The sequence below is a fragment of the Paenibacillus sp. V4I5 genome (assembly GCF_030817255.1).
GTDB lineage: Bacteria > Bacillota > Bacilli > Paenibacillales > NBRC-103111 > Paenibacillus_E.
The window spans coordinates 6,887,411-6,945,081 of sequence record NZ_JAUSZB010000002.1 but is presented as its reverse complement, the minus strand read 5'-3'; the positions used below and the strand labels follow the sequence as shown (position 1 = coordinate 6,945,081).

Below are 57,671 nucleotides of genomic sequence, written 5' to 3'. Positions count from 1 at the left end.
TCACTGAAAATCACAACAAAACGGAACCAATCCCCGTCACCCAGAAAGAATATAGGCTTAATACCGAACATGGCCGTAATCATCCGGTTCACAAGCCCGCCTTTGACCGACAACAGATCGATTAATATGCCTCCGAGGATGACCCATGACAAGAAGTGAGGCAAATAAACCAATGTTTGGATACCCCTTTTGATTCCGTTAATGCGAACTTCATTTAGCAATAAAGCAAAAAGAATGGGGACTAGCGTTCCAAAACCAATTTTTAGCACCGCGATGATTAATGTGTTCCAAATAACCTGCACAGACTCCTCGAACATAAACAAAGAGTGGAAATGCTTGAAGCCGACCCATTCGGATTTTAAAAAGCCAAGCCAAGGCTTATAGTCCTGAAAAGCCATCACCAATCCTGCTATAGGCACGTAATGGAAAACAACAGCGATTACTAAGGCCGGGAAAATCAGCATATGCAGGGGCCAAGTTTTTTTGAGTCCCCGAATCCAATTGGATTCCATTTTACTTGCGGTTATCTTACGTATAACGATTGCGTTCCGAGTGCTTTTCATAAGCTTCTCCCCTTTCTACATCCAGTAATTGCATAATTGCACTTTCGCATACTTCTGCTACTATTATACCAACGGGCACTTCCTGTACCTATGACAAGGTCTTAACTTCTATGTCCCCTTTCATAACCTCTTTCTCACATTTATTTCCTAGGCGGTGAACACATGATAAAATATAAAACATTCCGTAATATGCTATTGATGCTGGTCCTGCTGCTCATTCCTGCCACATTGCTCTTTTCTTACGCCAACAAAGTTGGAGAGGATGTGGTCAGGGAAACGCTCGAAAACTCGGCAGACAAACAATTGGAGTTTACGATACTTCAGTTGGAACAGTCTTTAAGGCAGCTTGAAACACAGACGCTGCTGCTCGCGAACGACTCCACTATCAAAGCATATTCCAGCTCGTGGGATTTCCCCGAATATGTCGATCATTTGCTCATGCGGAAAAATGTTGAAGAAAAGCTGATTCTTCAGAGTCAAGCGGAATCTCTCATTCATGATGTAAGCGTTTACTGGCCGCAAATCGAGGAAGCTCTCTCGACAAAGGGAAAGATTGCTTATAACAATGTTGAACTGGCTGCTGCGCCTAAAAACAAATGGTTTATCCATCACGATGATCAAGGACAGTTATCCTTTCATTTGATGTTCACAAATCCCTCTGTTTTTCAACCGGATTTGAGCAATGTGACTTCAGTCGTTGAAACATCAATAACGAGCGAATATTTGAAATCTGTTCTTAAGGGCCTTGATGCATCGGGCAACGGAACATCCTTCATTTACTTTTCCGACTCAACAACTATCGCCAATCAAAACATCGATCGCGGGCTCTTTTCACTGCTCAAACAGAAAGATACCCTGAGCGGCGATACCGGCTTGCAGCATCCACTGCTTTCCGTGATTAAGATGGATGGAATCGAATACATGGTACAAACGATCCGCATCCCTTCATTGGATGGCACGTTAGTCAGCTACATTCAATTGAATACATTTTTGAATCCGCTAAAAAAAGTAAGCCTGCTTGTTAATATTAGCCTGCTCTTTCTCTTTGTTTCCGGGGTCGCCATGTCTTATTTGCTTTATCGGCATTTTAGAATCCCATTCGGTTATATGATACGCAAAATTGAGAGTCTGGGATCAGGCGATTACAAAAGCAGAGCAATCGTCAGAACGAACAATGAGTTTGATTATTTGTTTGCAAAGTTTAACGAGATGGCATCGCGTATCCAAGCCTTGATTGAGAATGTATACGAGGAACGTGTTCGTACACGCGAAGCGGAATATAAGCATTTGCAGTCGCAAATCAATCCACATTTTCTTTATAACTGCTTGTTTTACATTGTAAGTATGGCCCATAAATCTCCGGAAGCTGTCACTTCCATGGCCAAAAACTTAGCCCAATTTTATCGCTACATTACCCGTAAAGCCGGAACGGATTCTACACTTGAGGATGAAATTCACCTTATCGAGAGCTATCTTCACGTCCAATCGCTCAGAAATAAGCGGCTTACCTACGAAATTGATATTCTGCCATCCATGCTGAATTTGCTTGTCCCTACTCTGCTGCTTCAGCCATTGGTAGAGAATGCCGTCGTACACGGATTGGAGAGAAAAAGAGAGTCCGGGATCATTCGAATTCGGGGCACATGGCAGCAAGACAGGTATATCATTACCGTAGAAGATGATGGCGCAGGCATGACAGAACAGGGGATTCTGGAGCTAACGGCTCAAGTATTCCAACAGCGCAATTCAGATGAGATCGGCTGCGGTTTGTGGAATATACATCATCGGCTTATGAACCAATTCGGTCCGGACTCAGGCCTGCATTTTGTGAACAATGAGGGGGGAGGCTTCCGTGTAACCGTTCAAATCCCCTCAATGAGACAGGAGGAATTTCCATATGAACATATTGCTGGTAGATGATGAGGAGTATGTGCTTGATTATTTGCAGGAAAGTGTGGAGTGGATCCATTGCGGAATTACGAACGTATACCGGGCAAGCTCAGTGGATGAGGCACTCGACATTATCAAGCAGTACCCGGTGCCGCTGCTCGTTACCGATATCCGGATGCCTGAGAAAAGCGGCTTAGATTTATTGGAAACGCTCCACGACCAATATCCCGATACAAAAGTCATTCTGCTATCCGGGCATTCGGAATTCACCTATGCCAAAAAGGCACTGCAAGGCGGCGCAGCCGACTATTTGCTAAAACCGATTACAGGTAGCGAGGTTTCCGAATGTATCCGGAAAGTCGTGGCCCAAATTCATAGAGAGAACAAACGTACTCAGGACTTAAATAAAGCAGAGGCTGTCATCAGGCTGGGGAACACTCGAATGCGCGAGCATCTGTTGCTCGACCTGCTTCTTGGTAAACAATACGCAGCGGATGAGCTGAATCAGCAGTTGAAAGCCCTTAACTTACCCCTGCAGCCGGGTGGTAAATCTACGTTGATCCTGATTCGCATGGAAACGAACAATTACGATTCGAGAGAAGATATTGCGCTTCTAGACTACGCCTTGCTGAATATGGCAGAGGAAATCTTCTTCCAGGAAATTAAGTCCTATTCTTCGCTCTGGTGGTGCAAAGACACGCATCAGTTTATTGCCATTGTCCTTCCATCTGATTCCTTGGACGAATCGTCTACTTGGAATGAACGGATTAGCGAACTACAGAAAGCTGTCAGAACCTTTTTGAAGAGAAACATTTCCGTCATAATTACAGAACCTTTTTCGTTTCAAGCCCACTTAAACAGTACTTATTTGCAAGCTTTGAACGATTTTTGGTGGCGGGTCGGAACTCAAGAAAGTGTTGTTATACAAAGGAATGAGCTCACTTACAAACCGGAGATTAAGCCTTTAACAAAGCTTTATGAAACACCCTCGATCCTTCAGGTTATGGAAGCGAACCGGTGGGAGGAAGTCATTGAGAAGATCGAAGGGATCTTAGTGGAACTTGAATGCCCCCCCTATCGGACGCAGTATCATATCGTTGAAGTCGTTAACTATTTGTACAGCTGCTTTACCTTCATGGCCAATAAACAGGGTGATCCCTTGTCCGATTTGATCGGAAGCCTCTCTTTGCTTAAAAATCCCTATTACTTCCACTCTAGCGAAAAAATTAGGGACTGGGCCATGCCGCTGATCGAGCAGTTCAGACGTACTCTAACCGATTCCACAGGTGGAAGAAGTCATATCATCCGTCAAATTCATGAATATATTGGGCTCCATCTTCATGAGGATGTCTCTCTTACCAAAGTCGGTGAATACGTCTATCTGCACCCGGTGTATTTATCACGTTTGTATAAAAAGGAAACCGGAGATAGTCTTTCCGCTTATATCACTCGTGTCAGAATGGAGAAAGCGGCCCGTTTGTTGACCCAAACGAATAAAAAAGTATCGGATATCGCACAAGAAGTCGGCTACCAAAAAACACAATATTTTATCCGGTTATTTAAGGAGTACTATAACTACACCCCTCAAAGCTATAGAAATCAATGAAATGCAGGGCGGGGAAGTGCATGGGGAGGGACACGGCCATTATTATAAATACGCGTACCGTTTCCTAAAGCTGAACCGGATGGTCGGCCGCAATCCTTCCGATTTCGAATCGTTCAGCCGGATTTTGTAGTTATCCATTTTCCTGTTGCGCTCTCTGACAATATTGTGGCACACTATGGATATCACGCATTAACCGAGTGGCAAAGTATGCCCCGCTTCCTTTCTAAATCGAAAAGGAGTCGGGGTTTTGTGTTTTTTTTAAAACGAATATGGAGAGGCGAGTGATCAGGTAATGGGTTTTGAGATCGAACACGATAAATGGATAGGTGATCATCTTAGGCGAAGAAGAGGGGAACGTCTAGATGCTCTGAAACGCGGCCATGGGTTCGGAAATCAATTGTTCGTAGAGCAAATCTGGTGGCAGCTTGTCGGACATTTCCATGGATTGCATCCTGAATATGAAGTGAAGGACTGGCGAGGGAGATCCTACTTTGTCGATTTCATGTGGATTGTCGGAGCTATACGTATTGTATTTGAGATCAATGACTTTGGCTCTCACGGCACGGATCGAACCAAGTATCGGATGGATTTGAACCGGGGACTTTTTCTTCAAGCTCAAGACTGTATGGTCCTCTACATCTCTTTGGATGAGTTAAAAGAGAACCCCTCGTTCATTCTCTCCGCATTGCGGAACATCTTGTTCTCTTATCTGTCTACAGAGAGTGGAACCAAAAGAATCGTGGAGAAACGCTATTCAAAAATCGAACGAGACTTAATGCGAGCGGCCATTCGCCATAATCGTGCCATTCGCCCATCCGAGGCTGCAAGGGAGTTGGAACTGCATATTATGACTGTCATCAAGTACTGCCGCATGCTGGTCGATAAAGGGAAATTTCGGGCTGTGGCCAGAGGAGTGTCACAGCGAGTCAACTACTATGAATATGTGGGCTCTATCCAAAGTCCGGATTTGGTTTGAGCACTGTTTCTGTTTCGATGCTTGGAATTATATATGAAAAATCATATAAAAAATTCCCTGGGCTGGCTAAAGCGAAAATTCTATATGAAAAATCGTATATAATTTGTCTTATTGCATGAATCCCACCAATTATATTCGAAAAATCGTATATATCAACTGACAATTAATTGGATTTGTTCTTACTCTCCCACGAGCTCCCTTCGTCGGCTCAAACAGCAAAAGGACACACACAACCCGTTTCCCGGTCGTGCCCTTTTTGTGCCGCACTCTTCTGTCCTTTCACCATACAAATCGCCGCTCCCGACAGGGCATCCCAGACAATATGACCGCCCGGAAATAAGGGGTAAGCTTCGCTCACCCCTTAGCCTAAAACATATTATTGATTCACTTTTTTATACCAGTCATTTACTTCTTTTTCGATTTGATCCCCGCCTTTACTTTTCCAATCCGTGACGAAAGAATCGTATTTATCCAAAGGCTCTCTTCCGTATATAATTTTGGCGAACGTTTCCAGTTCCATCGTTTTCAGATTGTCGTCTTTATTTCGCTGCGTCTCTGTTGGAGCCCCTATGAAATCTGTTGGCGCATTGCTGTTTCTCAGCTGGTAGTTCAACGCTCCTGCACGAATCTGCTCCTTATCCGCGACAGCTATTCCCCTTTGAGACGTTGTTTCCGGCTTATTTCCTTGATAGATGTAATCCCAGTCTTTAGATCCTTGAAAGGGTATACTAGGCGTATTCCAGAACAAGTTGTACTTGCCTGAACTCGCAGCCTTTTCCATTGGCTTTGGAAACTTTTTCGAATCATACTCCGGTTCGCCGTTTACCATCGCATAGTCATATCCCTCAAAGAAACCATTCTTAAAGTCACCCGTATTGAATTGACTGTCATATATTTTATCCATATAGAGGAAGAAAGCATCCATGTGTTTAAAATCTTTATTGAACATCATGACTTTCCCTTCGTTGATCAAACCGTTATATCGTGCTGTCTTGCCATCCGATCCGACAGGCAGAGGATAGGCTCTAACAAGCGCGTTTGGAACACTCTTTGTCACATCTCCGAGCGGCCATCCGTTTGCCCAGAACGGTGCAGCGATAATCCCCGATTTACCTTGGATAAAGCTTTCCGTTGCTTTCACTTCGTCAAGAGCTGCTAATTCAGGGTCCAAATAACCCTTTCCGTACCATTCGCGCAATTTGCCCAATCCCTCTTTTATACCCGGTTGAATTGAGCCGTATTTAAGTGTGCCGTCAGTCGCTTTTTGCCAAGTTCTTGGAAGAAACTTCCCGGTATATGCGCCGAAGACGAAGCTGCTATCTGACATCCAGTTCGCGAATCCATTCTTTGCCGAAAAACTAAACCCAAATGTATCCTTCTTTCCGTTGCCGTCCGGATCTTGGTTCGTAAAAGCATCCATCACTTTTTCGAACTCTTCGATCGTCGTAGGCGCTTTCAATTTTAATTGATCCAACCAATCCTGCCGGATCCACATGACGGGGTTTGTTCCGTCACCTCCTGAGAAAATAGGCAATCCTAGCAGCTTCCCATCCGCTTTCACTTGGTTTAGCGCGGACTTGTTATCCGAATACAGCTTCTTGATCCTATCCGAAGCGTATTGGTCGAAAGCTTTCTGTATGTCCATCACTTTGCCGGATTGAATGAGGTCAGCAATCAGATTCGGATCTTGAACGATAAATAAATCCGGCAGCTGATTTTGCGAAGTAAGCGATAATCTGATTTTCGTATGGTATGCCGCATTATCCGGCGTGCCCCATAGGTCTTTAATCTCGATGCCCAACTTGTCCTTCGCCCATTTGTTGTGAACATTATCTTGAATTGTTTCACCATTAATGAACGTATAATCGGACCCAACCACACGAGCCGTCGTAATCGTGACAGGCGGTTCGAACTTGCCGTTTACCGCTTTGTTTGCGGTCTCTTGTCCCTTAGTAGGTGAAGGCGAAGGTTGACTCCCCTCATTAGAAGTACAGCCAATTGCAAAGGTACTCATCAGCATTAGACATGCCATCATCGAAGTCCACTTATCTCTCTTCATATATATCCCCTCTCTGCTCTTTTGTTTCAATTTCATAATGTAATCTTAACAAATAGGATTCTTACGCGTATATGCCCAAAAATAAACAATCATAGCCTTGTCGTGAACTGAAATTGCGGATTAACCTACAGATTCACTTTGGGTACGTCTCTCAGTTTAAAACATATATCAATATAAAAAAGAAAAAATCGTACGGATGAACCATACGATTTTTTCTTTTAATAGAATATGCAGTTATTGGTCTGTCTGAGCTAAGTTAGTAACTTGTGAAGGAGTTAGGGCGCCTTCATAAATGCGCAATTCGTCCATTAAGCCCTTGAATGGCGTATCCCACCAGTTGACTCCTAAACTGAAGCTGGCATTGGTAGTAGTAAAAATATTTGAGAAGTTTGTTCCTGTAAACTTTGGAACACCGTTGACATAAACAATAATCGTACCGTTATCAACAGAAAAAGCCAAATGCGTCCACTCGCCAGTTTTGACGGTTAAACCTGTAGGTGCATCATACCATCTTGTACTGCCTGACCAGATCATTGTGTTTCCGCCTGCTGGGCCATTCGGAACAAGGCTTACCCAGTTATTAGGGTCTGCGGCTCCAAAGAAAGTGGTGGTATACATAGTTAATTGTTCAGGTTTTAACCAAAGCGACACAGAGTACTTATTGCTAGAGATTAGTCCATTTGGCAACCGTATACCAGAGGCTCCATTAAACGCTGCAGCTTTACCATTCTTACCGTCAACATAAGTAATTGTTCCGCCTGTATTATCAATTCTGTTCCCAGTTTCAGTTCCCGCACCAAAATTACCTGTAAGATCATTTAGGTCATTTTCAAATGAATATTGCGAAACTAACGCTGCCTCTTGGTAGGGTAGTACAGTAATATGAAAGACTTTTGTGGCTTTTATATCTCCTTTAGAGATGGTAGCAGTAAGAGTAGCATTCACAGGATTAGAACCAGCCTCTGGTCGATTAATTACACCTGTATCAGATACAACGTTAGGATTTGATGACTGCCATGAGATTTGAGTATTTCGAGTACCTTCTGAAGGAAGTGTCAGATTGGAAATGACTTTCTCTATGTCACCAAGATTCAAATCATTTACAACATCGGACACAATTTCTTCATCCGTTTTATCAAGCAGTTTACTTCCCCAAACAGATACACCTTCATTTGACAATGCAGTAAAGCTCATCACATAACTTTCTGAAGTTGGATCCCATTGACGTACGAAAACTCCGTCATAGGTAATGCCATCTACTTTTATTTCTGCTTGGTTATGGCTAGTCTTTTCCCATGTACCAGTCACTTCACCAGAAATCGTATTATCCTTATTTAAACGGATGAATACAGATTTTTTAATTTCTGCACCATAATCTTTTTCTTGGTTAATAAATTTATATTCCCCAATTAGGTCTTGTCTGTTAACCTTCTCAATCGTTTCACCAGCATAGCGGTACGGTGCAACCACTGGCCAGCCATTTTTATTCATGAACATTTGATGAACTCGGACCTCATGAAACTCACCTGTTTGTGGGAATCGGCTATGGAAAACCAAAAACTGCTGCCCTGTTTCAGAATCTAAGAAAACTGAATTATGTCCAGGAGAAAGATAACCTACGCCAATTCCTGTACCAGGATCCCCCACTTTTCTTTCAAATAAGAAGTTACCCATAATTTTATTTCCATAAGGAGAATGATCAACATTGCCGGGTAAAACCGCATCTTGTCCTTTTGCATCTACATAAGGACCATCCGGGCTTGTTGATCGGAATTGTCTCATATTATAGCCGCCGTCAGCGCCTAACCAGCCATACGTTACATATAGATAATAATAGCCAGTATTCTTATCATAGACAACGTAAGGGCCTTCGCCTGATTTAGCATATCCACCTGCAATTTTTGTTCCAAAATACCGATCGACAAGTCGGCCATCAGATGTCGTTCCATCTTCACCTGGATAAATAGCTTTACCTGATCTTTCATCGATTTCAAGGACATATATTCCACCGGACCATGAACCATAAGTCATCCATAGCTTGCCATCCTTGTCATAAAACAAATTAGCATCGATTGCATTTGGAAAAGTTCTATTAGCATAAGATCCATTATTATTAAACCAACTGGAACTTGGACCTTCTAAGGTACCGTTATCAATAAGAGTTTGGATATTTGTATTCGTATATTTCTTATTAACATTACTATTAGCATCATACGCTTCTTCTCTCGTAAATCCGGAATATATAACGGTATCCACATACTTATATGGTCCTTCAATATCTTTAGATACTGCATAACCAATAGCGGAACGGATATAAGTAGATGATGCACTATAATAAATCATATAGGCACCCTTTGATCCGTCCTCATGGATATAGTTTTCATTCCAGAAAACATCTGGAGCCCAAACAGCAAAACCGCCTTTACTATCAGAATCATTTTCACCGGCCCATGCAAAAGAACCAGCTAGATTTTTTGATAAATCACCATATAACTTATTTTCAGGTGTTGTATATCCATTTGTAAAAGTTTTCCAATTTATTAAGTCAGTTGACTTGGCAGCGTCAATATGAGAACCGAACACGTAATAGGTATCCCCATCTTTTACGATTGAGGGATCATGGACAGATACATTTTGAAAATCAGGCGCTTCACCTTGGTAATCAACATGTGGTTTATTACTATTTTCGCTAGGCTGACTCGCGGAATTGTCTGTACCATTACCAAAAGCAGCACTTGGTATCATTAATACAAGCATTAAGAAAACAAGTGTAAATCTTCGCACCAAACTTTTACTCATTTAGATGTTCTCCTCTCTCTTTGAAAAAAAAATAAATACACATCTAATACTCTTTAAAACTATGAATCCCTCCTATTGTCCGATTTACTTGTAGGTCATAAAGCGCTTACAAATTACAGAAAAATTAATAATTAATATAACTATTAATTATTAATAATACTATAAATTAAAGTAATCCTCAAGTATATCCTCATAGGTATATTCTCCTATTTTTGATAATTACCCATTTACTACACATTCTCTCGATTCTATGTATCCAGGAAGTATTCGGGACAATATCAACGATCGATCAATAGATAGTTCTCATGCTACAATTGACGTTAATGACATCAATGACACCATTGATCTCTATACACACAGGAGTTGTTGTTTAATGGTAATCGAAGCTAATGCTAACTATGGCACCTATGGATTCCGTTTCTCGGGATCACCACAGTTAGCCATGTGCAGTCTCTTCGCGGTCGGCCATGAGCGCGTTCATAGTTCTTCTTATTTTTGGGACGGTCTTACGAGGACGGACGGCCCCCTTCTCCTTTTCCAATATACGGTAGAGGGTGAAGGTGTACTCGAATCTGAACAACAAACAGAACAAATAGGTGCTGGAAGAGCCTTTCTCGTTGAAATCCCTGGAGATCACCGGTATTTCTATGCATCCGATACTGAGCCATGGGAGTTCTATTTTTTATTAATTAGGCCAGATCTTATCCTTCCTAATTGGATGGAGGCCAAAAAGAGAATCGGCAGCACACCGCTCCTGCCTTTTGGAAGTTCACCGATCCGACTTTTGCGCGACATCTTCATGGAGGCCAAAGCAGGTCGAATCTCTGATCCGTACTTGGCTTCATCTTATGTCTATCAGTTTATTTCAGAGCTTTGCCGGTATTCGTCTTCCAACCAGCGCAATCGGGAGAGCTGGCCGGAGAAAATCAAATTGGCCGTCATTTACATCGAAAATCATTACGCCAGTATGATCTCTCTAGATATGCTCGCAGAAGATCTGCACATTTCGAAATACCACTTTCTTCGTACATTTGCAGCTGTGGTCGGTATGACCCCTAACGATTATTTAAATCGCATCCGAACGGAACGAGCGATGGAACTTTTACGGCAGACAGACGATAGCATCGAGCATATCGCCCAGCAGATCGGGTATTCTAGCGGCAGTTATTTCATTAAAGTGTTCCGCCGATTAACGAAACTGACACCTGGAGCTTTTCGCTCAGGCCACGAAAGCTTGCTTTATAACCGTCTTTTCTTTAATTAATGAAACAGCAATTTAATACCATAAATCAAATTATATTACTATAGAATTCTCTATTTATGGAGGCTACTATTATATCGAGAAAGCAATTTAATCGATCTAGTAACTTCGAGGAGGAAAAATAGGATGACGAAAGAAGCGTTTGCAGTCACGCCGCCGATGGGATGGAATAGTTGGGATTGCTATGGGGCTGCGGTTAAAGAGGCAGAGATTCGGGGGAATGCCGAATACATGGCCGAACATCTCAAGTCATTCGGTTGGGAATACATAGTTGTCGATATCCAATGGTACGAACCTGGTGCTGTCTCTTCGCTTTACCGTCCTTTTGTTCCACTAGAAATGGATGAATATTCACGGCTTGTTCCCGCAGTCAATCGTTTCCCTTCCGCTGCAGGCGGCATGGGATTTCGGCCGCTTTCCGATTATGTGCACAGTCTTGGTCTTAAGTTCGGAATCCACATCATGCGAGGTATTCCAAGGCAAGCTGTTCATAACAACACACCAATCAAAGGATCTAATGCCACTGCACGCGATATCGCACATACGAACTCCATTTGCCCTTGGAACACGGATATGTACGGTGTCAATGCTACCAAAGAAGGTGCGCAAGCGTATTACGATTCCCTTTTTGAGCTTTACGCAGAGTGGGGCGTCGATTTTATCAAGGTTGATGATATTGGCGCTTCGAGGCTTTATGATACCCACCAGCCAGAAATCCAACTAATCCGCAATGCAATCGACCGCTGTGGAAGACCTATGGTATTGAGCTTATCCCCAGGTCCAGCTCCAGTAGAATATGCAGATTTCTTCGAATCTCAAGCAAACATGTGGCGGGTGACGGATGATTTCTGGGATTTATGGCCGCTTCTACTCGATATGTTTGACCGTTGTTATAAATGGCAAGGACGCCCAGCCCCAGGTAACTGGCCGGATTGCGACATGCTGCCTCTAGGCCATATAGGTATTCGTTCGGTCGATGGTGGTGCAGCTGACAGGTGGACCAGGTTTACTCGCGATGAGCAGTTAACGATGATGACGCTATGGAGCATCTTCCGTTCGCCACTCATGTTTGGCGGTGAACTTCGAGATAACGATGAGTGGACGCATTCACTCCTCACCAATCGCGATGTACTCGCCATGCATCGTAACAGTTCCAAAGCAAGACAAGTTTCTCGAGAGCAGAATAAGATTGTATGGGCAGCGGAGGGAGACCAGGGAGAACACTATGTTGCCCTGTTCAATACGGATGAAACGATAGTCGACATTTCTGTTTCTCTGAGCCAATTTGGCCTCAAAGGGCAAGTCCACGGCAAAGAGTTATGGACAGGGAAAGAGCTCGGCTCCATTCATGACATCCTATCAGCCACTGTTCCACCTCATGGAGTCATTCTTGTACGGTTGGAGAAGTAATGGAGTAAGTTACTCCTAAACGAATAGCCTATTTCCTACTAATCTAAGGAAGTAGGCTATTCCCTTGCTTCGGATTCATGACCCTTTACGCGAAAACTCCCTAAATGCCTTCCAACCTTCCAGCGCATTGCCGTCAAAATCGAATAGTGCCTGATTCTCCCAATTGTTTCCGCCTTTCGGCTTCCTCTCGAAAGTCCGGTGTGAGAACCAGTCCGGTTCCCAATAAAAGACGCCCAGCCCTTTGCCCCCCGGCACATCCACAACGACCGACATACTCTTTCATCAGCTGCAGGCCATCCTTCGGCACTCCTCCGTCGCGGAAACAGCCTCCGTGCTTTTCGATAAACGGCAAATTCGAAACGTCAGCGCCCTTAATAAACATGATACTACCCCTTCCATCCTCGGAATGATCCGTTCCCTCTTGCACTTATTCAGGGTAAAGGTCCTCCCCTTGAGGGGAAGACCTTTACCCTGCTTTATTTGTTGTTCTTTTCCAGGAACGCTTGCATTTGTTTGCGGAATTCCGCCTCAATCTTGTCTAACCCCGCCTTCTTGGCTTGATCCTTGAACTCGGAGATCGTCTTGTCAACGTCTTCCGCCATGCCGAGACTGAGCATCGCCTTATACTTCGTACGAACGGTCGTCAGCGCGGCCATCTCGTTCTTGATATTCGACTCATCGAACACGAACGTTTCTGTAGCCGGATGGACCAATACCGGGTTCCATTTCTTCTCGAACTCGGCTTCGACCGGGTAAGCCCCTTCTTTCGTCCTTTTCAGTTCTTTGTTGCCGAAGCCCCAAGCGCCGCCAGCGATATATTGATCGCCTTCCGGTCCGCTCTTCCACCCTTTGTCGCCAACCGGCTCCCAGTGCTTGCCTTGAATCCCGTACTGGAAAAGATCGAAGTAAGATCTATCGTTCTTCAGCTTGTCGAGCAGCATAAACGCGCGCTCCTTGTTCTTGGACGATGCCGGAACCGCCATGCCGTCATTCGTATACAAGCCTAAACGTTTGATGCTGTCCGGTGTCAGGTCGTAAATTTCAGGCTTCCATTCGGGATGTTCCTTTGCCACTTTGGCGGCGGAATTGTTCACCGTTCCGATATTATGGATGTGCGAAGCCGAGGTACCATTCTCGAACGCGGTGCCCGGCAGCGTCTTATTGGAGAGCGCGTTCCGCGACCAGTATCCTTTATTCGCCCAATCCTTCATCTTCTTTGCAAAAGCAACATAAGCCGGTGAATCCCACGTATAGATCATGTCTTCCATTTTTGGCGTCTTTGTATAGGTATAGCTGAAGTCTCCGGCCGATGTCGCCGGAATGATCTTATTCGCTTGATCCTGAATCAGACCGCGAAATCCATCGTTGTCGGTTGCAGCCGCATAAGGGAAAATGCCCTTCTCATTCTTGACCACAGCGTCAAAATATTTCTCGAGGTCTGCGATGGATTGAAGCGGTGGAATGCCGTGCTTCTCCCGCAGGTCGCCACGGATGACAACCGCCTGCTCTCCGGTATAGGCAGCGGTGTTTTTCGTCACGAAATACATTTTGCCGTTCAGCTTCGTCTGCTCGAACGAAACCTTATCCTGCGTTGCCCACGTTAGCGGCATATATTTCTTGAGGATATCTTCTGTTACTTCAACGAAAGCGCCCTTGGTGGCCTCTTGCACGTAGTACGCCCATAGTGACGTATACATTAGATCGATCGGTTCACCGGAGGAGAGCAGAAGCGAATATTTTTGCGTCCAATCGCTCCAAGGCAAATATTCGATCGTTAATGTCGCGTTCAAGTCCGTCTTGATCTTCTTGTTGAGCTCTTGAAGCACGGTATCGAGCCCGGTTCCTTTCGGCTTGTCGCCAAGCAGAACCATCTTTAGATTCGCCGGTTCCAGTTTGGCCGGTTCTTGCTTCACATCCGTAGACGCCTTAGGCGATTCGACCGGCTTCGTCCCGCCGTCGCTGCTGCAGCCCGCCAGAAGCGACAGCGCAAAAACCGACGCCAGCATCATGCGGCCGACCTTGCTAAACAATAATTTCTTCATGAATGTTGCAACCTCCCTTGGATTCCGCAAGACTAAAGTTTATGGCAACCAGTTTCCTGGGATTACCCTTTGACTGCTCCTATCGTCAACCCTTTGACAAAGTATTTCTGCACGAACGGATACAGGAAGATGATCGGTCCCGTCACGATGACAGTCAACGCCATCTTCATCGACTCGACCGGCATCGTATCGATGACGATTCCGGATTTTTCCATCACGGAGCGAAGCGCCTGCACGCTGGATAAGAGACGGTACAAGAAGTATTGAAGTGTGAACAATTTCTCGTTACTGATAAACAGCATCGTCGTAAACCAATCGTTCCAATAGCCCAGCGCGGTAAATAGCCCGATGGTTGCGACGACCGGCTTCGCGACGGGTAGAACGCAAGAGACAAAGATGCGAAAATCGCCGGCCCCATCGATTTTCGCCGATTCCGTTATTTCGTACGGAATTCCGGCCATAAACCCTTTGACTATCAAAATATGCCAAACCGAAATCAATCCCGGTATGATCAGCGCCATAATCGAGTTTTTGAACCCCAGATACTGTACGCAAAGGATGTACCAAGGAACAAGCCCGCCGCTGAACAGCGTCGTGAAAAACAGAAAGAATGAGACGCCGCCCCGCCAACGGAAATCTCTGCGTTGAATAACATAACCCGTCATGGCGCATAGAAAGACGGAGATGACCGTACCTACGACAGTTACGAAGATCGTTACCATGTATGCGTTAATAATCGCTGTCGGTTCTTTGAGCGCCAGCGCGTAACCCTCCCACGAAAATTCAACCGGAAAGAACGTATATCCGTTCCGAAGAATGTATTCCTCGCTCGTAAATGACGAACCGAGTACTAGCAAAAACGGAATCAGACAAACCAGGGCGAATCCGGTAACCGAAACGTATCCTATCGCATCGAAAATTCTTTTATCCCATGTCTTTCTCATGATCGGTACTCCCTTCTCCCGTACGACTGCTGATTAGAATAACGCGTAGTCTTTCTCCAGCCGCTTGACGATATCGTTCATGAAGATGATCATGATGAAGCACATGATCGACTGGTAGAAGCCTGCCGCTGCGGCCATTCCGATTTCGGACGTTTGTGTCAGGGATCGGAAGACGAACGTATCGATAATGTCGGTCGAATCGCGCAGCAGCCCGTTATCGCCAATGAGCTGGTAGAACAATCCGAAATCTCCACGAAATATGCCGCCCACAGCCAGCAGAACCAGAATGATGATCGTAGGCAGGATACTCGGCAGGGTCACGTAACGAATTCGCTGAAAGATGTTGGCGCCGTCGATTTCGGCCGCCTGATTGATTTCGCCGTCGATTGAAATGATGGAGGCCAAATAAATGACCATGCCGTAACCGACCGTTTTCCAAGCATTAAAGAAGACGAGAATAAACGGCCAGTACGACGGATTATTGTAGACGTCCAGAGGCTTCATCCCAAACCACCCGAGCATCGCATTGAGAGCGCCGTATTCGTAGGTGAACAGGTTATACGCAATGGAACCGACGATGACCCAGGAAATAAAGTATGGAAGAAACATCAACGACTGCGTTACTTTCTTGAAATATTTGCCGGCAATTTCACTAAGGAAGATGGCTAACGTAATTTGCATGAATGTGCCGACGACCAGAAATAGCAAATTATAAATCAGCGTGTTCTTCGTAATCAGGAACGCTTGTCCCGACAAGAACAGAAACTTGAAATTGTCGAGCCCGACCCATGGACTTCCTAGAATTCCGTCGGTGTACCGGTACTGCTTGAACGCCATTACGACCCCGACCATCGGAATATAGGCAAAGACAATGACGTGCAGTAAGGTCGGAAGTAGCATGAACCACATCGTCCTCGTTTTGATTAGATCTTTCATGAACCCGTTTTTTTTCACAGCGGCGGTTTGTTTCATTGTTCTCCCTCCGTTCAAAAGATCCGCTATAAGCAATATACCAACTGTCTGTTATGCTGGATATCGTAATGTTTTTCGTTTTGCAGAACAATATTATTGAAAATGAAAGCGCTTGATCAAAAATCGATCAAGCGCTTTTGCGTGACTTCATCCTGCCTCGGCATCATTGTGCTTGCGGGCGGGTATTTTCAGGGTAACGCAAGTTCCCTCGCCCCTCTCGCTCTCGTAAGACAGCCGATGCGCTTCCCCGTATAGCAATCTAAGTCTCTCATTGATGTTGCGGATTGCGTACTGGCTGCCCTTGTCCCCGTCATGTTTCATGGCGATTTGTTCCAACCGATGGGACGGCATGCCAAGTCCATTGTCGCGAATGACTAGGACTATATAGCCGTGCTCCAGACTTCCTTCGATCGCAATCGTCCCAGTCTTATCCGGCTTTTCCAGAATACCGTGTATAATCGCGTTCTCCACGAGCGGTTGCAGCGTAATTTTGGGAATCATGTAAGGTAGCACACACTCGTCTACCTGAACCTCAAGACGGATACTGTTCAGGAATCGAAAGTTCTGGATCTGCACATAGGAGGAGATATGCCTCAGTTCGTTCTCAATCGTTGAAATATCGCTGCCTTTGTTCAGACTCGATTTGTAGAAGTTTGCCAGCGCGGAAGTGACGGAGGACACTTCCGCGATCCGATTTTTCAAGCTAAGCCAGTTGATCAGGTCCAACGTATTGTATAAAAAATGAGGATTGATTTGCGATTGAAGGGCCTTCAGTTCCGCGCTTTTGAGCTCCTGTCCGAGCGTGTATTGTTCTTCAAGCAGCGTTGTAATCCGTTTTAGCATAAAGTTATAGTTCTCAGTCAGCTCTCCGACCTCATCCTTGCCCCGTCTCAGGTTAACAGGATCCAACCGTCCGTCCTGTATTTGTTTCATCCGCAGCACCAGACGGGATAGACGCCGGGTCACCGAAACGGATAAATACGTGGCAAATGCATACGCGACTGTACTCAGGACGAGAAGTACCATGATGATCTCCGTACGAAGGCCTCCGACTTCCCTGATGATGGAGCTTTCCGGGATGATCGTAATCATCTGCCAATCCGTACCGGGAATCATTCGGGTTAAATAATAAACGGTACCGGTATCAAGCTTGACCGTCGAAACTCCGTTTTTGCCGCTATCTGGCACTGCAGATACGGCATAATCGCGTTCTCCCGCCGTCATTCCATTCGAGCTCGCCACCAGGAGGCCATCCTGGTTGCTTAAATAGGTATAGCTATCCCGAACCGTATTCGCCCTCGCCAGTATGGTGTCGACCATGCCCTTGCTTATATCGATTCGAAATACGCCCAGTATGATTTTGTAATTGCTTTCACTGATCATTTTGCGCCCAAGTGATAAAATATCTGTCGTGTTTTTTTCCGAATCGTTGGTATAGGAAGACGGAAAGCCGACTACCTTCTCGCTGCTGGTCATCAGCTTTTGATACCAATCCGTATTTCGGACGTCTTCGAGGCTGAACATGTTCACATTCTCCTGCGAATAAATCGTCCCGTTCTGTACGTAAAACCGCACTTTCAGAATATCCTCCGGATCGCGATACGAGTCGGCATACCGAGTAAGGTCGTACATATCTTGAATCTGATCGATGATACGGTAATCGGACAAATTTCGCCCCATAATACGCTTGATGGTGGAATCCATTGCTATTTGATCGGATGTCTTGAGCACACGGTACATCTTGTAGGACAAGTATTCATGTGTCTGGTTGAAGCTTTGCTCAGCCGAAAAAATGGTCCGATCGTAGATGATCCTCGTGATTTTTTCATAGGAGTAGTAAGTAAGAGCGGTAAGCGGCAGCAGCAGGAGAAGCAAATAGGACAGCAGCAGCTTCTTCCGCAGCGAGATGTCGTACAGGAACCGGTAGATCATACGGTTGACGGTTTTCATCCCCTGATCTTCTCCTGAAATTCTTGCGGCGTGGAACCGGTTATTTTTTTGAAAATTTTAGTGAAGTAATTACTGTCATGGTAACCTGACTTTAGAGCCACATCCTTGATCTTCATGCGGCTGTCCTTCAACATCTCCATCGCTTTCGCAATCCGGTAACGAACAATGTAACCGCCCACTGTCATTCCCGTTTCTTCTTTAAAAATGACGCAAATATGCGAAGGCGAAAGAAACATATGCCTCGATATTTGATCCAGACTTAATTCGACGTCCTTGTAGCGATCGTGAATAAACGCCAATATATCCGTAACGGCCCTGTTCTGAACATGCACATCATCCGGAAGTACTTTAATCGCCTGACGTCTGTTCTTGCCGCACCTCAACGCAGCTTTCTCGACCTCCGACCGCAATTCGTCAATGTTGATCGGTTTCTCCACATACCCGGAGGCGGATACACGAATGGCTGCTTTGAAATATTCTTTATCCGTATACCCGCTCATAAAAATGATATGGCAATCCGGATAAAGCTCGCGGATCCGATAAGCCAAATCGGTCCCGTTCATGCGGGGCATACGGACATCTGTGAGCAGAATGTCCGGGCGAAGGCGTTCTGCCGCCTCCAGCGCATGTACGCCATCATCCGCCTGTACAACTCGCTCAATTCCAAGCTGCCGCCAAGGAAGATTATCCAGGATGCCTTCTCTCGTAAACCATTCATCGTCGACCAATAACAAGTTCACGCAATTCCCCCCTCTATGATATCCAACATAATGATTGCGCTTTCAAACCAATTTTTGTGAAACTACATGCCTATATTATACCATACTACGATTATGGCATATTTAACGTATATGGCCAGTTCATTTAGCAAACAAACTATCGTTCCTCGTTCGTTAGTTCAATACCAATTAACGGTAAAAGGGGGCACATTTGTGGCAACTACCACGGGAATATAATGCCCTAAGTATAAAAATAACAAACCGGCACTCCATCGGAGTCCCGGTTCCTTTCCCACCTATCCAACCTCACACAATCGCCCATCCCGAAAATGCACAACCCGCATCGCTTGCTGAGCAATCGCCAGATCATGCGTTATCAAAACAATCGTCCTGCCCTGCTCATTCAATCGCTTTAAAATCTCATGCATGACAAGCGGATACCGCTCTTTTTTGCTCATTCCGCGATAAATGAGCGGCAGCTCCACATTTTCATACGCATTTAACCGTGGCAGCAAATTGAAGCTTTGAAAAACAAATCCGATCTTCCGATTCCTTATTTCAGCCAACTGTGCATCCTTCAGCTGATTAATTGCCTTCCCATCCAGTACATACGCCCCATGATCCGCTGCCTTTCGCAACTGCACGATGCCAATCGCCATTTCCGTGTGTCTTAAGATTCGTTGCTAGAAGTAAGTACCGGATGGCCGCCATTTAATTCCAGCCAATGCAACGGATCATTCCCCTTACTTAAGGCAAAGTAGATTTCCTCACCGGCTATACCTGTATCCGTAAAAGATTGATGCCAATCAGTCTGATGTCTCTATAACCAATTGAATGACGGTGTCAATCGGTTCCCATTTTTCTTTAGGTACTTGAATTGAAATCCCTTGCTCATGCTGTACGAAAGGAACCGTGCTTCCGTCAAGCAATTGGCACCGCTCGATTTTTTGCTGAAGCGCCGGTAATAACAGGTTATCAAAAGCAAGCATATCCTGTACATGTAAATAAAGGTTGTTTCCCTTGCTGGTCATGCCATAAATATGATCAACAGGCTGAAGTGGTCCTGGCCGAGTTCCATAAATCGCTTCGCCGTTTTTCCGCATGAACGCACCGATTTGCTTTAATCGCTCTTTTTGGCTTGCAGGTATTTCCCCATCCGGATTAGGGGCAACATTGAGCAGCACATTTCCGCCGCGGACAAAACAATCGATCATTATTTTTATGATTTTCTCGATCGGCAATACCCGTTCTTGAGGCTCATATGACCAATGATAAGCGATTGTGAAATTTTTTTCCCAATCGATTGGAACGATGTCTCCATTAATGTCGTGAGGGCCTTCGTCGCATTGAAAATTGCCAATCCAGCCGGACCGCGGATTAATAACGCATTTCGGCTGATTGCTCCTTACCATTTCATTTAATTGGATCGGTTCCCAGAACCATGCCGCATCTGCATCCGATCCGGAATGTGCCAACCAGCCTCCATCATACCAGAGAATATCGATTGTTCCGTATCGCGTGGTAAGCTCTTCTATCTGCTCATAGGTTTGTCTTTTCATCAGGGCTGCATTTTCTGCCAGCTCCTTCGGTTTGAAATAGCCCGGAAATCTCCAGTCCATGGGCGAATAATACAATCCGGTACGGAGTCCGGCCTTACGAAAGGCGTCCGTATATTCTTTTACAAAGTCGTGTTTTGCAGCGGTATTCATGCTATTGAATTGTCCGTAGCTTCCCGGACTGTCCCATAGCGCAAAGCCGTCATGATGGCGTGTTACCATGACCGAATATCGCATACCTGCTTCTTGCGCCAGGCTCGCCCATTCTTCCGCATTAAATTTTTGCGGTTGAAACTGATCGGCCAGCTTCGCGTATTCTTCTACGGGAATTTTTTCGTTGAACATGGCCCATTCACCACGCCCAAGTATGGAGTAAAGTCCCCAATGGCAGAAAAAACCGAGTTTCGCATCCCGCCACCATTTCATATCTTCATCGCTTAGGTTAAGCCCAGGCGCTTCAATACCGTCCTGGCTTTTAAGCCGAATACTGCTTTTCAACATGGATGCAAGCTCTGCATCATTCAATTTTTTTATGGACATTGTTCAAAACTCCCTTCAAGTATGTGAAAACTTCTATGCATTCGTATATTTGGAGATCTATTCGGTTTGAATATCGATTTCAACGGTAGAAGCGCATTGGTCACCGTTAAAACCGGAAAGCGCTACGAATCGAATATATTTTCCCATCTTACTTCTTGTCGTATTGAAGCCGTCGTTCACCCATTCCATTTCATCCGTTCATGATGCACTCTCCAGTTCTAGTAGTATTTAAAACAAAATTACTTTATACCAATATTATAGAGTACTTATATCACATTAAAAATAACACCTTCCTACAATTTATATAACTAAATTACGTTTATATTTAGAAATCCTTATATGTGTGGATGGTCATCACCAGCAGTTGAAATCGGTTCAATATGAGTAAAATAACAAGACTAAAGAGGCTATCCCCGTTCCAGACGAAAAATGGATAGCCTCTTTATTTTGCTGTCATAAATGCCAAATTGGTTCCTGACTTATTGTTTAATTAATTGCCACTGCTGATTGCCGCCGCCTACAAAACCCCATTGCTTAACCTGGGCATCTTCGGCCAGCGTACCGCCGGTTACCTCCAGCGCTTTCGTGCTATGAGGGGCTTCGATTTTATAGCTGCCGGTACCTAAGTCTGTAATCTTCCACTGCTGATTGTTGCTGCCTAAATAAGTCGGACCCTTCGGTTACCGCATTTCCCAATTACTGATATGATCGTTGAAAGAAATAAGCCCCCAAGCTACAGTTCTATGATTGGGGGCCTTCGATCATTTCTTCTCCAGATACATGTTACTTCTTGCCTGATGGTCATGTGGAACGGTTACCGTGATCATCTTGACGGTTACGTTGCCGACCTTGTCGGTTGCCGTGTACGTAATGGTATAAGTACGTCCGGTACCTTGCTCCGATCGTTCCGCTCTTAGGATGTATGATGAATCCAAGGTGCCATATTCGGCATTTTGAATATCGTTCGGTTGATCTTCGGCACTCGTACCTTGATCTGGTTCATTGCTGGTTATCGAGGTCAGAACGATCGAATCGATCCCGGATAGGCTATCGTTTCCATATACCTGTGCAGTAACCGTTACAAGACTATGATTCGGAGGCCAAAGCTCGGTCTTATCTAACACGACATTCAATTCCGGCGCTGTTTTATCGATCTGGATCGTGACTGTGTGTGCCCCTTCTACATTGCCAGCGTTATCCACGCTCCAATAGACGAGGGAATGTGTACCTTCCTTTGTGACGTTGACCGTCGTTCCCATCTGCTCAATGCCGCCATTCAACGTGTAATAAGTTGCTGCAACTCCGGATCCGCTATCACTAGCAGCCAGATTGACCATTACGTCATGATTGGCCCAGCCTTGCTGAGCATCGTCCGTCGTTGTCGGCGCAATCGTATCAACAACTTGAATATCGACCGTCATGTTCGCCGTTGCTCCTCTTGCATCATACACGGCGAATGTTATGCCATAGCTGCCAGGTATTTGCGGCGTCCAGGCAAATTGTTGAGAAACGAAGGACGCCCCAAGCGGTAAATGATTCGAACTGTAGGTTAACGCGTCCCCATCCTTGTCTACCGCATAGACGGAAAACGTAACACTGGTGCCTGATTCCGTCGTCATAGCTGGGATTGGTGTGAAGACCGGAATCGAATTCAGCGCCTCGAGCGCGCTAATGATATCTGCAGTTGCTGCATCAATGGTCCCCTGATTCGCTGTGTTCGGCAAGGCGTTGGCGTTATCGATTGCGGTTTTGAGAGCCTGCCACTTCTCCTCTGAATACTGATTCTCATCCATCACATTAACTTCGGCTTTCAAGACATCCAACAAGGTTCTGTCTATAACCTTCTTATAAAACTCGAGTTCGGCTACATTGGCGTTTCCATTAGAAGAGTAATAGCGATAATAACGATAGTTCGTCGTGTTTGGAATCGCCATCGTATACCATTGATTCTGGGTGATACCGCTGATGGTATACAGATCTACGAAGTTTGTTCCATCGTTAGAGCCTTGAATGAGCGCTCCGTTCATACGAGCTTGAAAATTAGTTCTCGGAATGAATTTGACACTTCCAATTAATTTTTCATTTCCTGTACCCAAGTCAACGAGAATCCAACCAGGATTAAACTCGGTATCGGGAGATGTAGTCGTATTGCCGTCAAAGGCACGCCATCCATTTTGTGCAGCGTCATATTTTTTGTCCCATGACCGGTGGGAGGATACAACCATCGAAGATGTCAAGGTGATCTTTTCCGCAGGGAGGGTACTTGCGGACACCAGCAACAGTTCAGCCTGATCAAGCTCAGCTGCAAGCTGCTCCATATTAGCTCCCGTTGTTTTCATTGCCCCTTCAATCCTCTTTACTTCTTTGAGGTAGAGGTAATAGCTGCCCTTGGTGTAAGTTACTGGCGAAACGATATTCAGATTTACTTTGAAGTCCACGATCTGGCTAACCGTAAAATTGCCGTTGTTGACCGTAAGGGTTACAGGGTTACTGCCATAATCCGCTTGGGTCGGAGTCCATGCGAGAACGCCGTTTGACGTACCCAATACCGCACCCGCAGGCAAATTTACGGCACTGTAAATCAGAGACTCGCCCGTAGGATCAGTTGCAGGTACCTGATAAGTGAACGGTTGTTTCGCTGTCAGTTCCACAGTTGCATCTGGGGAAATAATCGGCTGACCTTTTACGGTAATCCTGACATCCCGCGAGGAAGTCAATTCACCGGCTGTTGCGGTGAAGGTTACGGAATATTCGCCGCCCTGTTCCTTACTTGGCGTCCATTCAAAGGTTCGGGTATCCGCATGGAAGGTTGATCCCTCAGGCAAGCCGATAACTCCGTATACAACATCAGTTACTGCATTCGTCGCATGAACATTAAACGTAAGTTTATTTCCCGCAATGACGGTTTTATTGCCAATGGCACTAATCACCGGTATTCCCGGAATATAAACCAATCCTTTCAGCGCCGTCAACAGATTGGCTGCCGCCGTATCAATATCATCCTGCTTTGCGTTGGCATTATCAGCTGCTAAATTGGCTGCAGACGCTGCCTCTTCGAGAGACTGCAAGCTTGCTGCAGTGTATACGTTAGTATCAATAGCTGCCGTCGATTCATCCAGCAAGTAGGCGAGCAGCGTCTTGTCAATGCCTCTCTCCAGGAACTCTACTTCTGTAAAGTTCACGAAACCGTTATGATCATCATAGATACGGATATAACGGTATGGCGTCGACTCCGTATTGATGCCGGAATACCATTTGAATTGTGTCACGCCGCTAATCTTGTGCAGATCTGTCCAATTCACTTTATCATTTGAGCCTTTAAATACGGTTCTATTGGCACGATCGAGCAGGGTGTTACTACCTTCCCTTGGTAGGTAGCGGAAAGTATCAACCACTTTTTCATTGCCTGCGCCAAAGTCTATATCAACCCAGCTTACAGCTGATCTGGTATGGGTAATATTAGTCAGGATTCCATCGAAAATAAACCATCCATTTTGCGCTTCAGAGATATTGTCGTTATTCCAGCCTTTCTCAGATGCCCTGACCATAGATGGCTGCACCTCGACTTTCGTGAGGAGCGTTCTGAACGAAACAAGCAGTTGATGGGCATCGTGAATTTCATTAATCAACTGTTCCTCATCAAAACCGGGTTTAGCCATCTCCGCTTTGATTCGATCCAATTCTTTGTGGAACAGGTAGAAGCTCATCTTCGTATAATCTTTTGCCGGAAGGTTCTCAGCATCTGCTAAAACGAATGCAATGGAATCCGCGTAAGCTGAAGCAGTTGCCGAGAAAGGCCCTGCTGTACCGTCTCCATGAACGGCTATAACCTTATAATGGACACTACCGTATTTTAGGCTTGCTTCTTTGAATGAAGTCTCTCTCGTACCCGTGAGAACCTCCGTCCAAGGAGAACCGTCTGCCAATTCCATTGTACCTGGTTTAAATACCGGATCGGTCAAGCTGGCTGCCTCATCCTTGGTGCTATACAGATTGAACCAAGAAGCTTGTTTCGGTTTATTCCAGTTAACTGTAACTTGGTCCTTCACTTTTACAATGAAAGGCGAAATGGTACCTTGAGATGTTTCCGTTACGGTTACCTCATTGAACTGCGCCTGGTCGGAAGCCGCAACGCCGATATAATATGCATACGTCAATACGGTGAACATCTTCGCAACAAAGTTCCATTCTACTCCGTCCTTGGATACAAAAGCATACACAAACTGCGAATCATGATCACGCGCCAATTTAATGTATGGATACTCTGCCACCATGTACCCATTAATCCTCGCATTTAACGGGCTTGCCACCTGGTTGGACGATTGATGGAAGGATATCCTAGTACGGTTTTGCAAGACGAGATTCCCGTCCTGATCAGCGCCGAAATAAATGTAACGGCTATTGGCAGCGAGCTGATCACGCATCATAATGCCACTCGCTTCTCCAGATTGACTATCGATTTTCGCACTTATGGAACTGCTGCCGGCTGCAACTTGACTGACAAAATGTAAAGAATCATTGATATACCGTTTGTAAATATGATAGTCATCACCTATGCCCAAACCGGTACCACCTGCACCATCGATTGCAATAGAAGCGCTATTGATCGCAGCAGAGCCAGCCGTTGTGCTTAAGCGGTCATCCCGCCATGCTGTATCGGCATTACCGGAGACCGGTACCGATAAATCAACCTTGGCGCGCCAGGAATCCCAGCCTGCACCGTTTTTGTTAACCGCAGCCACTTTATAGTAGTACACTTTCCCGTTCTGAACTGTCAGATCTTTGAAATAATTGCCGGTTACTCCTGTCGCAATTGTCACATAATCGCCGTTCTCCGTTTCTGAGCGTTTAATGGTATAGGACTGACCGCCAGACGTCGTTTTCCAGGAGATGCCGACATAACCGTTGCCTACAAGCGCATTGGCGAAGTCAACGTGGAACGGTTTCGGAGCAACCTCAATATCCGATGTCAATTTCAACACCATCGCGGATTTAGGGGCAATGGTCACTTTCCCGTTCACAATCGGTACACTCGTTCCTGTCACCAGGTCGAGTATCTCGCTTCCGGTATAATCAGCTGGCAATTCAACATCGAACGACTTTTTGTTGCCATACTCGTCGCGTGTTGTATTGAACAGGACGAAGTATTTCCCATATCTTGTCGTCATCAAATCCGTGTAGCCTGAGTAAGGGTTATCCGCCTCGTAATTATCGCGATTGACTGTGCCTACACCCGGCTGATAAGCCATCGGAGCAATTTCTCCAGCCAGTGCTTGAGGTGCGCCGCTCACGTTCCCTGCCTGATCGGACATGTAATCGACGTCGATATTAGCCGACCGCATATTATAGTCTTCATATTGGAAGATGTTATTGGTGGCGATTTGCACGTTATGGTCATAGTTGTCGTTCATAACACGAATGCGCCCGTTGCTTACCGCACCCCGGTTGCGTTCATACAACGAACCGAACATACGGAAGTCGCCATCTCTGAGTGAAATATACATATTATCGATATCGACCCATGCGAAACGCTCATAGTTATCCGGGTTTACTCCGAGCTCGGCAATTTCCTCCGGCTTATAATAATCGAAATCGGTTTGTGGAAGGACAACCCCAGCCGCAACACTGCCGAACCGGCTGTATTCGGCACGATCTGCCGTAACGTATTGGTAGGCATCCTCCAGCAAATAATCGACTGCGCTCATCGATCCCGTGTTCCCAAAGCCATTATTGAAAAACTGGTGATCCGCAAGCTGCTGCTGCAAATATCCGACTGCTTCTTTCGCATACAGCCAGTACTCATCCCACTCCGGGCCGCTGTATCTTTGTTCGTTTTTAGCCATCGTCATTTCCAGGGCTGCATACTGCAACGCCATTTGAGATGCCACTCTCACACCATAAGCATAAAATCCTGGCATACCCTGATTTCGTTCGTCCGTTACTTGCTCCGCTCTCATAATTCTCTTTCCGTTGTTATCCAAATCCGTATAACGGACATATCCGCGCGCGTGCAAAGTTTTCAACGCCAATTTCAAGATTTCGTCATTTACTTCCTCGTCGCCGGCGTGGTCTAACGTTTTATAAAAATAACTCTTAAGGTAGTTGCTTGCCTCTCCGTAATTGGCGACATAGGTATTTTCCCTTGTAAGACCTGCCTCAGATATGCCGGTGTAATGCTTGCCGTACGGCAGCCGTCTGACAACCTTGCCTTCCGAATCCAGCTTGCTCTTGGCAAATCCTTTCCCCACAATTTGGACAAAATCATCCGTAAATACCGCTTGCCCATCGTGATAGAACAGGGAATGGTACAAATCCAGTTCTTCATCATTCGGGCCGACCAGCACTTCTTCGCCCAGGAACGGTTTGGCTCCCAGTGCTTCAAGTAAAATCTCATGGCTGCGCTCTTTGCCTTCGTAGAATCGCGAGCCGATCAGGCGAAGCCCTTCATGAGCCTCCCACGCGCCTTCATACGTGTAGACGACCTGATTGTAAATGTAGGATAGCCTTGCGCGAGCAAAGTCGAAGTTCGCTTTTAACGCCCGTTCCCACGCTTCGCGTCGCGTTAAATCGCCGCCGTTCCAGTCCACGCCTGCAAGCGAGAACTCTCCTGCAACGGTTCCCGTAACAAGCTGTTGATCCAGGAAAGCATTAAACGCAGCTTCACCATAGATAGAATCGTCTTTAATGAGGTTCTCGACAATATACAGAGCTTCGCCAAGCGCCCCGTAATAGCCGCCCCAGTCACCCTGATGTCCTCCTCGCAGCACCAGTCTCGTATTGCCATAGTAATCCTTTACATGATTGTCAATCGTTTTGAAAATACGCTCAATCGCCGCCTTTTTTAATTGTGGCGTATTGGCAGGCGACCATTCCTGCTTCAGTACAGTCGCATAATATTTGAGCTCGTCCTGATAGCGGATGATCGATAATTTGCCACCCGCCCCTGCATCGATTTTGGCTGAGTAATTGTTGAACTTATCGATTTGTCCTTGCGTATACGCGTTAATCAAAGCGAGCTTCTCCGCATCCGTCTTATCCGGTGCAAGAATGGAATCCGGCGTCTGATCCTGCTTCAATTTGCTGCCCTGCGTTTCTCCATCTACATTCAAGTAGGCCTGCGTATGCGTGTAAGCATTATAATAGCCTCTTGAAGCGGTCTCCACTTTGCCCCATACATTCAACGTTTTAATCGTGATTTCAACCGTCTCTTTGCCCACTGTAGATTCAAGTGGAAGCATGATCGTGTTATAGTAGAAGCGATTGGGCAAAATCCAGCCCTTATTAATTGCTTCATAATCGCCGTGCCTGACATAACCGACCTGCTCGCCGTTAATATTGACCACACTATTGCCATTCGACCCTTCATCTCCCGAGAACTTCATGGTGAAATAGTTTCGAAGGTAAGGATCGACCTTTATCGTAAACGTTAAATCCCCACCCTGTCCTTCGGCCGGAACACGCGGATTCGATACCCGGGCGGATTCGCCGATAAGTCCGGTGATTGCGGTTGTAAAATCTCCTTTGAACTGGTGTGCGCTTTCAGATGCAGCATCACCGAATATAAGCTTATCCAAATAACCATTCTCATTCGCAACCGCAGCTTCACTAGCTGCTGAATGCGTCGTATTCAATTCTTCCGCTAATGCTGGAATAGGAGCTGTAATCTGTAAAAACAATGTAACTATTAGACCGACTGATAAAACTTTCTTAACATGATTGGTGGTACTTCCGAGTTGCTTGAATAAACCTTTACTCATTGTTTTCCTCCTATTATTAAATAAATGACCAACTTCCATTAAAGCGTTTTCATCCTTTATTTTAAAAGGAATGAAATAATTTTCGATGCCCCTTTCCAAATAGAATTTGCATCCATAATTCATTATACGTTCATCGGATATGGAATTAAATAACATAATTTGATACTGTATGAAACAATATTACGATTTACTACCCATATACTCTCTATTGTTATTTGAAATCACTGATATTACAATTAAAAAAAAAGCCTTCATAATTTATATAACTAAATTCGATAGGAGTGGTTCTATGCCTATGTACCGTCACTTTTATTTGCCCAATTTCGCCGAGTTTAACTTTTTTTGCTTCCCGCATTCCGTCGGGAAGTACACACAGCCTGAAGAACATAATGTCCATCGCGAAGAAGGTGTAAGAGATTTCAGTTTGCACTTTATAGTAGGCGGTAAGGGATATATGGAATTGGATGATACTGTTTACACATTAAAACAAGGAGATGTCTTCCTTCATACTCCTTTTCAGAAAATGCGCTACTACCCATCCGAAGATGACCGTTGGGAAATTTACTGGATGCAGTTTAACGGCAGTAAACTGCCTGACTATTTGCTGGAAGGCGGCTTTCACGAGTCGTCTGTATGGTTTATGAATGATATCGGAATGTTGGAACAAGCCTATCTCGACTTGCTTGAAGAAATTGAAGAGAATGACTTCTTGCGACCATCCAAAATATCCGCACTGACCTATTCAGTACTGGTTGAATTTATGTGTAATGCCATTCCTTTTTCCAAAAAGAGGGGGGCACATAACGTGGATCGAATCATTCATCTCCTTCCGATTATGCAAGAAAAAGCACACCTCCCATTTACCCTGGATGAGTGGGCGGACAAAGTGAAACTAACGCCAAATTATTTCTGCAGTCTATTCAAAAAAATAACGAAAATGACACCGATCGCCTATATCACAAAATGTAGAATCCAAAAGAGCAAAAAAATGCTGCTCAGCGACCCGCATATTCAAATCAAAGAAATCGCCATAGATTCCGGTTATCCCAGCGTAAGTTATTTCAACAAAATTTTTATGGAGATGGAAGGTGTTACTCCGAGCGATTTCCGAAATAATCATTTCAAGTAAAAATGAGAAAACCGCTTAGTTTCCGTTATGGAGACTAAGCGGTTAGATGCAGCTTAACCAATTATTTATTTCTTCTTTGTACTGTCCATCGCTTTTTGAGTAATTTCCAAATAACGATCTAATTTCAATTTATTAAAGCCTTCTATATAGGCATCCCAATCAGATGCAAACTTTTTGTTTCCGGTAATGAATTTAACCTTATTTTCATCTACATATTTATTGATATTTGTGAGAAGCATGGTGTATTCCTCGACAGCCGCCGGATCAATAAACATGTTGCCCGGGAACGATTCTTTTGGCTGGAATCCGTCATAAAGCTGGGTCGCCTTGAACAATCTCAGTTCATATCCCGCTTTCGCTTTGATATCTTGATCTGCTGCCCAAGACGCTCTGAAATCTTTCGTCTTAACAAAAGGACCAACCTCGCTCCAAGCATTGTTATGCTTACGTGTTTCACCTAATGGAAGCACAATTGGCTTGTATTTTGCAGGTTTTCCGTTCAGATCGAGATCGGAAGCGGTTCCTTCCGTCCAGTTAACGCCTTTTTCCCCATGGGTTGCCCGAATTGTACCCTCATCCGTCACCAAATAGTCGGCAAGCTTAATGGCAGCTATTTGTTGTTCTTTGTTTGCCTTATTCGATATTGCAAAGTTGGCGCCCCCAAGGTTTTTGCCCCCACCATACCCTGTCGTTTGAACACCGGACGGTCCTTTCAGTGGAGGAATTGCCTCATATTGCAGGTGAATCGGGTTATTGGGATCAAAGAAAACGTAGGGATGAAGCCCTATAGCGACGCCTGTTGTCGCGATTCCATCCCGGTTGACAACCTGCTTATATGCAGGCCCGTTTTGCGAGAAGGCACCCGGATCGATCAAGCCTTCCGCGTAAAGCGAAGCTATATATTCAAGGCCGGCTTTAAACTCCGGCTTGTTTGCAGTAAATTCTGCTTTACCGTCTTTTGATATAAAATAACAAGGAGCATTGTTGCAATGTGTGCCAGAATCATCATTAATAAAAGCGTTCATCAAAACACTGGCTACAGGGTTTCCGACAGCTCCGCTTAGAGGTATCTCATCCTTTTTCCCATTGCCGTTCAAATCTGTCTCTTTAAAAGCTACGAGCATTTTCTTAAAATCTTCCGTTGTTTTCGGCATTTCCATTCCGACTTTTTTCAACCATTCCGTATTCACCCACATCTTGGAGCCGAAACTGCAATGGTAGCATTCATTGATTGCCGGCAACCCGTAAATATTTCCGTCTGGTGCTGTAATACTTTTGTAATTAGGGATTTCTTCCATTCGTTTTTTAATATTGGGTCCATACTTGTCAATGAGCTCGTTTAATGGAAGAAGTACGCCTTGTGATCCCAATTTCATCAGCTCCGAAGGGGTAATGACATCGGACCAGTTCAAAAGGAAAATGTCTGGATAATCCCCGCTCGTAAGAGCAAGCTGCCTCTTCTCTTTAGCCGTTTCATTCGAGTTAATCTGAATATTCAATTTTACATTCAGCTTTTCATTCATCTCTTGCGTGAATTTGTTCGCATTCATGTCCAGTTCTGGATCGCCGATCATAAAAGCCTTAAGTGCTACAGGACTTTTATTCGCATCAGCGGAGGCTGACGGATTATTCGTGCTTCCAGCGTTGTTATTGCTGCCAGCGTTATTTGTTGAGCAGCCTGCCAACACCGTACCTGCAAGAAGTAGTATACTAAGTCCCCAAATCATTGTTTTTTTCACGTGTAGCCCTCCTTATTGATTTAAAAAACAGTTAAACTCAATTTATTAGCTAGCTCCACGATTAGCTGTTATTAAAAATGCACTCACCTCCTTACGAATTCTCCCTGACGGATCATCCCTTCAGCGAGCCAATCATGACCCCTTGTACAAAATGCTTCTGAACGAACGGATACAGGATAAGAACCGGCAGGCTGGAGACGACGATCAAGGAATATTTCATAAGCTCCGCGAGTCCTTGCCTTCTGAGCGTTTCCGAAATATCTGTGGGATTCTCAGAAGTATTGAGAAGCAATATATTTCGAAGAACCAGCTGCAACGGGTATAATTCAGAACTCTTTATATATAGCAATGCGTCAAAGTAAGCGTTCCATTGTCCTACTGCAAAGAGCAGTACCATAACGGCAATAATAGGTTTGGAAAGAGGAAGAACAACACGAATCAGGAAACCCACGTCGCTGCATCCGTCCATTTCGGCTGCGTCAACCAATTCATCGGGAATCGTGTTTTGGAAAAATGTCCTTGCGATGATAATTTGAAAGACGCCTATTGCTTGCGGGAGGATAAGAGACCATCTGGAATCGATGAGATGCAAGTTCTTCACAACTAAATATAAAGGTATTAATCCACCCCCGAACAGCATGGTGAAGGTTAGTATAAACATCAACACATTGCGTCCGTAGAAGGTCTTGCGCGAAAGCGGGTAAGCCATCATAATGGTCACCGTGAGAGAAACCAGCGTACCGATTGTTGCATATAACAATGAATTTCCGTACCCTACAAGGACTTGCGCATTTTTAAATACGGTCTCATAGCCAATAAGCGTAAAATCAACCGGATACAGCCACACCTTACCGGAAACCACCGCAAAGGGGCTGCTAAATGATGCACTAAGGATATAAATCAATGGGTAAAGGACAACCAACATACCTATTGTTAAACAAGCATAGATGACTGCAAGCAGCATCCTATCGCCGGGCGATTCTTTTATTGATCTCTTCGTCAGCATGAATAAACCTCCCTCCCTTACCACAAGCTGTTATTAGTAATCCTCTTGGCCAATGCATTAACACTGATCAGAAGGATTAAATTGACTACGGAATTGAATAGACCTACGGCTGTTGCATAACTGATATTCGCATTAAGCAAACCGACTTTATATACATAAGTTGCGATGATTTCGGATGAATCCGCATTCATCGGATTTTGCATCAAATATATCTTTTCAAAACCGACTGACATCATATTGCCGAGACTAAGAATCAATAAAATAATGGCTGTAGGAAATATCCCCGGAAGATCGATATGGATGATTTTCTTCCATCTCGATGCCCCGTCCATTTTGGCCGCCTCATAAAGCGTAGGGTCGATTCCTGCGAGTGCCGCAAGATAAATAATTGTGCCATAACCGACATTCTGCCATACATCCGACCAGACATAGAGGGACTTAAAATAAGCGGGATCTCCCATGAAGTTAATCTTTTCAAAACCAAAGGACTCCAAAATATTGTTAATAACACCTACTTGAGGGCTAAGCAGCAACGACATCATCGAAACAACGATAACCGTTGAAATGAAATGAGGTGCGTACGTTACCAACTGCACGAACCTTTTGAAAAATGCACTGCCGACCTCATTTAATGCAAGCGCAAACAAAATTGGAAGCGGAAACCCGACAAGCAGACCATAAATGCTTATACCTAAAGTATTCTTTAAGATAAGCCAGAAGTAAGGGCCTTCAAAAAAATATTGAAAGTGCTTCAATCCGACCCACGGGCTTCCAATAATTCCTTTTATAACGTTAAAATCCTTAAATGCCAATGTCGCCCCATACATCGGAACATATTTAAAAGTAATTAGTAGACTTAAGGGCAGCAAAATAAGTAAATAAAATTGCCAATGCCTCATTATTTTCTTATAGATCGTATTTCTCGATGTTGTCTTCTGCAGCTTTTTTGAATCACTGACTACCATAGATTCCAAAGATGTTCTCCCCCCTATATAATAAGCGTTTTCAAAATTCACAGCTGATTGCTTCTCTCCAAGAAACATTTGATCGCAAAATTCATTTAATACAAAATTACTTTATAACTATATTATAAATGACTGATACCACAATAAAAATAGAAGAGTTTTATTAACTATATAACTAAATTACGTTTATACTAATACTTCACAATAGGCAATTTGTCACCTATGAGACCACTTATGCAAAAAAAAACCACCTTCCTTTTGAACTTGAAGAGTGGGTAATTTTGGATGATATTATGGAAACTGCCGGTCCTATGATAGGAATCTCCATATCATTGGACCGGCAGTCAGCTTGCATATACGGTTATCGCAGAGGCGCAAAATCTTTTACCTTCTGTAAGCTGTTTTCGATGGCTTCCAGCATATCTGGCAGCAGCTTTACCTCCACTGCCTTTACGTTCTCTTCAATTTGTGACGGCCGGCTTGCTCCGATCAATGCAGAACTCACGCCCGGCTGGCGAAGCACCCAAGCGAGCGCAAGCTGCGACAATGTTATACCCGCTTGTCCAGCTATGTTATCCAATTCTTGAACGCATTGCAGCACTTCCTCGCGGAAATAGCTTTTGATTACGCCATTCACGGCATTGTTTGCCGCTCTGCTGTCTTGAGGGGGCTGTTGACCCGGCTTGTACTTTCCTGTCAACACACCTTGCGCCAGCGGTGAAAACACAATTTGACCGATGCCCTCACGTTCGCTTAACGGCATAACCTCTCGTTCAATATAACGTTCAAACATGTTATAGATCGGTTGATTCGAAATAAAAGGGTGTAGGTTCAACCTCTTGGTTATTCCAACCGCATCCGCGATTTGTGCTGCGCTCCATTCACTTACGGCCGCATACAGTATTTTACCTTGGCTAACAAGGTCATTTAATGCACGTAGTGTTTCTTCCAACGGCGTTTGATTATCATAGCGATGGCAAAAATAAACGTCGATATAATCGGTGCCTAAACGTTTCAAGCTGGCATCGCATTGCTCCATGATATGCTTTCGGGATAAGCCTCTATCGTTCGGTCCCTCCCCCATCGCGAAAAACACTTTCGTAGACAGCACGTAGCTCGATCTGGAATACGGCTTCAGCGCAGCGCCAATCGCTTTCTCTCCTTCGCCTCTATTATACGCATTAGACGTATCAAAAAAGTTAATGCCGCTTTCGAATGCTTGACGAACGCATGCATCAGAAGCCTCTTGTTCCGCAACCGTTCCATAAGTTAACCAACTTCCAAGACCGATTTCACTAACCTTGATACCGCTTGCACCTACACGTCTGTATTTCATTGCCAATCTCCTCTACTTATAAGTTAGGGTTATTATAAAACGTTGTTCCGAAATGTGGAAGTACGCATTATTTTTTAATTAAGTAACCTTAACTATAGTATCTATGCTAAAATAATTCGAAGATTGCCGTTCGTATAAACCATGACTATCACATTTCAGCCCTGTTGTCTTCGAAACTATGTCCGATAGGATGATCCCCGGCTCGCTTATTCCCGTTTAGAATTCGAGTTACGGTATGCGGAGCGATATTGACTCGGAGTAGTGCCCATGTACTTTTTGAACCGCCGCACGACGGATTTCCTGCCACGCTCGGCCAATTGCAATATGCTGCTGCTGCTCACCGGATAAAGGGAAGATGTTTCTAATGATCTATTAAGTCCATAAATTCTTTCAATTCTTTCACATTGATCACTGCCAAATCGATTCAAGTTTCCAAATGTTCAATGAAAGCATTTCAACCTTTCCTCCACGGCAAAAAACATCAATCCCCGTACTCGCAGGGTCAGGATAGATATTGTTTGACATTACCGTACGCCCTTCATTTGCATAAATTTCAATGCATGAAGTATCAACAAAAATATGCAACGCCACCAATCCATGATCCGTTGTCTCGAGCGTGCACGTACGTACGCCTTCACTAATCGAATCTGAACGAGATCTATCAAACCGGAGTACCTTGGAGTTGACATCGTAGGATATAATGGTTTCTTCTCTACCATCTTCAGAACATTCAACCAACACATTTTCCAATTCGGCAATCCCCCCAAGTAAAAAGAAAAGATTATCTAAAATTGTGTTTCTCGAAAACGTCTGATTTTCTCAGGTAAACGTTTTCTTTTTTCAGTTAAACGTTTTCTTTTCCAAAAAACCAATGATATACTAATATTCAAGCATTGTCGTTGGCTTAAATTATTATTAATTTGTCAAATATTTTGGTTGGAGGTTCATACTTGAACATACACAATCTGTCGCCCTATTTACGAATTGCTATGGATAGCTATGTCTCATTTCCTTGGTATTTGGAGGAAAGGGTATTATTTGACTATGAGATCCTTTATCTCAAAGAAGGCAGATTAAAAGTTACTGTGGAGGATGAGGTTTACTTCGGAGAACCAGGCGACATCTTTTTCTTTCGCCCCAAACAAAGGCATTCGATTAGCAAAGTTGGAACAGATTTAGTTCGGCAACCCCATTTACATTTTGATTTGTTCTATCAAGAAGATAGTCCCGATGTTAAAGTTTCTTTTAAAAAATTTGAAAATATGACGAACGATGAAATGAAGTGGTTCCGAAGCGACGAGATTGACAGATTAACTATTCATTTAGCTAGCCATATACGCTTACGGCATCATTTAGTTATCGAGAAAATACTTTTTGAAATTATAAGAGAATTTCAAATGAAGCTACCATTTTATGAATTGAATATGAAGGGATTATTTATTCAATTATTCACCGCATTATTACGCGAAAACTATTGGAACAGAAATCCTCACTTACTCTCCAATATCAATGAGCTGGAGCAAGTCAGAATTTTCTTAAAGCATAACACTGGTCAAAAGGTAACTTTAGATGAACTGGCCAAAATATCTGGAATCAGCAAGTACTATTTGATCACCCTGTTTAATCAAACATTTGGGATGAGTCCTATCCAATATCACCAATTAATGAGAATAGAAAAAGCAAGAGAGATGATCCAGTTTACTAATGAGCCTTTGAAACGAATTGCAGAACTTATCGGGTTTCCGGATATTCATTCTTTTAGTAAAGCATTCAAAAAAATAGAAGGCGTTAATCCTTCTTTTTATCGAAAAAAGAATATATCTAACTCATAAGAAAGAAATAACGACTTACAGATCCAGATTGCGGTAGTAAAATAAATCTATCCTTTCGTTCAATAACAAAAGGAGACCCACAGCAACGGGCTGAGGGTCTTGATTTTATCTTTCGGCGTTTATTCCGAATCTCTCACCCAAACTGTCATCTCACCTATACCTCGGTTTACCATGTGAGTATACGTTATACGTATTTGGACGAAAAAAAATATCTCAAAATGCGGAAAACTTATAAATAGACGTCTGCTTGTAAATCTGACCTGGGAACAATTCAGTGCTTGGGAAATGGGGATGATTCGGAGAGTCCGGATAATGCTGGGTCTCAATGCTAAGCCCGGCGTATCGTTGATAAGCAATTCCGCCCTTCCCAACATCGCTCCCATCCAGACTGTTTCCAGAATAAAACTGCACGGCTGGCTGTGTGGTATAGACCTCCATCACCCGGCCCGAATTCGGTTCATACACGCTTGCGGCCTTAACCATGCCGGCCCCGCTTCGATTCAGTATATAATTAAAATCATAACCGCCTCTCGCATACATCATCAGTGGATCTTGGGAATGAATCCGCGCCCCGATTGCTGTAGGGGTCCGGAAGTCAAGCGGCGTACCGGCGACACTTTGAATTTGCCCAGTCGGAGTAAGATCCGGCTTGATCGGAGTAAAACGGTCGGCGTGAAGCGTAAGCACATGACCAAGAATATTCCCGTTGCCCGCGCCAGCCAAGTTGTAATAGTTATGTTGGGACAGATTTACAACGGTCTTTTTATCTGTCATGGCGGTATAATCAATGATTAGTTCATTGTTGTCTGTCAGCGTATAGATCATTTTTACGGCAAGATTACCCGGGAACCCCTCTTCACCATCTTTGCTAATATAGTATAACGCGACCCCGACTGCGTCATCGCGGTAGAATTCCTCTGATGCCCAAACCTTCTTGTTAAATCCTCTAGTCCCGCCGTGAAGCGTATTGCGCCCTTCATTCACGGATAGCTGATAGGTCACACCGTCAAGCGTGAATCTGCCATTTGCAATGCGATTCGCGTACCGTCCAAGAACCGCCCCGAAATATGGCTTATTTCCGGTTCGTATGAAATCCCCCAACGTTCCGTAACCAAGAAGGATATCTTCCATAGCTCCGTTTCGATCCGGCACCTTGAGAGTCAGCATAATACCGCCGTAGGTCATGATTGAGGCTTGCATGCCGTGCTTATTGGTCAGAGTATAGAGATATACCGATTCGCCATCTGCGGTTTTGCCGAAATATTGCTTTGATATACTGCCGAATGCCGCGTTCGCTTGGACGGATGAAGGAAACTCCTCTTTATTTATTTTCTCAAGAGGCCGCATAAATCCGTATACAGGCTCTGCTCCATGGGGTGACGCGGCCCAGTTTACTGCATTCGCTATAACCCGCAAAATGGTTCTGTTGTTATAGGTAGGGTACTCTTCGTGTCCTGGTCGGAAGTAAAAAATTTTCCCGAGTCCACGCCTATAGGTACAACCGCTGCGAAATACTTCACCTCCCTGAAACCAGCTGACAAATACAAGCTCCTCGGGTGCTGGGATATCAAAAAACTCTCCATACATCTCTTCCGATTGCAATTCGATATATTCGCCAATTCCTTCGGTAATCGGATGAGAAGGGTCGACAACCCACAACCTTTCCCGCTCTGCAACTGTTCTCCATTTCAAATCACATGTAGTCCCCATTAATTTCCGAAAAATTTTCGAACGATGTCCGGAATGAAGCACGATGAGACCCATGCCTTGCAATACCCTTGCTTGAATTCTATCAACGATCTCATCCGTCACCGCATCATGAGCCAGATGCCCCCACCAAATCAATACATCCGTATGGTTAAGTACCTCCGTCGTTAAACCGTGCTCCGGCTGATCCAAAGTTGCCGTTTGAATTCGAAATCCGAAAGGTCCAATACCAGCGGAAATCGCTTGGTGAATTCCTTTTGGATAGATGCGGGCAACTTGCGGGTCTGTCCTCTCATGAATAAATTCATTCCATATGGTTACGCGGATCGGTTTCATCTCAATCACTGGCCCGCTGCCAATCCTTACTTTCATCGATTCATCCCTCCATTTTTCAGGCACCACGTCATTAATATAGGTATGTGGAGCATAAACCTAATAATAAAGGAAGTGATTACACTGAAGATCTATATGGCCGATCACGAAGATACCCTTATTAAAATTTCAAGAAAATTTCAGGTAGAATTACTGCAAATGATGTCGATTAATCCACATATCGCAAGTCCCGATACAATCATCACGGGTGAGCGGGTTAACCTTCCTTCCTTGACCATGCCGGCAGCCGAAAATAGAATCTTTGGCGAATTTTGTCCGCCTTTACCGGAGTCGGAATTTCTTCGCGAATGGATTCCGCTCACTTCCGCAGAACAGATGGCTCAAACAGATTACGATGTACTTATTGTCGGGACAGGAGCTGGAGGTGGAGCCGCCCTTTGGCGGTTGGCCGAACAGTGGGGGAACAACGGAAAGAAGATTGGAATCGTCGAAAGAGGAGACCCTTACCTGCCTACCCATGTAAACAACATAGCGACCATAAACGGCGATAATTTTAGAATATTAAGACCCTATAGAATCACTTATCCGATTGGAGACCTGCTCCCACAATATCCCGGTGCCAAGCTTATTTATGCTTTAGGCGGAAGAACCTTACTCTGGGGGGCGATCACCCCGCGCATGCCTGATCACGTCATTGCCCAATGGCCGGTATCCATCCAGGAAATGAAGTATTATTACGATATCGCTGAAGAATTGATGTCCGTCACCCGATCTTATACGAAAGATTCGTCGATTACCCAAGTCCTGCTTAAGCGTCTTCGAGAAAATGGCTTTTACTATGCAGACGATATTCCGGTCGCTTCCGATCTGGATCAAACCAGATTCGGTAAAATTCGTTCGAACGTTTTTTACAGTTCAATTGTTGCTTTGGCGAAAGCATTAGCAAGGCGTCCGTTTGATTTAGCTGTTCAAACTTATGCTACGGAAGTGGTTACGGAACATGGCAGAACAGTCGGAGTTCGGGTGATGACTTCGGATAAGAAATCCCATTTCATAAGAGCGAAAACCGTTATTTTATCGGCAAGTGCCTTACAAACCCCGCGAATATTGCTGAATTCCAAGATTCCAGGTATAGCAATCGGACGATATCTTGTTAATCATTCGTACATGATCGCCACAGCCAGCGTAAATACTCGAGGATTTTCTGAGCCGCTAGGTGTATTAGGAATTATCATTCCAGAGCTTATGGGGCGTCCCTATCAGCTGCAGCTTCAAGGACCGGAACAATATTTTAACTATCAATACGAACATAAACCGATCAAGGACATTTGGAAAATCAGCTTTTTCGGCGCTTCCGGTGAGGTGGAGCCTCGTTACGAAAACCGAGTTTATGTGGATTCGAGCAGTCCCGATGAATACGGGGTGCCGGAAATACAAGTCAATTTCGCTTACAGCGAAAAGGATGAAGCGGTTATTCGGCATATGTCGACCGCCTTACAGCAAGCTGCCAGAGTTATGCAGTTAGATCTAGCCACTACAGTGAACGGTGTTCCCCAGATTTGCTTAATGCCGATCGGAACAGATAACCACGAGTCCGGAACATGCCGGATGGGCGATGACCCTCGTACTTCCGCTACGAACAGGTACGGACAAATTCACGGCGTATCGGGTCTTTACATAGCAGACAGCAGCGTGCTGCCCACTATTGGCGCAACGAATCCTACATTGACTACGGTGGCTATGGCAATTCGGACGGCCGACTATATTATTAAAAAGCTTCAAGAATCATGATCAAATAGCTAAATACTCCCCGCCATTGATATGAATGGTTATCCCCACGGCATAGCTGGAATCTTCGGATGCCAAGAATAAATAGGCCGGTGCAAGTTCAAATGGCTGACACGCCCGTCCGATCGGATTATCGCTGCCAAAAGTCATATACATCTCCGGAGGGAGCGATGCAGGAATGAGAGGGGTCCATGTCCTTCCGGGGGCTACAGCGTTAACACGAATTCCTCTTTTGAGAAGAGATAACGCTAACGAACGCGTAAAAGTGCTAACCGCTCCCTTGGTAGCTGAATAATCGATTAATTGTTCAAAGCCAACAATTGACGTTACCGAGCTTGTGTTGATAATCGCGCTTCCCGGCCTTAAGTAGGGAACGACTGCTTTTGCAAAGTAAAGGTATGAAAAAAAATTAGTTCGAAATGTACGTTCCAGCTGTTCAGCGGAAATATGTTCAATACTGCTTTGAACGTGCTGTTCAGCGGCATTATTGATCAAAATATCAATGCGTCCAAATTCGGATAAAGTCTGCCCCACGGCCTCGCGGCAAAAGTCCTCATAACCAATATCCCCTGCAATCGTCAAACATCTTCGGCCTATCTGCTCGACTCTGGCTTTCGTTTCCGCAGCGTCGCCATGCTCATTGAGATAGACGACAACGATATCTGCGCCCTCCTTGGCAAACAGATAGGATATTGCACGTCCGATGCCGCTATCCCCACCTGTAATAATGGCCACTTTCCCCTTTAACTTCCCGGTTCCGATGTAATTAGGATTTTCAGATATGGGCCTTGGAATCATAATGGATTCAATTCCTGGCTGCTGAGGCTGATATTGTAGTGGGGCCTGAATGGGTATCTCTTCACACTTCGTTACTTTACCATAGTTCGAAAACATGACTATTCCTCCATCGGAATTTGTTACTTTCAGGGTATTCTACAACATACAAATGGGTGATTGCCCAAAAGATTTTAGCTTCCACTGCCTTTCCTGAGAATTACTTTTCAATATTATGGCAAAAATAATACAATCACTAGGGAAGGATGGCACCTATGAACTTTTTCAGACGGCTTGTCCAAAGTCGTTATCGCGACAAGATCATTGAGCAAAACGACTCCTACGACCATTTGTCCGAATCGCGCACATCGAATCAAGAAAAGCTTCCCGATACCGGTGTCTCAACGATATCTACTCATTTGCCGGACAACCTGCAGAGGGTAAAGGATGTTTTCGATCGTTGCAGCGACTTTAGCATCATTCCTTGGCAGTACGGTCCCGAGATGAGTTATACCGCATTCTCCATTTATCTCGATTCGCTCATTCAAAAAAAAGAGCATAATTTCTTTAGAGAAGCGCTTCAAGACCAGGTCATACACGAGCTTGGACAAGGAACGATGGTTATGCCGGAAGATGTTATCTTCTATTTCAACAATAGAGGCGCCTCTTCCGACTCTGCTCTGCTGATCAAAGATTTCAATGAGGCGGTAAAAAATGTCCTTCAAGGCCATATTGTCATCTTCTTCGACCAATGGAACTCAGCGCTTAGTTTCAAGGCTACAGGCCTAGAAACCAGACAAGTCACCGAATCAGTTACCGAACCTGTCGTTCATGGACCTCGTGAAAGCACCGTTGAAAATTTATCGAAAAATTTAGGGATGATCCGTTCACGGTTAAAGACAGCAAATTTTAAAATAGAATCGTTACCACCGTCAGGACAAACGCAAACGAACGTTGCATACGGTTATTTGGAAGGAACCGTCAACCCTGACGTGTTAGCCGAATTTCAAAGGCGAATTGTTAAGCTTCAGAAGCATGAGATATTGGAAACCTCTTACATCGAGGATGCCATTGAGGATTCCACATATTCACCTTTTCCTCAATACCGTTACACCGAACGAACGGATGTCGCCGTTGCTTCCTTACTGGAAGGAAAAATTATCGTGTTGGTTGACGGGACCGGATCCATCCTAATATGCCCCGGCTTATTATTCGAGCTGCTGCAATCGAGCGAAGATTACTATCAAAGAACCGTTGTCGCAAGCCTTATCCGTATCCTGAGATTAGTTGCATTATTTATTGCCATAGGCCTGCCCAGCATATATATTGCTTTTTCCACTTTTCATCCGGAATTAATTCCGACTGTTCTTCTGCTTGCCGTCATCAACTCCCGTGAAGGGATTCCATTCCCTGCTGTCATTGAAGCATTCATTATGGAATTCTTCTTTGAACTGCTTCGAGAGGCCGGAATTCGTCTGCCGCGTCCGGTCGGATCTGCGGTGAGCATCGTCGGAGCGCTTGTTATCGGAGAAGCGTCCATCAATGCCGGCATCGCATCGCCGATCATGGTGATTATCGTTGCATTAACCGGGATTGCATCCTTTTCCATCCCCCAATACAACTTTGCCATTGCGCTGCGCATTTTGCGGTTTCCCCTCATGCTGTTCGCAGCTTTTTTGGGCATATTCGGCATTTTGATCGCCTTTATGCTGATGTGGCTGCACTTGGCGAGCTTACGCTCTTTAGGTCAGCCTTATTTAAGCCCTATCGGTCCTTTTATTCCACGGCAGATAAAGGATGTAATCCTTCGCGCGCCGCTCGGCACATTAATGCGTTCGCCGCGAATTCGCTATAAGGACAAGCCTTAGAAATTAGCCAACTATGTCGTACTCAGGAGAGAACAAAGAGCATGAAAAGGCGGATATGGATGAGCTTATGCTTATCAGCACTCTTCTTATTGACAGGTTGCTGGGATCGGGCCGAGCTTCCTGAAAAAGGGTTTGTCATGGGAGCCGGCTTAGATCTAACTGATGATGGAAAAATTTCACTGACTACACAATTATTCAAGCCAGCCCAAGGGGTTGGTGCGGTAGGCGGCAAAGCAGCCGAAACGCAATACATTAATGTTACGGCTATAGATGATACGGTTCCCAGAGCCATTCGCGATATTCCCATTAATCTCGGTCGTAAAACCCAGTGGAGCCATACCCGCCTGATTATTATCGGAGAAAAACTGGCTCGTGAACGAGGAATATTCGAAATTCTCGAACTTTTTTATCGGGATCACGAACCCCGGCTTACGATGTCCATCATAATCGCGGAGGGAAGAGCTGACAAATATTTTAATATGAAGCCGTTCATCGAAAATACAATAAGCCAGCAATTATTTCAAACCGAAAAATCGGCTGCATCCAGCAGCGGAAAAACAGTAGATATGAATTTGCTCAAATTAGGCCTGCAAATGAAAAGCGAGGTCGGTATCGCTAAGGTTCCTTATCTCTATTTATCCAAAGATGCAACCAAGGTTACGAATATAGCTGGAATTGCCTTGCTGAAAGAGGGGAAACTTGTGGGTAAAATGGAACCAACGAAGGTGGAAACCTTACAAATGGTGTTGAACAAATATCAAAGCGGCATGATTGATATTCCTTGCCAGAATCCATCCAAACAGAGTAAGAAGGTAGAAGCTGTAGAAATAGTCTCCTTAAAAAGCAAATTGCAGCCTACCGATATCGAAGAGAATTCGCTGAAAGTTCTTATAAAGATCAACATGGAAGTAGCTGTTATGGAATTGACATGCTCTAAGCTGGAAACGGTACAGGATGAAAAGAATTTCACGAAAAAAGTTGAGGGACAGATGAAGCAGCGAATTACGGAAACAACCGATTGGTTAAAAAAAAACAAATTCGATGCCATCGGATTGGGGAACAAAATATATCAGAAAAATCCGCCATTGTGGAAACAATGGAAAAAAAACTGGGCTGACCGATTTGCGAACAGTGAGTTCGATATCGATGTTGAAGTCAAGGTCATCAATAGCGGAACCACAATCAGCAAGCCCGTTTTCAAAAAATAGAAGGGATTGGAAAAATGCTGGGAAAAATGTTATTACTGCTGTTGATTTACGCAGGCATTTCGCTCGCAGATATACCGAGACTAAAAAAGGTGGACCGCCGCGAGATCATTGCTTATACATTCATGGCACTGCTTTCGTTTTACCTTGGCATCAATTATATATTTGAGCTGAAATGGCCGTTTCTGGAAGAAGCCGCCGCAGTACTCCTTGGTGAACCGGCCCGTCGCATCGTTGAGTTTCTAAAGGTTCCCTCTTAACCAATCGAAATCTGCTACTGCGGGGGTGTATGAAATGAAAGCTAAGGAACAAATCAGCTCCGGGCAGATGTCTGTCATATTTTTTGCTTTCATGACGGGTTCTGCCATTATAAACATCCCAGGACCGTTAATCGGGTACGCCAAAAACGGGGCTTGGATTTCCCTGTTACTGTCTTTGTCTGCAGGCATATTCTTCCTATCCTGTATCCTTTATTTGTATCGAAAATTTCCCGACCTGACTTTCATTGAGTACAGCAGGGCTTTGGTTGGTAATTGGGTTACGGTCCTTCTCGCTATTCCTTTCATTTCGTTTCAATTCCACATGACATCCGGAATCGTCCTGGATATCGGTTTATTTATGACCAGTTCTATGATGCGGCAAACTCCGTTGTATCTATTCGTATTATCGGTATTTGTGGTTATTGCTCTTACGGTGCGTTCAGGGATAGAAACATTGGCTCGAATGATCTTTGTTCCTATGGTTAGCGTCCTCTTTTTCATCATTCTCATTCTTGTATTATCCGGCAACAATTATGAGATCGATCATCTGATTCCCATCATGCCGGATGGAATCAAACCGGTGCTTCTTGGCGCTTATTTTTCATACGGGTTTCCCTACGTCGAGCTTGTGCTTATGGCCATGCTTCTTCCTTACGTACGTAAAGAAGGACAGACACATGTAAAGAAAGGCATGTATCTCGCTCTGCTTGTAAACGGGTTTTGTTTAATTGCCGTAACGCTTAGTACGATATTGGTGTTCGGTCCAATGGCAGGGGAACGAAAGTATTCGATGTTTGAGGTAGCTCGAATCATCGATTTGCTGGAAGTCATTCAAAGGATTGAATCTCTCATCGGTATCTCCTTGATTATGACTTCTTTTATCAAGGCGACCATTACGCTGCTTATATTGAATTTAACGTTTACGAAATTGTTCAAGCTTCGTGACGATCGTATTCTGATTCTCCCCATAACATTGGTTTGTTATCTTTTTTCTTTGCATCAAATTGGAAAAGGAGCAGCTCTTTGGATTCATTCCGTATCGGTCATTCATGCGTTATGGGCCACATTTTCTTATTTACTGCCTTTGCTAGTCGTTACCGCAGCAGCAATAATAAGGAAAAAAGTTTGAATATGCTTTTTCATTTCGTTTTTGGCTGAACGCCCGCCTGCCGAATAATATGATCAGCCGTACGAATAGCGAGGGCTATCGTGGTCAACGTTTGATTTTCGGCTCCGATGTAAGGTAAAGCACTGTTGTCGGCCACATAGAGGCCGGAGACTCCGTGGATTTGCCCGTATTGGTTAGCAACAGAAGTATTGGGATCGTCTCCGATTCGGCATGTGCCTGAGTCATGATGCAAATCGCCAAGCGGAGTCAAGCAAATAGACGGTTTGCCATTCTTTGAAATCAGACGCACGCCTGTATCCTTGGCAATGCGCTTTATCCCTTCCGTCATTTGGCCAACGACGTTCTTATCGGCCTCGCTCAAGGAAAAATGAACCTTAATTTCAGGGACGCCGTACTCGTCTATTTTGTCCGGATTCAGTGTAATCCGATTCTCGTATCTCGGTTCGACTTTGCCATAACCATAGAAGTTGACCGTAGTTTCACCTGTTAATGGTCTTTCAACGCTAACTGGATACCAGTAGAAGGCTTCCGGGCCGGTCATGAGTACGGAGTAAGGTGTATCCGGTTTCTGCGGTATCATAATATTCAAGGGACCCCACGGGATAGGAAAATCAGCAGTAGATATCGTTCCTGTTGCTTGCACAAAAGTTTGATTCGTCAGGAAGTGTCCCAACGCTCGATGCTGAAATCCCGAATGAAGGAGCAAGCGTGGTGTCTCAAAAGTACTCGCACTCAAAACAACTGTTTTGGCTTTAAGGGTATAAGCGGTTTTATCCGGGGAAACGACCGTGACTCCCGTGACTTTTCCGTTCTCATGTAGAATCTTCGTGGCACGTGCGTTGATTGCCAAATCGAAATTCCTCTGATTCAGAGCTCTAGCAAGCAAGGAAATGGAACTCGTAAACATGTCGGTATGAATCTGCCCGAAAGACTGGGGTACGATATCAGCTGCAATCGGAAGAGGTGCCGCTTTGGAATAACCGCGTAGCCACAACCGCTCCAGTAAAATTTCCGTGAACGAAGCCCCTTCCGCAAATGCTCCGGTGACATTCATGACTTGTTCAGCAATGCCGTAATAGCTTTCCATCTCATGAACAGGTATAGGCCATTTCGCCAGATCCCACGGATGCATCCGGGGAGTAAACGCATACCAGAATAACGTTCTTCCTCCCAGCGCAAAAAGCTGCCTCGCTCCCGGATATTCGGGTGAAGCACCAGGCAGGGGCTTGGATAAGTGACTAAAATAAGCTACGAGGCGTTCTTGGTTTAACGTCGACAGGTTTCGGGCATGCGTCGGGATATACTGGTCTCCCCGTTCAATGATGCCAATCCTCTTCTTTTCCCTCTTCCATTGTTCGCATAATCTCCAGAGGACAGATCCTCCGCCTGCTCCGGTACCGATGATCAGAACATCATATTCCTGCTGAGCCATCTGTGAAAGCGGTGTAAGGGGAATCCAGTTATTCAGCGTTTCTGCCGGTACGACCGGGCAAGTCGGAATGGATCCAACCGTAGAGGCTCTCGATTCTGTTTCAGAAGGAAGATAGACCGATATACCGGTGATGTCTAGATCCGGATGTTCAATATGTGGGTTGAGCAATACAAGCTCTTCAACGGATAAACGTTTTTTAATAGCGATAGCTCTAAGTGTTTCATGCTTGTTCGAAACCCATATTTTCAAAAGCCTTCACTCTCCATTCGACCTAATGATTGCTCTCAACGTTTCAAAGTTATAACCACTATACTTATACTATAATGTTAAGGCTGGAGCCTTTATGTATTCTAATAACAATAAAGAACAAAGAAGATTATTCGCAGCCGTGATGACATTGCTCTACTAAGTCTCATGCTTCCCGCTTTCGTTTCTTTGAATAGTGACGGTGAAAATCAAAAACAGAAGAACAACATATTTTTAAAATGCTGTTTTATAAAGCACGCCATCAATTCCTAAAAATAACGGCAAGAGTGGTATCGTGCATCAAGACATTGTATTGGCTAGTTGCGGGTTCTAATCCTATTGTTACGAGTTATTACTAACTGAAATAATGATTGCCTTCACATCAAATCTAAGAAAGAAAGTGAAGCCCACAAACCTCCTGATAATTACCAAGAAATCGAAAAGCAAATTGAACGTTTACAAAGTTAGATGAGTTTTTTATGGCTTACTAAGTCGATTGATCATGAGGCACTGTGACAGTTACCGAAGTATCCGTTTTGTTGCCCGCTTTATCGGTAACCGTATAGGTAATGGTATAGATACGTCCCGATCCATTCCCTAATCTTTCTGCACGCAAATGAAATGAAGTGGCCGCTGTACCGATATTTGCCTCAATGTAACCTTGACCACTATCTGGTTCACTGCTCGTAATAGAGGTTAACACCACCGATTCAACGCCTGATGTAGCATCACTTGAATGAAGTGCAGCATTTATAACGCCCATTTTATGATTCGCAGGCCATATGGACGTTTTATCTAATTGAACAGTTAGTAACGGTGCCGTCTTATCAATTTTAAACTCGATAGTTTGGATTTTCTCTACATTGCCTGCTTGATCCGTACTGTGATAATCGACCTTGTATATCCCTTCACCGAAGGCAGGAATGGAGCCCGTGTAGGTGATCCAGCCCCCATTATTCACTTGGTATTCTGTTTTCGCCACGCCGGATAAATGGTCATATACAGACATGCTTACCGTAACATCCGACGTATACCATCCAGAGCTACCGTTATGTGCTGTCGGGCTTACAGTTGCAACACTTACGGGTGGTGTCTTATCATTAGGCGTCACTTTCACCTCAGTCTCGGCATGAAGGGACGTCAATGGATTCGTGACACGGATCACTGCACTGCCAACAGCCAGAGCATGTAGCTGTCCTTGGGCATCAATGGCTGCCACATCGCTATTCGTGCTGCTCCAAAGCAGATATTGATCCGTTGCATCGTTCGGAGTTATCCCCGCCGTGAATTGATGCGTATCTCCTACTTGCAAATCAAGCGCCTGGCTATCCAAGCTGATGCCCGTAGGGGGGATGAACTCGAACTTGAGCACATCCGCACGAAGCGGTCTATCATGAGCTGGATTCGCATCCTCGACCGTGATGTAGCTGGCACTTCCTCGCGGCAAATCATAGATGCCCAGTACCTGCCATGAACCTTGTAGTGTAGATTGATCGACGATCTTAGAATCGCTCTTTACGCCATCCATATAAATCGAGTATTCGGCAGCTTTGGTCGTATACACCGGTGTCGCGGGCGTTCCTGGCAAATAAACCGATACCCTATATCGTCCGGGCTGGGTGATTGTCGGCGTCCATTTGGCCGATGCGCCCGTTGGATTCGTAATCGCTCTTGAGATGCCGCCGTTATAACCTTTGAGAACCGTAGAAGTCACCCACTTATTCGTAGCGGTTCCTAGAGGCCCGTTGACTTCCGTGTATCCCCCGTTTGTGCCATAACTATGATAGATCGTAACCTGCTGAATGGCAGGCATCGTTACCTGGATCCTCGCCTCCGCATAGAGGGAAGTTAACGGATTCGCAGCACGAATCACCGCCTCTCCAACCCCCGTTGCATTCACCTGCCCCTCGGCATCGACAGTCACGACTTGACTGTTCGAACTGCTCCAAACCAGCTTCTGGTCAGTGGACTCGGCAGGCGTAAACACAGCCGTGAAGGAATGCGTATCTCCTACCCGCAGATCTAGTGAATCGGTATCCAGAGCAATCCCGGTCGGAGGGATGGACTCTAACTTGATGACATCCGCCCGAAGCGGTCGATCGTGAGCGGGGTTTGTGTCTTCGAGCAGGATATAACTGTTTGTTCCCCTTGGAAACTCATAGGAACCCAATACGTGCCAAGATCCCTGCAGAGAGAATTGATCAACAACTTTCGTTTCCTGTTTTACTCCGTTGATATAGATCGAGTACGCAGCCATTTTTGTGGTATTCACTGGAGTGGCGGGTGTTCCGGGAAGATACGCTGAAACTCGGTACCGTCCGGACGCGGACACGTTCGGCGTCCATTTGGCCGAAGCGCCCGTTGGATTCGTAATCGCTCGCGAAATACCACCGTTATAGCCTTTGAGTACGGAAGACGTGACCCATTTATTGGTAGCCGTTCCAAGCGGCCCATTGACTTCCGCATAGCCTCCCATGCTGTAACCATTGTATAAGGTGATAGGATTGGTAATGGTCGGTGGAATCTCTTCGATATAAGGGGCCTCCAACCCACCCTTTACATAAATCGGGTTCTCATCCAGTCGTAGTCGTACGTAACCATTCGTTGGCGTATACGTTAACGTATTCCCCATGATGTCCGTGACATCAAGGCTGTTGCGAGTATATAGCTTAAGGTCGGCTCCCGCAGGAGCGTACATGACCCGAATATCTTCCGCTGCTGTATGAAACTTATGACTATAAACTCCGGGGGCAATATCCTCGGTGTTTAGGAAATCCGCACCCGTTAATTCCCGGGTCATAGTGGCATAAGCGGAATAGGCCGGCTTCGGAACATATGCCCCTTTGGCATCGTCAGGATTCCGAATCAAACCGAACGTTCCCTCAAATTCATTCGGAACTGTAGATTTATTTTGCAAATTATAGATGTTGATTTTTTGGATACCATTCGCTAAAGCAGTGACAATTCTTCGAGCTACATAGTTGGCTTGGACATGCTCGTCGAAATTAAAATTACTAAATCCTGTTTCCGAGAGATTGATAGGGATTGTTTGATTATTGTTATAGGTTTTCATTATATTTTTGTGCCTATTGATATCTTTAACGAAATCTTCTGGGTTCCTCGTATACGAATGAAACGAATACTCATCCATATAATTCAGCGCGCCCTTTTGATAAAGCGATTCCAAAAATGCGTCTGAACCCAATTCGCCAAATACAAACCCTGTTATTTTCACATTGGGAAAATGGGGATGAATTTGTTCGTAGGATGTTTTTAACAAATTGAAATAAAAATCAGCTTTCTCTTCCTCCGTGGTAAGTCCCTTTCCAAACGAAGGAATGTCCGGTTCGTTCCAGATCTCCACCTGACCGACCTGGGGGTATCTGCTCAATAATTGCTTGCCGTATTCGGCAAATGCCGCCCTTGCCTCTGGACTCGTCGGTGCATTTCCCCCATCGTATAAATTATTATATAACGCCAGAGTGATATAAGGCTTGAGGTCATTCGATGCCACACGCGACATGAAATCGTCATGGAAGGATTTAAAGCTATAAATCCCCTTCGTCGCATCTTCGATGTCCCCCCAGCGCAAGGCATCCCTGACATACTTAACACCCATTTTTTTGGCAATTGGGATCAACGCCGCCGAGTCTTGAGCAATTAGATCGGTTCGAGCGGCATGCGTTTGCACGGAAAAATGCGAATCCGCCACTTGGCTCAGATCGAAATTGGAAACAACTGCGAACGAGGTATCTTTGGAGGCAATAACGTTTCCATTCTGCTTGGCTGTAACAACCAAACTGAACCATCCCTTTTTCCCGGGATTAACGGTTAATATGGTCGTTCCATCGCTTACGGCTTGGCTCCCGGACTGTACGGTGTTATTCCAATAATCCGAATAAACCCAGTCAATCGAGTCTCCATCCGTATTGATTTTGAAGCTCTTGATGTCATTTTCATAGAAAATGTTCCCAATCGTGCTTTGTTCGATGGTTAGTGCTGCTGCATAAGCCACTTGGTTTCCTGAAATCAGAGTGAGCCCATACGTGGCAAGTAGAGAAAATACCAAAAATGCAGAACATAAGCGACTTACTATTTTTTTCATAGCCTTACGTCTCCCTTCAAATGTAAATCATTTATTTAAAATCATTCGACACCTGTTCTATCCTGTCACCTCCCTCATCATTTATAAAAGCGCTTACAATTTATCAATAAAACTCTCGTTTGTAAATTTAAAAGGCATATACCGTTCATCATTTAGCGCCCTGTATATGCCTTTTTCTTCATTTACCTACACAACACATGTGTCTCCTTAACAGGACCCTCTATGAATTGGCCTCGGGTTTGCAGAATATAACGTATCTCTTCGGCAGAAACCATACGAACATCGCTGAATCCAGATTTGACAGTTAATGCGGCGGCGGTTCCTGCTGCTTCGCCGATGGCACTAATTCCTGACATTACACGGTAAGAAGCGTGGGCCTCAAATGTACCGCTAATACAGCGCGAGCTTAACAGCAGGTTGCCCAGCCCTTTGGCGATGAGACTGCGATAAGGAATATGATAATACCCCGGACTCGGCAAAATTGTCGTATACTCTTGGTGATTTTTATTTCCATCTGGGTCATGAACATCCACATCATAAGCACAAGCAGCTACCATATCATCAAACTTGCGTACTTGCAGACAGTCTTCTCCGGTTAACATATAGTCGCCAATAACTCTGCGCCCTTCACGAACCCCTAACTTCGTAAAAATAGTCTCAATCTTCGCATCCCGAAATGCAGGGTGCTCCCTGATCGCTTCAACTAATTCATACACTTGAACTTTGCCGATTTCAAACGCACGTTCAACTGACCCTGGAATGGTGGGATCAACATTGCTTACCGCAGTCGAATTAAATAGGAATGCTTTCCCATCTGGATAGGGGAATGCTAATACGCCCTGACGCATATTCGTGCTGTTCTTTCTCTGTTTCATCGCAACATAATAGGGCTTGAGCGTCTCTTCCAGCCAAAAAAAGCAGCCCCAGCTTGTGACATCTTTCACTTTAAATAGAGCGGGATCGAATCCAGTGAGTTTGAAAGTAACCGTCGCCATCTGCATCTTTCCATCTTTTTCTCGCCCCTTTTGAAACCCCGCTCCTGCCAATGCTGATAAATTTCCGTCTGCCGTCCCGTCAAGGAACACGCGGCCATATACACGTGTTTGCTTTGATCCTGCGATAGTCAACGAACGGATATTCCCGTCTTCCACCTGCACGGCATCCACTTCGCAGTCCGTCCACACGGTCAGATTTTTCTCTTTTCGAATTAATCGATGATAGGTTTCTTTCAATTCCTGTTCATCATAACTTGGCACTGTTTCCTCGTCGAAGGTCAAGCCTGTGTTCTGGTAGGCCAGTGGGAATAATTCCTTATGGATACCTGTGTTCACACACCGTCCATGATGATCACGAAATTTACACACTAAGGCAATAGCTGCATGTACCCCAGTCCCGCCAATTTCACTCATTTTTTCAATAAGCAGCACCTTACTATTTAATCTAGAAGCAGCTAAAGCTGCACAAATACCGCCTACTCCTGCCCCAACAATTACAATATCAAAATCATTTGTATAATCATTCATGTGTATCACTCCTTTATTAAATCTAACCCTCATTTATGGGGGCTGATACGGTTACCCCTTCAGGCCGCTGCTGGCAATTCCTTCAACAAAGAATCTTTGGAAAATGGTTACGACGATGATGAGAGGAAGCAGCGCCGAAACAGAAGCGGCCATAATCAATGAATAATTTGCGCCATATTCATCTACAAAGCTGGAAAGACCTATCGGTAGTGTGAACAATTCACTCGAACGCAGGAAGATCAACGGATTCTCATACTCATTCCAGTGCCATGTAAAGGAAAGGATGAGGAGTGTCACGATGGCAGGCTTCGTTAAAGGCAAACAAATTTGCCAATAGATCCGGAAGAATCCCGCTCCATCCGCTTTTGCCGCTTCAAGAAGCTCGTTCGGGATTGTGCTGAAAAATTGCCGCATCAGGAACGTTCCGAATACGGTAAAAATTCCCGGTAATATGACGGCCCAATGGGTGTTCACCAAGCCAATACGATCGAACAGGATAAACCTAGGGACAAGCAGCACCTGCGCGGGGATGATCATCGTAGCCAAGTACAAGAGGAAGATAAAGTCTCTTCCCTTAAAGTTCAATTTAGCGAACGCGAACCCAGCCAAAGAACTGGTGATGATGGAGCCAACAACCGTAAAGAAGGTGATTTTGGCCGAGTTCCAATAAAATAAAGCAAATTTATATTTGCCACCCCAAACCTCTTCGTAATTCGAGAGAATCGGATTTTTAGGAATCCAATTGATAGGGTATTTGAATAAATCAGCTTGGATTTTGAAGGACGAAGAAATCATCCAGATAAACGGGATCAAGACCATTACACCCAAAACCAACATGACAAGCGTGACGCTTAATTTTCGCAAAGATACCACTACAAACCCACTCCTCCATTAAAAATGCTGCTGCCACTTCTTCTGGCTGCGCCATTGGATCAATGTAATCGAAAATATGATGACGAACAAAACCCAGGACATCGCTGCCGCATAACCCATTTTATAATTCTGGAAGGCAGTGAGATAAATATGATAAGCAAGAACCATGGTCGAATTGACCGGTCCGCCTTGTGTCATCACATTCACAACAGCAAAGACCTGAAAGGTGGAAATAATAAGTGTGACGGCAATCAAAAAGGTAGTTGGCTTCAGCATGGGGACAGTGATACTGAAAAACTGCCTCATCCCTGTGGCCCCGTCAATCGAAGCCGCTTCATATAAATCCTTAGGAATCCCTTGTAATCCCGCCATATACAGCACCATCGTGTATCCGATGTAAGTCCAAACGACCATAACGATGATAGCCGGCAATGCCCACGCCGTACTCCCCAACCACCCGGGAGGATTGGTAACCCCTAGTGATCTTAGGAATGCATTGATGGGACCATCCTGGGCATTGTAAAGCACGCTCCACACCACAGAAACGGCAACCAAACTGCTGACATAAGGAAGGAAAAACAAAGTTCGTAATAAACCCTTGGCATAGACATGTCGATTAAGCAATACGGCTACAACCAAACCTATTGCTATTGCACTGGGCACCGTTACACCTGTCAAAATAAAATTGTTCTTGAGTGCGTGCCATAAGTAAACGTCATTCATTAATTTTTTAAGATTTCCTAGTCCAGCGAAACTCAGCCCAGCAAAGCCCTTTAAGTAATCCCAATCTGCAAAAATCAGCATAAAACTGAAAAGCAGAGGTAGAATGACGAAGAAAAAAACGCCGAGAAAGTTCGGCAAAATAAACAAATAACCCGCCAATTGTTCCTTCATGTTATGTTTGGACACTCGTCGCATGATGCCACCTCATTTAGCTATATTCAACCCATACCCGTATCATAAACAGTAGCGAATCAGAGTGGAATGGCGTGATTTAGGTTGTTACAGCGTTAATTTTAAGATGTAGGAAAACAAATTAGAAAAGGGACCTGGCAGACTTCAAATTGAAGTCCGCCAGGTCCCTTTTCTAACACAACCGTTATTTTTTTTCAGCCTTAATCGCTTGATCCGCTCTTGTCTTCATATTCTGAATGGCTTTGTCTAAGGGCTGCACACCCATGACGTATTTCTCTGTTTCTTCGTTAATAATTTTGGTCATTTCCGGTAAAGCGGTAGAAATCGTTTGAACTGGGAACGTATAATCGCCTTTGATTAGTGATTTCAGAGAATCCACGTTAATCAAGTTTGCTGCATCTCCGACCATAAGCTCAGCGACTTTGTCCACATCGATTTTCTTGGAAGATGGCAAACGTCCACCCGGAATCATGAGAAGATTACCTTCGGTTAAGTACCAGGAGATAAATTGAAAGGCTTCGTCTTTGTTCGAAGACGTATTGTTAATCGACATGAAGTCGTTGAAGCCTGCTGTATTCACTTTGCCGCCCTTCTCTAACTGGGGTACTGGCGCAAAAATGGTTTTGAAGTCATGCGGGAAGCTTTTCGTATCCTTCACATTCCTTAGCAGATGTGTACCTCCGAAAATCATGGCCGATTTACCGGTTAGAAGCTCGTTTGGAGGGAGTAATTTGTTGGCGATAATTTCTGGCCACTTGACTGATAATCCTTTGTCCTGCAGCGCTTTTTGATACTCCATGCCCTTCTTGACGGCAGGACTGTCGAAGGTGGACAATCCATCCGCTGTATAGTAGGAATCCACCGGCTTATTCTCAAGAATAGCAAAACGCACCATATTATCGTCTGGAACCTTGATAAAACTGCCCTTCTGGTCCGGTGTATGCAGCTTCTCAGCAAGGGCCATGTAGTCGTCCCAGGTCCATCCTTGAGCCGGAATCTTCTCTCCCGCTTTTTCCAAAGCCGTTTGATTAATCATAACGGAAGATAACAGCTTCATGGCCGGTAAGTAATGCGTTTTCCCTTTGAACGGGACGACATTATCTTTGCCAATAAGATCATCCACATTAAGCTTATATTTGCTAATCAAATCATCCAACGGATAGGTGACGCCAGCATTCGCTCGGCGATTGTAATTCGTTTCTCCATAGCTGAAGAAGATGTCCGGAGCATCGGAGTTGCTGATAAGAGCCGTATCGAGCTTCGTGTTACCGCTATCGTCGTTCACGTAACGTGTATACTCCACTTGGATATCAGGATGTGCACTGTTCCATTTCGTGACCACGTCCTTGGGTCCGCTCTCTTCAGGAATGCCGCCCCACATCTTAAGTTTGACGGCTTTCTTGGGAACTGCGGAGCTTGCAGTCGTTGCTGCAGCGGGAGATGAGCTTGATGGGTTGTCGCCTTTTGCACAGCCGGAAAGCATCAAACTAAATGCCATTGTGAGTGATAGTGCGGAATAGATCGATTTCTTCATACTGGTAAAACCCCTCTCACTTGTTTTCATCCGTTTGGAACATCATTAGCATAGCAAAGTGATCATTCCTGCGTAATGAATTCATTTAAGATCTTACCTGTCTTGTTTTATCTACTTTTAATGAATATAGCGCTTCCGATATTCTTGCGGGTATATGCCTTCAATTTTTTTGAACAACTTGGCGAAATAATTAGGGTCCGAATAGCCTATCGCGTCCGCAACTTCATAAATTTTAACATTGGCATCCTTGAGCAGTTCCCTGGCTTTCTTCATTCGTATACGAATCATGTAATCGATCATTGTTTCGCCGGTTTCTTTCTTGAATAAGGAGCTTAAATACGGTTCCGTAAAATTAACTTCTTTTGCCAAGTCGGACATTTTAAAGGAAGTACTGTACTTTTCTTCGATCATTCTTTGAACGGCCCTAATTTCCGGGCGAGGCTGATGAACCGCGCTTGCGCGCAAATGCTCGAAGAAGACTGAAATCCATCCAATCAACCACTCGCTTATTTCTTGTATGGACTCAGATAGCCTCACGACATGATGAGGATACTTCCCTTCGTAAGGCATGATTGAATATAAGTCTCCTCCTTTATGTTGAAGGAACACCTCGAATAGATGGACAATATGCAGCCAACGTTCTCTGGCCAAATCTGGATAAGGTCTAGGTACTCCGTCTTCTAAATAAGCCTCCGCCATATTTCTTATAGCATTCTGAAGCGCTTCTTTGTCTTGCCGAGCCATCATATCAAGCCATTCATCCTGTGATGAAATAGGCAAAGCTTGGTTTGCAAACATTTGCTCCCTATAGTGAATGACACGGCTCGAGTCATTGTAAAATCTCACCAAAAGCGCTTCATCGGCAAACTTGCATGCTTCATGCAGGTCGTATGCTCGTTCAACAGGGGCATAAGTACCGAAATAGACA

38 protein-coding genes and 3 pseudogenes (2 of these 41 running past the window's edge) are annotated in these 57,671 nt (G+C 44.7%); 12 read left to right on the top strand and 29 right to left on the bottom strand.

Going from position 1 to position 57,671, the window contains the following annotated elements; genetic code table 11:
- A protein-coding gene (locus tag QFZ78_RS33530) for an ABC transporter permease (protein ID WP_373460144.1) crosses the window boundary here: on the bottom strand, window positions 1-563 show its 5' portion. 400 nt of this gene lie to the left of the window's left edge; 563 of the gene's 963 nt are visible here — the first part of the coding sequence; the start codon lies at window positions 561-563; its stop codon lies off the left edge, out of view.
- 162 nt (window positions 564-725) lie between these two features.
- Here QFZ78_RS33530 and QFZ78_RS33525 point away from each other — a divergent pair, with 162 nt between their 5' ends.
- The 3 genes from QFZ78_RS33525 (at window position 726) to QFZ78_RS33515 (ending at window position 5,035) form a co-directional block, all read left to right on the top strand.
- A complete protein-coding gene (locus QFZ78_RS33525; protein ID WP_307553730.1) occupies window positions 726-2,483 on the top strand; it encodes a sensor histidine kinase in 1,758 nt (585 codons plus the stop codon).
- Window positions 2,461-4,059, top strand: a complete 1,599-nt coding sequence (locus QFZ78_RS33520) for a response regulator (RefSeq protein ID WP_307553728.1) — start codon at window positions 2,461-2,463, stop codon at window positions 4,057-4,059. The genes QFZ78_RS33525 and QFZ78_RS33520 overlap by 23 nt, the downstream gene beginning before the upstream one ends.
- 292 nt (window positions 4,060-4,351) lie before the next feature.
- Complete coding sequence (locus QFZ78_RS33515; protein ID WP_307553726.1) at window positions 4,352-5,035, top strand: hypothetical protein; 684 nt, start codon at window positions 4,352-4,354, stop codon at window positions 5,033-5,035.
- A gap of 376 nt (window positions 5,036-5,411) precedes the next feature.
- Here QFZ78_RS33515 and QFZ78_RS33510 read toward each other — a convergent pair whose 3' ends face one another.
- Window positions 5,412-7,094 (bottom strand): extracellular solute-binding protein, encoded by a 1,683-nt coding sequence (locus tag QFZ78_RS33510; protein ID WP_307553724.1) that lies wholly within the window; start codon window positions 7,092-7,094, stop codon window positions 5,412-5,414.
- 234 nt (window positions 7,095-7,328) lie between these two features.
- Window positions 7,329-9,893, bottom strand: coding sequence for a LamG-like jellyroll fold domain-containing protein (locus QFZ78_RS33505; protein WP_307553722.1), 2,565 nt, complete (start codon window positions 9,891-9,893; stop codon window positions 7,329-7,331).
- 373 nt (window positions 9,894-10,266) lie between these two features.
- Between QFZ78_RS33505 and QFZ78_RS33500 the strand changes: the two genes are divergently transcribed.
- Together QFZ78_RS33500 and QFZ78_RS33495 are read left to right on the top strand one after the other, a co-directional pair.
- Window positions 10,267-11,157, top strand: coding sequence for an AraC family transcriptional regulator (locus QFZ78_RS33500; protein WP_307553720.1), 891 nt, complete (start codon window positions 10,267-10,269; stop codon window positions 11,155-11,157).
- Window positions 11,158-11,280: 123 nt separating this feature from the next.
- Window positions 11,281-12,564, top strand: coding sequence for a glycoside hydrolase family 27 protein (locus QFZ78_RS33495; protein WP_307553718.1), 1,284 nt, complete (start codon window positions 11,281-11,283; stop codon window positions 12,562-12,564).
- 75 nt (window positions 12,565-12,639) lie between these two features.
- On the opposite strand, the gene QFZ78_RS38705 is transcribed toward QFZ78_RS33495, so the two are convergent.
- The 11 genes and pseudogenes from QFZ78_RS38705 to QFZ78_RS33445 form a co-directional block, all read right to left on the bottom strand.
- Window positions 12,640-12,837 (bottom strand): glycosyl hydrolase 53 family protein, encoded by a 198-nt coding sequence (locus QFZ78_RS38705; protein WP_373461086.1) that lies wholly within the window; start codon window positions 12,835-12,837, stop codon window positions 12,640-12,642.
- A 203-nt stretch (window positions 12,838-13,040) separates the two neighbouring features.
- A complete protein-coding gene (locus QFZ78_RS33485; protein WP_307553715.1) occupies window positions 13,041-14,606 on the bottom strand; it encodes an ABC transporter substrate-binding protein in 1,566 nt (521 codons plus the stop codon).
- A 62-nt stretch (window positions 14,607-14,668) separates the two neighbouring features.
- On the bottom strand, window positions 14,669-15,550 hold the full coding sequence (locus QFZ78_RS33480) for a carbohydrate ABC transporter permease (protein ID WP_307553713.1): 882 nt from the start codon (window positions 15,548-15,550) through the stop codon (window positions 14,669-14,671).
- 33 nt (window positions 15,551-15,583) lie between these two features.
- A complete protein-coding gene (locus QFZ78_RS33475; protein WP_307553711.1) occupies window positions 15,584-16,522 on the bottom strand; it encodes an ABC transporter permease in 939 nt (312 codons plus the stop codon).
- A gap of 147 nt (window positions 16,523-16,669) precedes the next feature.
- Entirely contained in the window at window positions 16,670-18,472 is a 1,803-nt protein-coding gene (locus tag QFZ78_RS33470) for a sensor histidine kinase (RefSeq protein WP_307553709.1), read from the bottom strand.
- Window positions 18,469-19,212: a response regulator transcription factor gene (locus QFZ78_RS33465; protein WP_307553708.1), complete on the bottom strand. Its 744-nt coding sequence runs from the start codon at window positions 19,210-19,212 to the stop codon at window positions 18,469-18,471. The genes QFZ78_RS33470 and QFZ78_RS33465 overlap by 4 nt, the downstream gene beginning before the upstream one ends.
- Before the next feature lie 275 nt (window positions 19,213-19,487).
- Entirely contained in the window at window positions 19,488-19,835 is a 348-nt protein-coding gene (locus tag QFZ78_RS33460; protein WP_307553706.1) for a P-loop NTPase family protein, read from the bottom strand.
- A gap of 162 nt (window positions 19,836-19,997) precedes the next feature.
- The gene (locus QFZ78_RS33455; protein WP_307553704.1) at window positions 19,998-21,287 is read right to left on the bottom strand and encodes an alpha-L-fucosidase; all 1,290 of its coding nucleotides are present in this window, start codon (window positions 21,285-21,287) and stop codon (window positions 19,998-20,000) included.
- 57 nt (window positions 21,288-21,344) lie between these two features.
- A complete protein-coding gene (locus QFZ78_RS33450; protein ID WP_307553702.1) occupies window positions 21,345-21,476 on the bottom strand; it encodes a hypothetical protein in 132 nt (43 codons plus the stop codon).
- A gap of 290 nt (window positions 21,477-21,766) precedes the next feature.
- Window positions 21,767-21,928 (bottom strand): annotated as a pseudogene (locus QFZ78_RS38700) (RICIN domain-containing protein); the annotation flags it as partial.
- 120 nt (window positions 21,929-22,048) lie between these two features.
- Window positions 22,049-29,044, bottom strand: a complete 6,996-nt coding sequence (locus QFZ78_RS33445; protein ID WP_307553700.1) for a putative Ig domain-containing protein — start codon at window positions 29,042-29,044, stop codon at window positions 22,049-22,051.
- Between the two features lie 289 nt (window positions 29,045-29,333).
- On the opposite strand from QFZ78_RS33445, the gene QFZ78_RS33440 reads away from it, so the two are divergent.
- Window positions 29,334-30,173, top strand: coding sequence for an AraC family transcriptional regulator (locus tag QFZ78_RS33440; RefSeq protein ID WP_307553698.1), 840 nt, complete (start codon window positions 29,334-29,336; stop codon window positions 30,171-30,173).
- A 65-nt stretch (window positions 30,174-30,238) separates the two neighbouring features.
- On the opposite strand, the gene QFZ78_RS33435 is transcribed toward QFZ78_RS33440, so the two are convergent.
- From QFZ78_RS33435 to QFZ78_RS33415, 5 genes are all read right to left on the bottom strand, one after another.
- Window positions 30,239-31,912, bottom strand: a complete 1,674-nt coding sequence (locus QFZ78_RS33435; RefSeq protein WP_307553696.1) for a type 2 periplasmic-binding domain-containing protein — start codon at window positions 31,910-31,912, stop codon at window positions 30,239-30,241.
- 112 nt (window positions 31,913-32,024) lie between these two features.
- Window positions 32,025-32,918: a carbohydrate ABC transporter permease gene (locus QFZ78_RS33430; RefSeq protein ID WP_307553694.1), complete on the bottom strand. Its 894-nt coding sequence runs from the start codon at window positions 32,916-32,918 to the stop codon at window positions 32,025-32,027.
- Window positions 32,919-32,935: 17 nt separating this feature from the next.
- Complete coding sequence (locus QFZ78_RS33425; RefSeq protein WP_307556010.1) at window positions 32,936-33,883, bottom strand: ABC transporter permease; 948 nt, start codon at window positions 33,881-33,883, stop codon at window positions 32,936-32,938.
- 361 nt (window positions 33,884-34,244) lie between these two features.
- Window positions 34,245-35,219, bottom strand: a complete 975-nt coding sequence (locus QFZ78_RS33420) for an aldo/keto reductase family protein (RefSeq protein ID WP_307553692.1) — start codon at window positions 35,217-35,219, stop codon at window positions 34,245-34,247.
- Window positions 35,220-35,627: 408 nt separating this feature from the next.
- Window positions 35,628-35,960, bottom strand: a complete 333-nt coding sequence (locus QFZ78_RS33415; RefSeq protein ID WP_307556008.1) for a GH32 C-terminal domain-containing protein — start codon at window positions 35,958-35,960, stop codon at window positions 35,628-35,630.
- A 209-nt stretch (window positions 35,961-36,169) separates the two neighbouring features.
- Here QFZ78_RS33415 and QFZ78_RS33410 point away from each other — a divergent pair, with 209 nt between their 5' ends.
- Window positions 36,170-37,051: an AraC family transcriptional regulator gene (locus QFZ78_RS33410; protein WP_307553690.1), complete on the top strand. Its 882-nt coding sequence runs from the start codon at window positions 36,170-36,172 to the stop codon at window positions 37,049-37,051.
- 213 nt (window positions 37,052-37,264) lie between these two features.
- Here the strand turns inward: QFZ78_RS33410 and QFZ78_RS33405 are convergent.
- Window positions 37,265-38,296, bottom strand: a pseudogene (locus QFZ78_RS33405) (aldose epimerase family protein); the annotation flags it as partial.
- Between the two features lie 81 nt (window positions 38,297-38,377).
- Window positions 38,378-39,130, bottom strand: a pseudogene (locus QFZ78_RS33400) (ThuA domain-containing protein); the annotation flags it as partial.
- A gap of 159 nt (window positions 39,131-39,289) precedes the next feature.
- Between QFZ78_RS33400 and QFZ78_RS33395 the strand changes: the two are divergent.
- Window positions 39,290-40,882: a GMC oxidoreductase gene (locus tag QFZ78_RS33395; protein WP_483874836.1), complete on the top strand. Its 1,593-nt coding sequence runs from the start codon at window positions 39,290-39,292 to the stop codon at window positions 40,880-40,882.
- On the opposite strand, the gene QFZ78_RS33390 is transcribed toward QFZ78_RS33395, so the two are convergent.
- Window positions 40,883-41,773, bottom strand: coding sequence for an SDR family oxidoreductase (locus tag QFZ78_RS33390; protein WP_307553687.1), 891 nt, complete (start codon window positions 41,771-41,773; stop codon window positions 40,883-40,885). It lies immediately after the preceding gene.
- 155 nt (window positions 41,774-41,928) lie between these two features.
- Here QFZ78_RS33390 and QFZ78_RS33385 point away from each other — a divergent pair, with 155 nt between their 5' ends.
- From QFZ78_RS33385 to QFZ78_RS33370, 4 genes are read left to right on the top strand one after another with little or no spacing between them, the layout of a single operon-like run.
- Entirely contained in the window at window positions 41,929-43,521 is a 1,593-nt protein-coding gene (locus QFZ78_RS33385) for a spore germination protein (RefSeq protein WP_307553685.1), read from the top strand.
- Between the two features lie 41 nt (window positions 43,522-43,562).
- Window positions 43,563-44,729, top strand: a complete 1,167-nt coding sequence (locus QFZ78_RS33380) for a Ger(x)C family spore germination protein (protein ID WP_307553683.1) — start codon at window positions 43,563-43,565, stop codon at window positions 44,727-44,729.
- A 14-nt stretch (window positions 44,730-44,743) separates the two neighbouring features.
- Complete coding sequence (locus QFZ78_RS33375; protein WP_307553681.1) at window positions 44,744-44,986, top strand: hypothetical protein; 243 nt, start codon at window positions 44,744-44,746, stop codon at window positions 44,984-44,986.
- 34 nt (window positions 44,987-45,020) lie between these two features.
- Window positions 45,021-46,115, top strand: a complete 1,095-nt coding sequence (locus QFZ78_RS33370) for a GerAB/ArcD/ProY family transporter (protein WP_307553679.1) — start codon at window positions 45,021-45,023, stop codon at window positions 46,113-46,115.
- Window positions 46,116-46,125: 10 nt separating this feature from the next.
- Here the strand turns inward: QFZ78_RS33370 and QFZ78_RS33365 are convergent, their stop codons facing one another.
- From QFZ78_RS33365 to QFZ78_RS33335, 7 genes are all read right to left on the bottom strand, one after another.
- Window positions 46,126-47,796 (bottom strand): GMC oxidoreductase, encoded by a 1,671-nt coding sequence (locus tag QFZ78_RS33365; RefSeq protein WP_307553677.1) that lies wholly within the window; start codon window positions 47,794-47,796, stop codon window positions 46,126-46,128.
- Window positions 47,797-48,280: 484 nt separating this feature from the next.
- Window positions 48,281-51,898, bottom strand: a complete 3,618-nt coding sequence (locus QFZ78_RS33360) for a golvesin C-terminal-like domain-containing protein (RefSeq protein ID WP_307553675.1) — start codon at window positions 51,896-51,898, stop codon at window positions 48,281-48,283.
- 182 nt (window positions 51,899-52,080) lie between these two features.
- Window positions 52,081-53,421, bottom strand: coding sequence for an FAD-dependent oxidoreductase (locus tag QFZ78_RS33355; protein WP_307553673.1), 1,341 nt, complete (start codon window positions 53,419-53,421; stop codon window positions 52,081-52,083).
- Between the two features lie 51 nt (window positions 53,422-53,472).
- Complete coding sequence (locus QFZ78_RS33350) at window positions 53,473-54,294, bottom strand: carbohydrate ABC transporter permease (protein ID WP_307553671.1); 822 nt, start codon at window positions 54,292-54,294, stop codon at window positions 53,473-53,475.
- 18 nt (window positions 54,295-54,312) lie between these two features.
- Window positions 54,313-55,203: a carbohydrate ABC transporter permease gene (locus QFZ78_RS33345; RefSeq protein WP_373461085.1), complete on the bottom strand. Its 891-nt coding sequence runs from the start codon at window positions 55,201-55,203 to the stop codon at window positions 54,313-54,315.
- A gap of 190 nt (window positions 55,204-55,393) precedes the next feature.
- Entirely contained in the window at window positions 55,394-56,743 is a 1,350-nt protein-coding gene (locus tag QFZ78_RS33340) for an ABC transporter substrate-binding protein (protein ID WP_307553667.1), read from the bottom strand.
- Window positions 56,744-56,860: 117 nt separating this feature from the next.
- On the bottom strand, window positions 56,861-57,671 hold the 3' portion of the coding sequence (locus QFZ78_RS33335) for a response regulator (protein ID WP_307553665.1). Its footprint extends 785 nt past the window's final position; only the last 811 of its 1,596 coding nucleotides appear in the window; the start codon falls outside the window, past its right edge — the gene reads right to left on this strand; it ends in the stop codon at window positions 56,861-56,863.

Excerpts from the sequence above, each read along its gene's own strand:
- QFZ78_RS33525 (WP_307553730.1), top strand. The coding sequence starts at position 726 with ATGATAAAATATAAAACATTCCGTAATATGCTATTGATGCTGGTCCTG.
- QFZ78_RS33520 (WP_307553728.1), top strand. The coding sequence starts at position 2,461 with ATGAACATATTGCTGGTAGATGATGAGGAGTATGTGCTTGATTATTTG.
- QFZ78_RS33515 (WP_307553726.1), top strand. The coding sequence starts at position 4,352 with ATGGGTTTTGAGATCGAACACGATAAATGGATAGGTGATCATCTTAGG.
- QFZ78_RS33510 (WP_307553724.1), bottom strand. The coding sequence starts at position 7,094 with ATGAAGAGAGATAAGTGGACTTCGATGATGGCATGTCTAATGCTGATG.
- QFZ78_RS33505 (WP_307553722.1), bottom strand. The coding sequence starts at position 9,893 with ATGAGTAAAAGTTTGGTGCGAAGATTTACACTTGTTTTCTTAATGCTT.
- QFZ78_RS33500 (WP_307553720.1), top strand. The coding sequence starts at position 10,267 with ATGGTAATCGAAGCTAATGCTAACTATGGCACCTATGGATTCCGTTTC.
- QFZ78_RS33495 (WP_307553718.1), top strand. The coding sequence starts at position 11,281 with ATGACGAAAGAAGCGTTTGCAGTCACGCCGCCGATGGGATGGAATAGT.
- QFZ78_RS38705 (WP_373461086.1), bottom strand. The coding sequence starts at position 12,837 with ATGTCGGTCGTTGTGGATGTGCCGGGGGGCAAAGGGCTGGGCGTCTTT.
- QFZ78_RS33485 (WP_307553715.1), bottom strand. The coding sequence starts at position 14,606 with ATGAAGAAATTATTGTTTAGCAAGGTCGGCCGCATGATGCTGGCGTCG.
- QFZ78_RS33480 (WP_307553713.1), bottom strand. The coding sequence starts at position 15,550 with ATGAGAAAGACATGGGATAAAAGAATTTTCGATGCGATAGGATACGTT.
- QFZ78_RS33475 (WP_307553711.1), bottom strand. The coding sequence starts at position 16,522 with ATGAAACAAACCGCCGCTGTGAAAAAAAACGGGTTCATGAAAGATCTA.
- QFZ78_RS33470 (WP_307553709.1), bottom strand. The coding sequence starts at position 18,472 with ATGAAAACCGTCAACCGTATGATCTACCGGTTCCTGTACGACATCTCG.
- QFZ78_RS33455 (WP_307553704.1), bottom strand. The coding sequence starts at position 21,287 with ATGTCCATAAAAAAATTGAATGATGCAGAGCTTGCATCCATGTTGAAA.
- QFZ78_RS33450 (WP_307553702.1), bottom strand. The coding sequence starts at position 21,476 with ATGGAATGGGTGAACGACGGCTTCAATACGACAAGAAGTAAGATGGGA.
- QFZ78_RS33445 (WP_307553700.1), bottom strand. The coding sequence starts at position 29,044 with ATGAGTAAAGGTTTATTCAAGCAACTCGGAAGTACCACCAATCATGTT.
- QFZ78_RS33440 (WP_307553698.1), top strand. The coding sequence starts at position 29,334 with ATGCCTATGTACCGTCACTTTTATTTGCCCAATTTCGCCGAGTTTAAC.
- QFZ78_RS33430 (WP_307553694.1), bottom strand. The coding sequence starts at position 32,918 with ATGCTGACGAAGAGATCAATAAAAGAATCGCCCGGCGATAGGATGCTG.
- QFZ78_RS33425 (WP_307556010.1), bottom strand. The coding sequence starts at position 33,883 with ATGGTAGTCAGTGATTCAAAAAAGCTGCAGAAGACAACATCGAGAAAT.
- QFZ78_RS33420 (WP_307553692.1), bottom strand. The coding sequence starts at position 35,219 with ATGAAATACAGACGTGTAGGTGCAAGCGGTATCAAGGTTAGTGAAATC.
- QFZ78_RS33395 (WP_483874836.1), top strand. The coding sequence starts at position 39,290 with ATGATGTCGATTAATCCACATATCGCAAGTCCCGATACAATCATCACG.
- QFZ78_RS33390 (WP_307553687.1), bottom strand. The coding sequence starts at position 41,773 with ATGTTTTCGAACTATGGTAAAGTAACGAAGTGTGAAGAGATACCCATT.
- QFZ78_RS33385 (WP_307553685.1), top strand. The coding sequence starts at position 41,929 with ATGAACTTTTTCAGACGGCTTGTCCAAAGTCGTTATCGCGACAAGATC.
- QFZ78_RS33380 (WP_307553683.1), top strand. The coding sequence starts at position 43,563 with ATGAAAAGGCGGATATGGATGAGCTTATGCTTATCAGCACTCTTCTTA.
- QFZ78_RS33375 (WP_307553681.1), top strand. The coding sequence starts at position 44,744 with ATGCTGGGAAAAATGTTATTACTGCTGTTGATTTACGCAGGCATTTCG.
- QFZ78_RS33370 (WP_307553679.1), top strand. The coding sequence starts at position 45,021 with ATGAAAGCTAAGGAACAAATCAGCTCCGGGCAGATGTCTGTCATATTT.
- QFZ78_RS33360 (WP_307553675.1), bottom strand. The coding sequence starts at position 51,898 with ATGAAAAAAATAGTAAGTCGCTTATGTTCTGCATTTTTGGTATTTTCT.
- QFZ78_RS33355 (WP_307553673.1), bottom strand. The coding sequence starts at position 53,421 with ATGAATGATTATACAAATGATTTTGATATTGTAATTGTTGGGGCAGGA.
- QFZ78_RS33340 (WP_307553667.1), bottom strand. The coding sequence starts at position 56,743 with ATGAAGAAATCGATCTATTCCGCACTATCACTCACAATGGCATTTAGT.